A 42,240-nucleotide genomic window follows, 5' to 3' on the forward strand; every position below is an offset into this window, starting at 1 on the left:
ACATCGCGCCGACGCCGTTGCGCATGACGATATGCACCAGGTGGAAGCGCTCACCAACACGCTCGTAGGTCTCGTGGCGCTCCTGGCCGCGCGAGAGGATGAGCTGGGTGTCGGTGGTGCGGGTCAGGCCACGGTACTCGACCGCGTCGTAATGGGTTTTGCCGACCTTGGGCAGCGGGTAGGCGTGGCTGCGGCCGTCGATATCGTGCAGCAGCAAGCCATCGTCCTGCACATCGATGCAGGTGGTGAAGGCGGTGATCCAGCGGGCGCCGAGGCTGGCGCTGTCGAGGGCGGCCAGGCGCGAGTGGTAGGTGCGGGTCCAGGTGATCGGGAACGGGCCGGGCAGGCTGAAATCGGTGTGCTGCAGGGTCTCGCTGCCCAGGGCAAAGTTGATGCTGTTGCAGGTGTTGGCCGGGGCGCCGTTCTTGCACGGGTTGGCGGCCTGGAACGCGGGCGCCTGCTCTTTCTGGGTTTCCAGCTTGCCTTCGGCCAGCTGGTGGCGGGCCTTGCAGGTGCCGCCGGGCTTGATGTTGGCTGCCACCACCTGGGGGTTGCGTTGGCGCCACTGCTTGACGCTGCTGGCCAGAATCTGACTCAGGGCTTCGATGGAGCCGGGGCTGCCGGCATCGCCCAGCTTGAGGATCATGCCGCGTATCAGTGGGGCCAAGGTGCGCAGGTGCGCGCTGTGGGCGAGCAGTTCGGTTTTGGCTGCTGCGCTGAGGGTGGGGCTGACGTCGGCGCTGGTCATCCCCTTGCCGGCGCTCTTGTAGGCACTAAAGGCACCGGCCAGGTAGTTGTCGAGCGTGGCCAGCGGGTTGTGAATCAGCGCACTGCTCGTGGCGGATGCCAGGCGGGCGTGTTTTGGGCCGGCGCCTTCGGCCAGGGTGGCCAGGCCACTGGCAATGTCGAGGATGATCTGCTCGCCGAGGGTGGCGGCCTCGGCCAGGATGCCCGTGAGTTTGCCGGCGGCCTGGCTGACGAAATTATCAAGGCTGCCGACGATATCGGCGTTGAGGTGGCCGGCCAGCAGTTCGACCGACGCATCGTCGAGCACCTGCTTACCCTCCTGGCGCACGAACAACAGCATCGGCCGCAAGCTCATGCGCGCCGGCGCTTCACCGGCGGGCGAGGTGACCAGGCCGATCAGATTGAGGGCAAAGGTGGCGCAGTCGAGCGGGTCGGGCACCTTGCTGCGGGCCAGGGTAGCGATAGCGCCCAGTGCTTCGATCAGGGCGATGCTGTTGCCCGCCACCGGCACATTGCCGGCGACGGCCTTGAGGCGCTCGAGGGTGGCATGGCCGGCACTGACTTCCCGCAGCCAGGCGTCGAACACTGCGGCGCCACGGCCGACGTCCTTGGCCTGGATTTCGGCCAACGGGGTGATCGCCACCTGCAAGGCGCAGGGCTTCACAAGGGTGTCGCAAGACCTTCCGGGCATGGAATCGCTGCTCCTGGTACCTGATCATCAAGGGCATCCAGGCAGATCGATTGCGCAGCACAGAGAAGTTGCATACCAGGTCGCAGCCATGGTGCCCGGCGCGCCGGGCACGCAACGGATTACTCAGTTGGGCCAGCCATCAGTCAGCCTGAATCGTGGCGAGAGACGATACTCAGGCGGTGGCACTTGAAGGAGTCAGGAACCACCCCGGCGGAATGAGGGCGCTTTCCCATTTGGCTGTAGTGGAGTTCTTACAAACATCATCAGCAGACAAACAGCCGCCACCGACAACGCCTGCAACGAGGGCTATGCCGGTGGGCTGCTGGCCGCGTCTTAGCGAGGCCAACCATCAGGGTTGTTCACCCACCAGGTAGGTCTTGCTGATATGGCGGAACAGCGGGTGGCTGGCGCTGCCCATCAGTTCGAACAGCACCATCTCGCGGGTGACGATCTGTGCCCCGGCGGCGCGCATGCGTGCCAGGCCTGCGGCCTTGCTGGCGGCGGTACGGCTGTCGCAGGCGTCCTCGACCACGAACACCTGCTTGCCCAGGGCGAGCAGGCCGAGCACGGTCTGCAGCACGCAGACGTGGGTTTCCATGCCGCACACGATCACCTGCTCACGGTCCAGCAGGCTGGCCGGCAGGCAGTCGGCGGCGACGCAGGAAAAGTGGGTCTTCTCGACGATGACGGCGCTTGGCGCAGCCGCCTTGAGGGATTCGAGGGTGTGGCCAAGGCCTTTTGGGTACTGCTCGGAAATCACCGTAGGCAGCTCCAGGTCGGCGGTCGCTGCCAGCAACCAGCGCGCTCGGGCCTCGGTGCCTGCGGGGTCGCTCATGGCGCCGATGAGTTTTTCCTGGATGTCGACCACCAGCAGCGTGGCGCGTGTTGAATCGATCAGCATTGTCAGCCCCTTGCCTGGAAAACCGTGGCCGTGACGCCACGCAGGCGACAAGCCTCGCCCAGGCAAGGGGTGACGTCAATCAGGCGGTGAGCCGCAACGGCTCGAGCGCACCGGTAAGCGCGCCCAGCACACGGTCTTCATGTTCGTGGATGAAGAAGTGCCCGCCGGGGAACATCTCGAGGCTGAACTCGCCCTGGGACTCGCGGCGCCAGGCCTGCAGCTGTTCGGCGTTGGCGCGGTCGGTGTCGCCGCCGAGCACATGCAGCGGGCAGTGCAACGGCGCCCGCTGACGGTAGGCATAGCGGCCGCACAGCAGGAAGTCGGCACGCACCACCGGCAGCGTCAGGCTCATCAGCTCCTGGTTGGCCAGCACTTCCTCGGGCGTGCCGCCCAGCTTGCGCAGCTCGGCCAGCAGCGCTTCGTCGCTTTTCGGCTCGCGCCAGTTCGCGCCGTCATAGTCCTCGCGCCGGGTCGGGGCCGCCGTGCCGCAGGCGAACAGCGCCAAGGGTGGCGGGCAGCCCAGTGCCTGCAGCTCGTGGGCCAGCTCGAAGGCCACCAGCGCCCCCAGGCTGTGCCCGAGCAAGGCGTAGGGAGTGTTGGCCGCCAGGCGTTGTTCGCTGGCCAGTTGCCGGGCCAGGGCCTGCATGTCGGTGTGCAGCGCCTCGCCCAGCCGCGCGCCGCGGCCCGGCAGCTCCACCGGGCGCACCTGCAGCCAGGCCGGCAGCTTGCGCCGCCAGCGGCTGTAGACCATGGCGCTGGCCCCGGAGTACGGCAGGCACAGCAGGTTCACTGTGCTCACTGCGCGGCGGCTGCGGCCATCTGCTGGCGCAGGCTCAGCGGGCGCATGTCGGTCCAGACTTCGTCGATCCAGGCCAGGCAGTCCTGCTTCAGGCCGCTTTTGCCGGCCGCGCGCCAGCCATTGGGGATGGCCTTGTAGTCGGGCCAGATGGAATATTGCTCTTCGTGGTTGATCACTACCTGGAACACGATGTCGTCGCGGTCGAAAACGGAAGTCATTGCCTGTCTCCTTGGATGATGAGGGCCGAATGCGCGGGGCGCAGCGTGGCTCTCATAGAAACGAAAAGCGGCTGGGGAAAATTAGCCGGGTACACCGGTCGATGACTTGGCCTGTGCAATGGCGGCCTGGATCGCGCTGCGGGCCTGGGGGCTGTTCTTCCAGCAACTGGAGCCGACCAGGCTGGCGGCGGCTTCGACAATCTGCCGGGCGTCGGCCTGGGCCAACTGTGCCAGCGAGCTGTAGCCGAGCTGTTCCAGGCGCTGCAGCACGGTCGGGCCGACGCCCTTGACCGCCAGCAGTTGCTCACGTTCATCGGTTGAAAACGCCATCCTCACCTCCTTGTGATGTTGCGGCTTTGCAAGCGCCGCGGATGATGGCATATATCGTCTTCTGCCCGCCAACCCCGCACCTGGAGAACTCCCCCATGCTCGGCGTGACCGACTACGGCGCTTTCGTGATTGCGTTCCTGATCCTGCTGGCGATCCCCGGCCCCGGCAACTTCGCCCTGATTACCGCCACCGGCAAGGGCGGCATCAAGGGCGGGCTGGCCGCCACCTTCGGGGTGATCCTCGGTGACCAGGTGCTGATGTGGCTGGCGGTGGCCGGCGTGGCCACCTTGCTGGCCGCGTACCCGGCAGCCTTCCACGTGGTGCAGTGGGCCGGCGCCGCCTACCTGGCCTGGCTCGGTTTGCGCATGGTGCTGAGCAAGCCCGGCGCGGCGCCGCGCGACAGTGGCATGGCCGGCGGACGCTACCTGCGCCAGACCATGATGATCACCCTGCTCAACCCCAAGGCGATCATGTTCTACATGGCGTTCTTCCCACTGTTCATCGACCCGGTGAAACACCAGGGCATGCTGACCTTCGGCTTCATGGCGGTGACCGTCGCAGCGCTGACCCTGCTTTACGGCCTGGTGGCCGTGCTGCTCACCCACCACCTCGCCGAGCGCATGCGTGCCAGCCCGCGGGTCAGCAACCTGCTGGAGCGGTTGGCGGGTGCCTGCCTGGTAGGGTTCGGGATCAAGCTGGCGGCGATGCGCTAGGTGCCACCCAGCAGGTCATGGGCATCCAGCAGGCGATACGCCACCTGCGGATTGCGCTCCAGGCCACGGCGGATGGCGGCGGGGATCGCCTGGCGGGTCTTGCGGCACAGGCCAGGCAGCGCCTCCAGCTCGATGACGATGCCGCGCATGGTGCGTACCTCGTTGTAGCCGGGGGCGATGTGCACGCGGATGCCGAGGTTCTGGTACAGGCGCCCTTGTAGATGGTGGAGGTCGTCGAGGTCCTTGAGGTTTTCCAGGCGTTCGACCAGACGCTTTTCTTCCTCGCGGGTAAGCAGCAGGATGCGCCGCCCTTCGGCCGGGCCGTCGAGCAGCTGCTCGCGGCCGCAGTCACAGGCGCCTGGTGGGCATGGGTGGCGTAGTGGAGGTTGGTTGGTCATGGGGCAAGGATAGCGCCTTTCATGAGGTTGGCCGCAGGCCGCACAACCTCGGCAAGTCGGGCACTGGCATCGCGTCAACTGGGGCTGCGTTGCAGCCCCAGTCACTCAAGGGAACAGCACGACGTCACTTGAACGGGCCTTTCACCCAGCCACTGTGCCAGCCTGATCAGGTAGCCGTCGGGGTCCTGTACCAGGAACTGGCGCAGCCCCACTTCAGCCTCGCCCACCCGGTACCACACCTCCTCGCAAGGCCTGAACAGCGGCCAGCGTTGCTGCTCGAGACGCTCGATCAGTGGCTCGACCGCCACCACGTCGATCTGCAGGTGCATGCCCCGCCCCAGGGGTTTCTCCATTGGGCCGGTAAGCCAGTTGTCATCGGGGTCGAGCTGTTCGAGCATGACCTGCGAGCCGTTCAGGTCCAGGTAGGCGAACCGCTGTTCCGGGCGTTGATAGGCGATGTCGAAACCCAGCAGTGAAACCCAGAAACCGAGGCTGGCCTCGAGGTCGCTGACGATCAGTTCGGGGACCAGGCTGTTGCGCTTGAGCATTGCGATCTTCCATGACGTGTTGGTTGGGCTAGCCGCTCACAGGGTGTCAGTGCGAGCGCCGGGCGTCCACCAACGTGGCCGCGAGGTGCTGAACGAATGCGCGGTCGGCCGAAAGGCATCTGCCCCTTTCGCGTCAAAACAGCCCAGCAGCAAGGCCACCGTTGGCGCATCGTCGATGGCGCCGAGGGAGCTGCCGCAGGTCGGGCAGAAGGCGCGGCTGGAGCCTTCGGATGAGCGATACAGGCTCGGCGCCCCGCCCTCCCCGGTCCACGACACGTCGGCCTTGTCGAACTCCACCCAGCACAGGGTAAGGCTGCCGGAGTGGCGCTGGCACATGTGGCAGGAGCAGGTGTGGGGAAACCGCGGCGTACCGCGAGCACTGAAGCGGACACGGCCGCACAGGCAGCCGCCGTTGTGAGTAGGCATGGTGGCGCGTCCTTGGCTGATGAAACTGCCAGGACAGTAGCTGGGCACGCTCAACTGTAAAGCGTGAAAATGTTACGGCGATATGCAACGGCGCTATGCTGGCTTGCCAACTGGTAAAGTGCGCGCCCTCCTTTGTGCCAATGATGGAAAGCAACCGATGCACAAGATGATCGAGTTCCTCGCGGTGGTGGTGGTGTGCACCGTCATCGGCGTGGCCTGCGAACAGTACGACGTGAACCGCTACCTCAAATGGTTGCTGATGGCCCTGCCGGCGGTCGTCTGGGTGCGTCTGCGCAACCCCTTCCTGCGCTGACGGGAGCCAGCATGCACGACCTGCAACTGAACGCCGACCTGTCCCGCCCCGTGACCGTGCACGGCGCCGCATTGCCGTGGCTGCCCAGCCCACTGCCCGGCGTCGAGCGGCGCATGCTGTACCGGGTCGGCGGCGAGCAGGCGCGGGCCACCTCGCTGGTGCGCTATGCGCCGGGCAGCCGTTTCAGTGCCCATGTGCACGGTGCCGGCGAGGAGTTCGTGGTGCTGGACGGGGTGTTCGAGGATGAGCACGGCCGTTACCCGGTGGGCAGCTACGTGCGCAACCCGCCGGGCAGCGCCCATGCCCCGGGCGCCAGCGAAGGCTGTGTGATCTTCGTGCGCCTGCGCCAGTTCCATCCGCAGGATCGCCAGGCGCTGGTGATGCAGTTACCCGCGCAGGGCGGGACGCTGTTTGAAAATGACCATGAACGGGTCTGGCTGGAAGTGCTGCAGCCGGCTGATACATGCCGCTGGGACAGTGGCCGTGGGCTGGAGCTGCTGGTACTGGGTGGCCAGTTGCACGGCTCGGCGGGCAGCCTGCCGACCTGGAGCTGGATGCGCCTGCCGGCGGGGCAGGCCGTCGAACTCAAGGCCGGCAGCCAGGGCGCGCGGGTCTGGCTGAAAGAGGCCGCGCTGAACCTCGGGGGCTAGGCCCCGCCCAGCGCCTCACGGAAGCGCCGGGTGCTGGCCGCTGCCAGCAGCAGCCCGACCACCGCCACGCCCCCGCCAACCATGCCGATATTCGCCACACTCGTCTGGCTGCTGACGATACTGCCCAGCAGTGCACCACCGCCGATGCCGATGTTGTAGATGCCCGAGAACAGCGCCATGGCCACATCGGTGGCATCCGAGGCGAGCTTGAGGGTCTTGGATTGCAGCGACAGGCTGAAGCTGAGGATCGCGATGCCCCAGACCATGCTCAGGCCGGCGAACAGGTAGAAGTTGCCCGACAGCGGCAACAGCAACAGCAGGCACGCCACCAGCGCACCGATCGAACCGACCAGGAAGCCATGGGGGAAGCGATCGCTGTAGCGGCTGAACAGCAGCGAACCGAACACGCCCGCGCCACCGAACAGCAACAGCAGCAGCGTGGTGCGCTCGCCGCCGATCTGCGCCACGTGCAGGGCGAAGGGTTCGATGTAGCTATAGGCCGTGAACTGCGCGGTGATCACCAGCGTCACCAGCACATAGGTGATCACCAGCGCCGGGCGCTTGAACAGGATCGGCAGGCTGCGCAGCGAGCCCGAGTTCTGGCTGGGCAGCAGCGGCAGCGATTTCATCAGGCAGAGCATGGTCGCCAGCGCCACCCCGGCGATGCCCAGGAAGGTCACCCGCCAGCCCAGCGCCTCACCCACCACCCGCCCCAGCGGGATACCCATGACCATGGCCAGGGTGGTGCCGGTGGCCAGCAGCCCGAGCGCCTTGGCCTGTTGCCCCGGCGGCGCCACCCGCACCGCCAGCGACGCGGTGATCGCCCAGAACACCGCGTGGGCCAGGGCGATGCCGATGCGGCTGACCAGCAGCATGGCGAAGCTTTGCGCCTGCCACGACAGCACATGGCTGACGATGAACACCAGGAACACCAGCAACAGCAGGCGGCGGCGCTCGATGTTGCGGGTCATCAGCATCATCGGCAGCGAGGCCAGCGCCACCACCCAGGCGTAGATGGTCAGCATCAGGCCGACCTGCGCGGTGGTCATGTCAAAGCTGCGGCCGATGTCGCTGAGCAGCGCCACCGGGACGAATTCGGTGGTGTTGAAGATGAACGCCGCCAGCGCCAGGGCGATGACGCTCAGCCAGCTGCCGGTGCCGGCGGTGGGCGGCATTGTGGTAGGTACGGGGCCATTCATGTGAAGGGGTGTTTCTCCGCGGGCAAGGCAACAGGGCGCGCGTCGGCGGCCAGGGATCAGGGCCGTTGACGCACGTGTTGTTATTGGAAGGATGCCGGGCATGGTACGCATCGAGGCCGGGTGTCACAACCACAGGGCGCCGCCATGGCAAGACACAACAACGCAATCGCGGGGCAAGCCCGCTCCCACGACTATCAGTGCTGTCGTGGGAGCGGGCTTGCCCCGCGATTCGATCAGGCCTGCAAAGTCGCCATGTCGATCACAAACCGATACTTCACATCCCCGACGATCATCCGCTCATACGCCTGGTTGATGTTGCGGATATCGAGCATCTCGATATCACAGCTGATCCCATGCTCGGCACAAAACTCAAGCACCTCCTGGGTTTCAGCGATCCCGCCGATCAACGACCCGGCCAGCACCCGGCGCTTCATCACCAGGTTGGCGGCATGCACCGGCGGATCGACCGGCTCGATCAGCCCGACCAGAATATGCACGCCACCGAACGCCAAGGTTTCCAGGTAAGGATTGAGGTCATGCTGCACCGGAATGGTATCGAGCAGGAAGTCGAAACGCCCGGCAGCGGCACGCATCTGCTCGGCATCGGTGGACACGATCACATGGTCGGCGCCCTGGCGGCGGGCTTCTTCGGCCTTGCTCGCCGAGCGGGTGAACAGGGTCACTTCGGCGCCCAGCGCCTTGGCGAACTTGATGCCCATGTGGCCCAGGCCACCCATGCCCAGCACACCGACCTTGTGGCCGGGGCCGACGCCATGGTGCTTGAGGGGCGAGTAGGTGGTAATGCCGGCGCACAGAATCGGCGCTGCGCTGGCCAGGTCCAGGCCCTGGGGGATGCGCAGCACGAAGTGTTCGCTGACCACGATGCTGTTGGAGTAGCCGCCCATGGTATTGCTGCCGTCCACACGGTCGGGGGTGGCGTAGGTCATGGTTGGCCCTTGCAGGCAGTACTGCTCGACGTCCTGGCGGCAGGCCTCGCAGTGGCGGCAGGAGTCGACCATGCAGCCCACGCCGACCAGGTCACCGACCTGATAGCGGCTGACGTTTTCGCCCACCGCAGTGACCCGGCCAACGATCTCGTGGCCCGGCATCAGCGGGTACACGGCAATGCCCCACTCGTTGCGCGCCTGGTGAATGTCGGAGTGGCACACGCCGCAGTAGAGGATTTCGATGGCAACGTCATCGGCGCGCGGGCTGCGGCGCTGGAAGGTCATGGGAGCCAGAGGGCTGCTAGGGGTCTGGGCGGCGTAGCCGATGGCGTTGTACATGGGGAACCTCGAAAAGTGAAACGATTCAGGCGGCGCATTTTGGGCGCCCAAACCGCCCTCGCCCATCGCCGATCCTCCGGCATGCATGCCTGATTCTCCGGAATCGCCAGGCCACCTCTGGCGCTGAACTGCGATTCTGCGAAGATGCCACTGTCCGATTCTCTGCCCAGGTTGACCATGCACCTCACCCGCCATGTGGATGCCAACGCCACGCTCTGCTCATTGATCCGCGGCCTCGCCACGCGCCCAGGCTTCGTGCCAACCATGCTGCCTCAGGTAAAGGTGCTGACCTGGGACCACTACGTGGCCAGCAGCCCGCAGATCTACGAGCCCAGCCTGATCATCCTGGCCCAGGGCAGCAAACTGGCGCGCCTGGGCCCGCGCACCCTGGAATACGGGGCCGGGCATTACCTGATCCAGGCGCTGTCGGTCCCCTTCATGTGCGAAACCTTCGCCACCCCGGAGGCGCCGCTGCTGGGTGTATCGGTGGATATCGACCGGGCGCAGTTGGGGGAGCTGGTGCAAAGCATGAACCTGGCACCGGATGCGCCGGTGCAGGTGCAAACCCCGCAGTCGATGAGCTCGGCGGCGCTGGACGCGGCCATGCGCGACAGCGTCGAACGCCTGCTGCAGTGCCTGCAGGACCCACTGGACGCCAAGGTGCTGGGCCCGGCACGGGTGCGCGAGGTGCTCTATTGCGCCTTGCGCGGGCCACAGGCCGGGGTGTTGCGGGCGTTGGTCGAACAGCAGGGGCACTTCGCCCGCATCGGCGCCGCCCTGGCCTTCTTGCGCGAGCATTACGCCGAAGCCCTGAGCGTGGAAGAGCTGGCCAGCCGGGCCAACATGAGCGTGTCGACCTTCCACGAGCACTTCAAGCGCAGCACCGACCTGGCGCCGATGCAGTACCTCAAGCGCCTGCGCCTGCTCAAGGCCCAGCAGATGCTGATCGGCGAAGGCCTGGGCGTGGCCCAGGCGGCGCACCGGGTCGGCTACCAGAGCACCTCGCAGTTCAGCCGCGAGTACAAGCGCGAGTTCGCCCGCAGCCCTGGGGAAGAGCAGCCGTATACAAGCCTGCCGGTGTGAGGCCTGCGGCGCAGGCCCAGCCGGCGGTCAGTTCATGCAATCGATGAAACACAGGCCTGGCTTCACGCCCGCAGCGGGATGTTGCGCAAGGTCACCAGCGCCGTGGCGCACAGGGTTTCCTTGCCTTGCTTGATGGCGAACAGCTCGGCCGCGGCCACTGTGGTGTTGTTCGTCGCGCTGATCACCCGGCCCCTGGCCAGCACCTGCTCGCCGTCCGCCGGGGCGATCAGCTTGACGGTGAAGTCGGTGGTCATGTTGACCCAGCCGGGCGGCAGCAAGGTCCCTGCGGCCGAGCCAGCGGCGAAGTCGGCCAAGGTGCCGATGATGCCGCCCTGCAGGTAGCCGTTGTGCTGGGTCAGCTCTTTGCGCGTGGGCTGCTCGATCTCGCAGTAGCCCGGCTTGAGGTAGTTGTAGTGAAAGCCCAGCAGCCTGGCCGCCGGCATGCTCAGCACTGCGGCTTGCACATGGGCGTCGTAGTCCGGGTTGCTTGCAGTGAACTCTTGCATGGTGTCGTTCCTTGTCGTTGGCCTGAGAAGCGCTGCTAACCCTGCAGCCGCTCGAGAGTCTGATCCAGGTACTGGGTACGCATGGCGCTGCGCATGACCTTGCCGCTGCTGGTCTTGAGCAGCTTGCCGGGCATCAGCAGCACGATGTCGTGGGGGGTGATGTCGTTGTGGCTGACCACCGCCTGGCGAATGATCGAGATCACTTCGTCCAGCACGATCTTCTTGCGCCATTCACGGCGAACTTCCTGCACCACGATGACTTTTTCCTCGGCACCGGCCACGGCGAACACCGCGCAGGCCGAATCCTCGAGGCTCTGGTGGGCAGCCGAAACGCTGTGTTCGATGTCATGCGGGTAGTAGTTCTTGCCGCGAATGATCATCACGTCTTTCATCCGCCCGGTTACGTATAGCTCGCCCTGGTGGATGAAGCCCAGGTCCCCGGTACGTAAATAAGGTGCCTGAATGGCCCCCGATAATGGGTTGCAGAAGGTCTGCGCGGACAGCGCGGGCTGGTTCCAGTAACCCTGGGCGACATGCGGGCCGCTGATCCACACCTCGCCGATGGTGCAGGCTGCCAGGGCGTTGCCTGAACCAGGGTCGACGATCGCCACCTGCGAACCGGCCATCGCACGGCCGGAGCTGACCAGGGTCTGGCCCCGCGACGCCAGCAGGATACGGCCGTCGCGCAAGGCCTCGGGGTCAACCGTGAGGGTCACTGGGCCCCTGCCCTTATCGCTGCCGCACGCCTGCAGGGTGCACTCGGCCAAGCCATAGCAGGGATAGATCGCCTCGCGGCGTAGGCCATGGCGCTGGAATGCCGCCTGGAAGGCGTTCAGGGTCTCGGCCTGGATGGGTTCGGCGCCGTTGAAAGCGACCTGCCAGCTGCGCAAGTCGAGCTCGATGTCCGGCTCGCGGGCCAAGGCCTTGATACAGGCCGCGAAGGCGAAGTTGGGGCCGCCGCTGGAGTGCGCCCGGTACCTGGAAATCGCCTGCAACCAGCGCAACGGCCAGCGCATGAACGTCACCGGCGACATCAGCACGCTGGTGGCGCCGACGAACATCGGCTGCAGGATGTTCCCGATCAGGCCCTGGTCATGGTAATGCGGCACCCAGCCGACCACCGTGGAGTCCGGGTTGTGGCCGAATGCCTGGCAGATCATCGCCTGGTTGGCGGCGATGTTGCCGTGGCTCACCATCACCCCTTTCGGCGCGCTGGTGGAGCCAGAGGTGTACTGGATGAAGGCCAGGGTGTTCAGGTCGGCTGCTGGTGCGCACAGCGGCACTGGCTCGGGCAGGTCTTGGCTGTCCATGGCCAGCCAGACCAAGCCTTCGCGCGCGCCCTGGCCTTCGAGCGCATCGCCGAGCACCTTGACGGTGACAACCAACCGCGGCGAACAGTCCTCGACGATGCCTTGAAGGGTGCGCTGCGAGCGCCTTTTATTGGGCGGGCACAAAGGCACGGCGACCACCCCGGCGTACAGGCAGGCAAAGAACGCCACGATGAAATCCAGCCCGGGCGGCAGGATCAACAGCGCCCGGTCACCCGGCCGCGCCTGGGTGAGCAGTTGCCCGGCGAAGTGCCTGGCCGCCGTGCGCAACTGCGCGAAGGTGAGCTGGCGTTCCACCTGCAAGCCTTCACCCAGGAACAGGTAGGCCGGCTTGTCCGGGCAGTGTTGGCTGTGCTGGTCCAGGCAGTCGGTGATCAATGGGATGGCGCGCATGCAAGGCTCCTGTCGAGTGGCCTGGCGAATGATCGCTGCAGGAGGTCGACCAGCCGCTGCGGCTGTTCGACATGGAAGAAGTGGCCGCCGTCGCAGGCCTGGAACTCGAACGCGGCGCAGGTCCTGTGCTGCCAGGCCATGAGCTCGTCAGCCACCACGACCCGGTCATCCGTGGCGTGGATCGCCGTGATCGGGCACTGCAACGGCGGGTGGGGGGTAAAACCGTAGGTTTCGACCAGCGCCAGGTCGGCGCGAATCACCGGCACCAGGCTGTGCAGCAGGCGGCTGTTGCCATCGAAGGCTGCAGGCACCCCGCCGTAGGCGCGCAAAGCCTCGATAAAAGCGTGATCGGCCAGCTGGTGAACCGGCGCAAGCCGCGCGGCCAACTGCGGCGCGCGTCGCCCAGAGACGAACAGGTGTGCCACCTGCCACGGGTTGTCCCGCGCCAGCAGGCGCGCCACCTCGTAGGCCAGGATCGCCCCCATGCTGTGGCCATAGAACACCAGCGGTGCGGGCTGGCCGGCGAGTTGCCCGGCGATATGCATGGCCAGGCCGTCGAGTGTACTGAAGCCGGCGCGTTGCCCGTGGCTGTCGAAGCAGCCCGGCCGCAGCCGCTGGATGCCCGGCCCAAGGCGCGCCCCCCACGCGTTGTAGGTGGCGTTGCTGCCGCCGGCATGGGGGAAGCACACCAGTGAAACCTCTTGCCCGTGCATGTTCGGCCGCCCCACTGCGTCAGGCGAACTGGACATCGAGGGCCGCCAGGCTGCGCACGATGAAGCTGCCCGACTGCCAGCTGGGCGTGGCGCCACCGCGCAGCATTGGCGGCCCTTGCAGCAAGCGCCCGATCACCGCCTCGGCTTGGCGCTCGGCCAGCAAGGCGCCCAGGCAGCCGTGCATGCCGTAGCCGAATGCCAGGTGGCCTTTGGTCTTGCGTTCGATATTGAACGCCTCGGCATCGGCGAACACCCGCTCGTCCCGGTTGGCCGATCCCAGGCACAGCAGGATCTGCTCGCCGGCCTTGATCGGCTGGCCGTCCAGCACCAGGTCGCGGGTGGCCAGGCGTTTGGTGTGCTGCAACGGCGTCTCGTAACGCAGCGCTTCCTGCACACTGCCGGCGACCAGCTCCGGGCGCTGTTGCAGCAAGCGGTATTGCGCCGGGTGCTCGAGCAAGGCGTGGATGGCGTTGCCGATCAGGCTCTTGGTGGTTTCGTTGCCGGCCACGAAGCACATGATGCAGACGAAGATCAGCTCTTCCTGGTTCAGCCGGTCGCCGTCCAGTTGCAGGTCGAGCAGCTGGCTGATCAGGTCCTGCCGGGGCGCCCGTCTGCGTTCGTCGATCACCGTCGAGAGGTAGGCCATGTAGTCATCGAGCACGGCGCTGACCTTCTCGAAATCGTCCTTGACCATCAACCCCGGCTCGAGCAGGAAGCGAATGGCATGGGTCCAGGCGTCGATGGTGGCGTGCATCTCGCTCGGCAGCCCGACCCAGTGGCACATGATACGCAACGGCAAGGGCTGGGCCAGGCCGGCGACTATGTCCAGGCCGCCATGCCGGTAACCCTCGGCCAGCAGGTCCTCGACCATGCCGTCTAGGGTCGCCTGCAACTGGTCCAGCGCCTTGGCGCTGAAGGCGATGTTCATCAGCTTGCGCAGGCGATTGTGGTCAGGGTTCTCGGTGAACACGATCGACTTGTAGGCCAGGCGCTGGAAAGGCGCATTGTCGCGCCCAAACCTGGCCGCCTGGTTGTCCACCTGCTGGGGAATGATGCTGGCATTGCAACTGCGGTCACGCAGGATGCCCATGACATCGGCATGCCGGGTGACCACCCACATGCCCAGCACCTTGTGCAGCGGGTTGTGTTCGCGCAGCTGGCTGTAGACCCGGTAGGGCGTCTCGCGGAACTCGGCGCTGAACGGGTTGAAACGCGGCAGTTGCAAGGGTTTGTCAGCGCAGGATCGCTGACTCTGGGCACTTTCGGACATCGACAGTTTCCTTCCATCAGAGGGATTAGCGCAGCGCGCGGAGCTGGAGCCGCAACAACTGGATCTTGCCGAACTGGAAGCCATAGGCCGACATCTTCAGGTAGCGCAGGTAGCGGTTGACCACCTCTTCCCCCACCCGCTCCACCGCCAGCGCCCGGTTGGCGGACAGCCGCCGGTACCAGTGCTCGCAGGTGCGCGCGTAATCCAGGCGACCATTTTCGACGCGCTCGATCTCGAACACGCCCTGCGCCGCTTCGGCGATCTCGCTCAAGGTCGGCAGGTCGGCGTTGGGGAATATCTGCTCGTTGAAGAATCGGCTGGCCTGCTCCCGGGCCATGGCGCCATAGGCGATGGTCTGTAGCGAGAGCAGGCCGCCGGGCTTGAGCCAGCCACGGCAGGCGCAGAAGAACCGGCGATAGATCGCGATCTTTTCCTCGATGCTGTCGGTGGGGGCGGCAAAGTGCTCGAAGGCACCAACGGAAATGATCCCGTCGAATGGCTGCTCGGGGGCATATTCCTGCCAGTTGCTGACGTGCACCGCGACCTTGCCCCAGGGCTGGGCCTCGATATGCCGGGCCTGCTGCTCGCTCAGCGTCAGGCCCACGGCGCGGTTGATGTTGGGCATCCGTTCCAGGGCCTGCAGCACCCCGCCCCAGCCACAGCCGATGTCCAACACCGACTGCAGACGCGGCGCATCGATCGCGTCGAGGTGGTAGGCGATCTTGTTGTGCTGGGCGTTTTCGAGGGTGTCACAGCCGACCCAACGCCCGCAGGAGTAGGACAAGGTCGGGTCCAGCCACAGTTCATAGAAGTCGTTGCCCACGTCATAGTGATGACGGATGGCTTGCGACTCGGCGTGCAGGCGTTGCTCGGCAGGCGCGGTGCTCATGGTCAGGCCTTCCTGCTGCGCGCCACGATCAGGCTGGCGACCGCCGTGATCGAGGGGTTGTCGAACAGCTCCTCGGCGGAGATCTCGACGCCGTAGGCTTGCTCGATCTCGATCAGCAGCGATACGGCCAGCGACGAGTCCAGGCCCAGCTCGCTGAAATCCTTGCGTTCATCCACAGTGCTGGCGGGGGCGTTGAGCAACTGGCCGATCTGTTCCCTGCACCAGTGAACCACGGTGTCCTTGTCGGCGGTGACAACTTCGAATGAGGTCATGATCGAGCTTCCTTGTTAGCGTGGCTGTAGTTTTCTGTTTTTACGGCTGGTTCTTCGCTGCGCGCTGGGCACCCGCAGGTCCCAGGCCAGGCCGGCCAGGTTCAGGCCGCGGATCACCCAGTAGCCCGGGTCGAACACCGACCATTGCAGGCCGAACGAGGGCGATTCGGGGAAGGCGTGATGGTTGTTGTGCCAGGCCTCACCGAACGTCAGCAGGCCGAACACGCCGCCGTTGCGGCTGAAGTCGCGGGATTGGTAAGGCCGGGTGCCGAAGCGGTGCAGCAGCGAGTTGATCGACCAGATGATGTGGCCGACGACGAACATGCGCACGGCGCCACCCCACAGGAAGCCCGTCAGCGCACCCCACCAGGACTGGCTGAGCAACCCGCCAAGGATGGCCGGCAGCACCAGGCCCAGCGCGACCCAGCTGTAGTAGTGACGTGCGGTGCGCGCCACCAGCGGGTCACGCAGCAGGTCCGGGGCATAGTAGGCAACGTTGGGGTAGTCATGCTCCTTCATCCAGGTGAAGTGCGAGTGCACCAGGCCCTTGATGCCCGCCACCACGCCAGGGCCATGCAGGTTCGGCGAGTGCGGGTCGCCAGGCTGGTCGCTCAGCTCATGGTGCCGCCGGTGCATGGCGACCCAGGACAGCAGTGCGCCCTGCCCCGCCATCGAGCCGAGCACGGTCAGCGCGGCGCCGACCATCGGCTTGGCCTTGAACGAACGGTGGGTGAAATAGCGGTGGTAGCCGACGCTGATACCGATGCCCGACAAGGCCCAGAAGGCAATGAACAAGCCGATGTCCACGGCACTGACCGGGTGAATGAAGGCCAGCGCGATCGCCAGGACCACGCCGAGGATGGGCAACACGTCGAACAGCAGGAAATGCTTGCGTTGCAGCCGATGAAAGTACGGGCTGCTGATGGCTTTGCGTTTGGTGTCCTTGCGTTCGGGTCGGTCTTCGACCCCGGAAAGGTTTTCCGGCGCGCGCGCAGCACTGTCCATGTCGATCACTCCATGATTCAGGATGAATGGCACTTTTTTTGGGGGGCGGCCGACGCTCAGCCGGCAGCCGGTGGTACGGTCAGCCAGCCACCAGGAACGAGGCGCTGGCGCGGACCACGCGCTCCTCGCCGACCTTGATATAGCTGTTGGCGAAGACCAGGCGGCTGCCGGTTTTCTGGATGTCGACCGTCGCCTCCAGCCAGTCGCCGACCTTGGCGGAGCCGGCGAAATCGGCGGTCAGGCTGGTGGTCACCAGTTTCAAGGGCGGGTCCTTGGAAAATGCGGCGTTGTAACCCAGGGCAATGTCGGCCAGGGCCATGAACAGGCCGCCATGGGCCAGGCCGCGCGCATTGGCATGTTTTTCCTGCACACGAATGCCCACGGTAAAGCCTTCGTGGCTTTCGCGGTAATGGAACGGGCCCAGCAGGTCGAGGAACGGGCTGCTGCGAAACAACGGTTTGAAACCCTCGGGGATATCCATATCAACGTCCTGTTGCTTTTGTAATTGGAGTCAGGTCATCGAAGGGCGAATATGGCGTTCGCCCTAGGTCACGGCGTCGGACAGGAACCTGCGGATATCGGCGTTGACGCGCTCGGCGTGGGTCATGTTCACCGCATGTGCGGCACCGGCGACGCTGGAGAACTGGCTGTGGGCCAGCCCCGCCTTGAGTTGCAGGGCCTTGTCCTGGCTGATGGCCCGGTCCGCATCGCCCCAGATCACCAGGGCCGGTTGATGCAGGCGAGTTAATTGGGGCAGCAGGTCATCGCGTTCGGCGAGGGCCTTGAAGTTCAGGGCCAGGGTGGTGGTGTCGAGGGTTTTCCACTTGCTGATCCACGGCGCGGCCAACGCTGGGTCGTCACCGAGGATGAAGCCCGCCACGGTTTGCGCCAGGGCATCGGTCAACGCGTAGTTCATCCAGGCGTCGAGTAACTGCGCATACAGTTGCTGCTGCCCAGGCGCGTCGAGCCCGGCCTGGGTCGCGATCAACACCAGTGCCTGGACCTTTTCGGGGTAGCGCAGCGCGGCGCGCAGGCTGACATAGCCACCCTGGGACATACCGACCAGAACGGCTTGGGGGATATCGAGATGGTCCAGCAGCCCGGCCAGGTCGTCGGCACTGTCCCACAGGCTGAAGGGTTCACGGTTCGGCCCCGCCTGCCCATGCCCGCGCTGGTCCCAGGTGATGACCCGGTAGTGCTCGCGCAACGCGTCGACTTGTGCGCCGAACATGCTGCGGTCCATGAGCAGGCCGTGGGAAAAGACCAGGGCGACATCACCTTGCAGGGTATCCGTATAGTGGATCGATCGTCCGTTGATCCTGATGACGCTCATTTTTATCTTCCTTGATATTCAGGCGCTCGGCTGAAAATAGCCAAGGACGGGGCCTTGTCAAATTTTCATGTCAGATATTTTTCCGTGCGCCTGGGCGCGGATGCCCAAGGAAGCCATGGCAGATGGCCAAAACGAAAAAGGCGACCCTTGCGGATCGCCTTTTTTGATGCCCGGTAAACCGGGGCTTTGTTTGGTAGGCACAATTGGACTCGAACCAACGACCCCCACCATGTCAAGGTGGTGCTCTAACCAACTGAGCTATGTGCCTGTCGTGTGGTGCGCATATTAGTGATCGAAGACCTACCTGTAAAGCGTTTTTTTCAAAAAAATCAAAAACTTTGCGAAACAAGCCAGATCGGCCGGCAACACGCGCTGCCCACGCCAACAGGCCACGGCTGGCATAGTCACTTGCATAATGAAAGTTACAGGAGGATAGTCATTTCATCCAAGGCATGACACCCAAGGTCAAAACCATGAAGAAAGCCAGCTTCCAACCTATGCCCTGCCCGGTGGCTCGCGCCCTCGAACACATCGGCGACGGCTGGAGCCTGCTGATCCTGCGCGATGCCTTCTACGGCCTGCGCCGCTTCGATGAGTTCCAGCACAGTCTGGGCATCGCCAGCAACACCCTCACCCGCCGGCTCAATGATCTGATCGCCTCGGGCCTGCTCGTGCGTCAGCCCTACCAGCACAACCCACCGCGCTTCGAATACCTGCTCACCGAGGCCGGCCGCGACCTGCGCCCGGTGATCCTGACCCTGATGGCCTGGGGGGCGAAGCACGCCGAAGGCTCGAAGAAGGTCTACCTCGCCGACGAGCACACCGGCGAGCCGGTTGCCCTGGCGCTGGTGGATACCAACACCGGCCGGCCCATAACCGTGGACGACCATCGGCTGCGCATTTCGCCCGATGCCGACCCGCTGACCCATTGGCGCGCCGAAACCGGGCGGGCCTACCGCCAGGGCGATGCCCTGGCCAGCGCCCTCCCCAGCCAAGCCTCTGCAGAGGATTGAACGCCATGAACGCTCACGTTGCCCCCGCCCCCGAGCAGTCCGCCCCGCCCACGATACACAAGCCGGGCCGGAAAAAAGCGGCCTTGCGCCTGGCCGCGCTGGCGCTCGCGGTGGTCGGCGCCGTGGGCTATGCCAGCCACTGGTGGTCGAGCGCGCGCTTCATCGAAGACACCGACGATGCCTACGTGGGCGCAGACGTTACCGTGATCAGCGCCAAGGTGCCGGGGTATATCAGTGAAGTCGCAGTGCAGGACAACCAGTTCGTCAAAGCCGGTGACCTGCTGGCGAGCATCGATGTGCGCGACTACCAGGCGGCACTGGCCAAAGCCGATGGCGCCGTGGCCGCGCAACGGGCACGCCTGGCCAACCTGGATGCAGTCGAGCTGCTGCAGCAGGCCATCATCAGCCAGGCAAAGGCCCAGATCGACGCGCGCAGCGCCGAGGCGCAACGGGCCCAGCACGACCGCGCCCGTTACCAGACCCTGGTGAACAGCCAGGCGGTGTCGGTGCAAAGCGCCCAGCAGGTCGAGGCTACCTGGAAAACCGCGCTGGCCGACCGCGCCCACGCCGATGCCGGCCTGCTGGCGGCGCGCCAACAACTGGCGGTGATCGGCACCCAACGTGAGCAGGCCCTGGCGGCCCTGGCCCAGACCGAAGCGGACCGGCAGCAGGCGCAACTGAACATCGGCTACACCGAACTGCGCGCGCCGGTGGACGGTTATGTGGGGAACCGCCGGGCCAAGGTGGGGGCTTATGCCGCCGCCGGTAGCCAGTTGATTTCGGTGGTACCCGCCCACGGCCTGTGGGTGGACGCCAATTTCAAGGAGGATCAGCTCGCCCGCATGCAGGTAGGCCAGGCGGTCAGGGTGACCGCTGACATCCTGCCGGGCCGCACCTTCCAAGGCCACGTCGAGAGTATTGCGCCGGCCACGGGCGCACAGTTCAGCGTGCTGCCCGCCGAGAACGCAACAGGCAACTTCACCAAGATCGTGCAACGGGTGCCGGTACGTGTTCGCCTGTCAGGCAGCGATGCCGAATTCGGCGCGCTGCGCCCAGGCCTGTCGGTGCTCGCCGAAGTCGATACCAGGCCCCAGCCCCTGCCTGGGGTTGCGTCGGCAGGCCGGCCGTGACCAGCGAACTGCCCGCCCTCAGCCCCGCGCAAAAGGTCACGGCCTTTGCCTGTATGTGCGTCGGGATGTTCATTGCCCTGATCGATATCCAGATTGTCTCGGCGTCACTGAAGGACATCGGTGGCGGGCTCTCGGCCGGCGCCGACGACACCGCCTGGGTGCAGACGGCCTACCTGATCGCGGAAATCATCGTCATCCCCTTGTCGGGCTGGCTGTCACGGGTGATGAGCACGCGCTGGCTGTTCGCCGCCTCGGCCGCCGGCTTCACCCTGACCAGCCTGCTGTGCGCATTGGCCTGGAACATCCAGAGCATGATCGCCTTTCGCGCACTGCAAGGGTTGCTCGGCGGGTCGATGATCCCGCTGGTGTTCACCACAGCGTTCATCTACTTCAGCGGCAAGCAACGGGTGATCGCCGCCTCGGTGATCGGCGCCATCGCGTCGCTTGCACCCACCCTGGGCCCGGCGGTGGGTGGCTTGATCACCGATGTCTCGTCCTGGCACTGGTTGTTCTACATCAACCTGGTGCCCGGCCTGTTCGTCACCATCGCCGTGCCGCTTCTGGTCAAGGTCGACCGCCCCAACCTGGCCTTGCTCAAGGGCGCCGACTACCTGGGCATGTGCTTGATGGCGCTGTTTTTGGGTTGCCTGGAATACACCCTGGAAGAAGGCCCGCGCTGGAACTGGTTCAGCGACAGCACCATCGCCAGCACGGCCTGGGTGGCCGCTATTTGCGGTGTGTTGTTCGTCTGGCGCAGCCTGAACATCGACGACCCCATTGTTGACCTGCGCGCCCTGCGCGAGCGCAACTTTGCCTTGGGCTGCCTGTTTTCCTTCATTACCGGGATCGGGATTTTCGCCACGATCTACCTCACGCCGCTGTTCCTCGGCCGGGTTCGCGGCTACGGCGCGCTGGACATTGGCCTGGCGGTGTTCTCCACCGGGGTGTTCCAGTTGCTGGCCATCCCGGTTTACGCCTTTCTGGCCAACCGCGTGGACCTGCGCTGGATCCTGATGCTGGGGCTGGCGCTGTTCGGCATTTCGATGTGGGACTTCTCATCGATCACCCATGACTGGGGCGCCAAGGAACTGCTGCTGCCCCAGGCCATACGCGGGTTCGCCCAGCAGATGGCGGTGCCGCCGACCGTGACCCTGACCCTGGGCGCACTGTCGCCGGCGCGCCTGAAACTGGCCTCGGGCCTGTTCAACCTGATGCGAAACCTCGGTGGCGCAATCGGCATCGCGGCCTGTGCGACCGTGCTCAACGATCGCACCAACCTGCACTTCCTGCGCCTGGCCGAACACCTGAACGCCAGTAACGAGGGCATGAACCGCTGGCTCGAGCAATGGCGCGACAACGCCCAGGCACTGGGCCAGAACAGCCTCGACGCCGGCCAGGCGGCGCTGCACCAGCTGTGGGGCCTGACCTGGCGCGAAGCACAGACGCTGACCTTTGCCGATGCGTTTCTGGTGATCATGCTGTGCTTTGCCATCGCCACCCTGCTGGTGCCCCTGATGCGCAAGGTCCAGCCGCCGCCGCAGCCATCGGCCGACGCGCATTGATACCTCGCGCCCTGGGCAGGGTGCGCGGGGCATGCCATTCAAGGAATGACGAAGCTCACCTCGATGTTCCCACGCGTCGCCTTGGAGTACGGGCAGATCTGGTGGGCCATCGCCACCAGGGCGCTCTTCTGCGCGTCCGCAAGGCCTGGCAAGTGCACGGTCAGCTGGGCGGCCAGGATGAAACCGCCGTCGGCGCTTTGGCCCAGGGAGACTTCGGCATCCACCGCCACCCCCTCTGGTATGCGTGCTTCGAGCTTCTGCCCCGCCCGGCGCAGGGCGCCGATGAAGCAGGCCGACCAGCCAATGGCCAACAGCTGTTCGGGGTTGCTGCCAGGGCGGCCGGAGCCGGGCGGGCTCAAGGCCAGGTCAAGCTCGCCGTCGATGGCCTGGCCGCGCCCGTCGCGGCCACCGCTGGTGTGGGTGCGGGCGGTGTAAAGGATGGTGGTCTGCTGGGTCATGCTGCTGCTCCTTCACGAAGGTAGGGGAAGGCTTGGCCGGGCCAGGTGCCCGGCGCCGTGCCTTGGCCAGTGCCGAGGTTCAGTTCTTGGCCTGGCTCAGCTTGCTGTACAGGTCGGCCGGGAATGGCTTGCCATTGGCGTCGAACTGGCCCTTGCGGAACTGGTACACCTCGCCTTCCGACAGGTAGCCGTCGTGGTTGGCGTCGATGGCGTCGAACTCGGCATTGGCCTTGGGCGCCACCGCCAGCAGCTCAGCGCGCGAGACACGGCCATCGTGGTCGGTGTCGGTACGGGCGAAGGAGGCATCGCCGCACTTGCCTTCACCGCACTTGCCTTCCGCCTGGGCGCCCTTGGCCTGGGCTGCGCCGGCGCCACATTTACCCTCGCCACACTTGCCTTCCGCGGCCTTGCCGGCGGCCGCGACCTGGTAGCCCTGGGGCAGCGCCTCCACGGCGAAGGCCGAGGCAGTGAGATTGATACCGCCCACCAGGGCGATGGTGAGCAGGCCGATACGAGTCTTGGTGTTGTGCATGTGTTGCTCCGATAGCGGTTGGGTTGTGCCAGAAGGGCCCGGACATCGCCGGCAGGCTTTTCGTTCGGGCTGACGCATTTGGCCCCAGGCATGTATCCGAGGCGTATCCATCGGTAGCGGTATTTGTAAGCGAGGTTGCAAAGGCCGGGGGTGGATACAAAGAGATACAGCCTCGGGTCGGGGTGGGCGCCGGTGCCCGCTCGGCCGCCAGGGTGAACCGGGCATCGCCTTTTTGACATGTTTATTTTCACTGTATTGATTTGTGAAATTAATTGTGTCAATTTCAATTCCGCCGACCCCTCGCCCATGCAGCGCCGGGCGGCATTGCCCACCCACCGGAGTCGATAAAATGAACAAGACCGGACTTCTCGGCGCACTGGCCTTCTGTGCCTGCAGCGCCCTCGCCCACGCCGAAGAAGCAAGCCTGCGGATCGGCATCGAGGCGGCCTACCCGCCCTTCTCCTACCGCACGCCCGAAGGCGAGCTTGCCGGCTTCGACTACGACATCGGCAATGCCCTGTGCGCGCAGATGCAGGTCAAGTGCCAGTGGGTGATCCAGGAGTTCGACGGGATGATTCCGTCGCTGAAGGTGCGCAAGATCGACGCCGTGCTGTCGTCCATGTCGATCACCGAAGACCGCCTCAAGTCGGTCGATTTCACCGACCGCTACTACCACACGCCGGGCAAGTTCGCGATGAAGGCCGGCAGCCAGCTCGCCGTACCTGCCGTGGACCTCAAGGGCCGCAAGGTGGGTGTGCAGCGCGCCTCCACCTATGACCGTTTCGCCACCGAGCAACTGGAGCCTGCGGGCGTCGAAGTGGTGCGCTATGCCTCGCAGAACGAAGCCTTCCTCGACCTGGTGTCCGGGCGCCTGGATGCCACCCTCGCCGACATCGTCAACACCGAGGAGAGCTTCATCAAGACCCCCGCCGGCCAAGGCTTTGCCCTGGTCGGGCCGGACATCAGCGACCCCCAGTACTTCGGCCGTGGCGCCGGTATCGCCGTGCGCAAAGGCGACACCGCCAACCTGGCGCGCCTCAACGCCGCCATCGCCGCGATCCGCGCCAACGGCACCTACCAGCAGGTGCAGAGCAAGTACTTCCCGTTCGATATCTACGGCCAGTAACGCTGGCTTGCGAGGGTTTTCATCATGCTTCACGGCTATGGATCGAGCATTCTCGAGGGTGCCTGGCTGAGCATCGAACTGGCCCTGCTGGCCATGGCAGTGGCCATCGGCCTGGGCCTGTTCGGCGCCGCTTGCCGGCTGTCCCCCCTCAAGTGGCTGGCGGCGCTGGGCGAGGTCTACACCACGGTGGTGCGCGGCATCCCTGACCTGGTGCTGATCCTGCTGGTGTTCTACGGCGGCCAGGACCTGGTCAACCGCCTGGCGCTGGCCCTGGGTTACTCGCAGTACATCGACATCAACCCCTTCATCGCCGGGGTCTGCACCATGGGCTTCATTTTCGGCGCGTACCTGTCGGAAACCTTCCGCGGTGCCTTCCTGGGCATCCCCAAGGGCCAGGCCGAGGCTGGCGCTGCCTATGGCATGAGCGGCCTGCAGGTGTTCTGGCGGATCAGCCTGCCGCAGATGGTGCGCCTGGCGCTGCCGGGGTTCACCAACAACTGGCTGGTGCTGACCAAGTCCACCGCGCTGATCTCGGTGATCGGCCTGCAGGACATGATGTTCAAGGCCAAGAACGCGGCCGATGCCACCCACCAGCCATTCACCTTTTTCCTCGCCGTGGCGGCGCTGTACCTGCTGCTGACCAGTGTGTCGCTGGTGCTGCTGCGCGGTGTGGGACAACGTTACTCGGTCGGCTACAACGCCGCCGAGCTGTAAGGGAGCCGCTGCGATGATGCTCGACTACCAGCTGATCTGGCAGAACCTGCCGCTGTACCTGAACGGCATTGCCCTGACCCTCAAGGTGCTGCTGATCTCATTGGCCTGCGGCCTGGCGCTGGCAATCCCCCTGGGGCTGATGCGGGTTTCGCGCAGGTGCCTGCTGCGCTACCCCGCCTGGCTTTACACCTACGTGATCCGCGGTACGCCGATGCTGGTGCAGCTGTTCCTCATCTACTACGGCCTGGCCCAGTTCGAAGCCGTGCGCCAGAGCCCGCTGTGGCCGTACCTGTCCAGCGCAACCTTCTGCACCTGCCTGGCCTTCGCCCTCAACACCAGTGCCTACAGCGCCGAACTGCTGGCCGGCAGCCTGCGGGCAACCCCGCGCGGCGAGCTGGAAGCGGCCCGAGCCATGGGCATGTCACCCCTGACCCTGTACCGGCGCATCCTGCTGCCCTCGGCCTTGCGCCGGGCCCTGCCGCAGTACAGCAACGAGGTGCTGATGATGCTGCAGACCACCAGCCTGGCCTCGATCGTCACCCTGGTGGACATCACCGGCGCTGCAAAAACCTTCAACGCGCGCTACTACCTGCCCTTCGAGGCGTTCATCACCGCCGGGCTGATCTACCTGGCCCTGACCTTCCTGCTGGTGCGCCTGTTCAAACTGGCCGAGCGCCACTGGCTGGCCTACCTGGCCCCACGCAAGCACTAAGGAGCCTGCATGCAGCACATTGACCATACCTTGCCCTGGAGCGCCTGCGGCACCCAGCGGAGCCTGCGCGTGTTGCGTTTTGGCAGCGGGCCGCGCAAGGCCTACATCCAGGCTGCGCTGCACGCCGACGAACTGCCGGGCATGCGCGTTGCCGTCGAGCTCAAGCGGCGCCTGCTCGAGCTCGAGGCCCAAGGCCGGCTCAACGGCACCATCGAACTGGTGCCCCTGGCCAATCCGATCGGCATCGGCCAGATGTTCCAGGCCACCCATCAGGGCCGCTTCGAATTCAACAGCGGCAAGAATTTCAACCGCGACTTCCCGGCACTGACCCAGGCGCTGGCCACGCGCCTGGAGGGGCGCCTGAGCGACGATGAGGCCAGCAACGTGGCAACGATTCGCCAGGCCATGGTCGAGCTCATCGACGCCCTGCCGCCGGCGCAGTCGGAGCTGGACGGCCTGCGCCGCCTGCTCTTGCGCCACGCCTGCGACGCCGACCTGGTGCTGGACCTGCACTGTGATTTCGAATCGGTGATGCTGCTCTACGCCATGCCACAGCACTGGCCGCAGCTGCGCTCGCTGGCCGCGCGCCTGGGCGCCGAAGCGGTGCTGCTGGCCGAGGGTGCCGGCGGCGACGCGTTCGATGAAGCCTGTGCAGCGCCGTGGTTGCAGCTGCGCGCGCACTTCCCCCAGGCCGAGATCCCCCTGGCCTGCGTGGCCACCACCATCGAGCTGCGCGGCATGGCAGACACCGGCCGCGAGCAGTGCCAGGCCAGCGCCGAGCAGATCCTCGGCTACCTGGCCGAGCAAGGCCTGATCAGCGGCCACTGGCCGAGCGCACCGGCGCTGGGCTGCCAGGCCACGCCATTCGCCGGCGCCCAGTACGCCTACGCCGAGCACCCCGGTGTGGTCAGCTACCTGCAACCCTTGGGGGCACAGGTGCGGGTCGGCGACCCGCTGTTCGAAGTCATCGACCCGCTCAGTGATCGCCACAGCGTGGTCCGGGCCACCACCGACGGCATTCTCTACGCCCGCGAACGCCTGCGCTTTGCCCAACCGGGCCTGTGGCTGGCCAAGGTCGCCGGCAGTACCCCCATCCGCCAGGGTCGCTTGCTCAGCGACTGATACCTACGAGTACCGACCGATGAACAAACTGCACATCCAGGACCTGCATAAAAGCTACGGCAGCCATCAGGTGCTCAAGGGCGTCTCGCTGGCGGCCAACGCCGGCGACGTGATCAGCATCATTGGCTCCAGCGGCTCGGGCAAGAGTACCTTCCTGCGCTGCATCAACCTGCTCGAACAACCCAATGCCGGGCAGATCGTGGTCAACGGCGAGCAACTCAAGTTGCGCGAATGCCCGCGTGGCGGTTTGCGGGCGGCCGATCCGCGGCAATTGCAGCGCCTGCGTTCGCGGCTGTGCATGGTCTTCCAGCATTTCAACCTGTGGTCGCACATGAGCGCACTGGACAACGTGATGGAGGCGCCGGTGCAGGTGCTGGGCATCAACCGCAAGGAGGCACGCGAAAAGGCCGAGCATTACCTGAACAAGGTGGGCGTCAGCCACCGGCGCGACGCTTACCCGGCGCACATGTCCGGTGGCGAACAACAACGGGTGGCGATCGCCCGGGCACTGGCCATGGAGCCCGAGGTGATGCTGTTCGACGAGCCCACGTCGGCGCTCGACCCGGAGCTGGTCGGCGAAGTACTCAAGGTGATGCAGGACCTGGCCCAGGAGGGCCGCACCATGGTCGTGGTCACCCACGAGATGGGCTTTGCCCGCGAGGTGTCGAACCAGTTGCTGTTCCTCCACCAGGGCGTTGCCGAGGAGCGCGGCGCCCCGCGCGAAGTGCTGGCACGGCCGCAGTCCGAGCGGCTGCGGCAGTTCCTTGCCGGCAGCCTCAAGTAAGCCCCCGGCGCTCTGCGGCCGTCCGCCGCGGGGCGCCTTGGGATACACTACGGCCCAACTTTTCAGGGAGCTTCGCGCCGGATGCCGAGCCATTCGAAGAACACCACCGTGTATGCCTCGCCGGTCATGCGCAAACTGTCGGAAAGCCTGGCCGAGCTGCCGCCTTCGCTGCGCAAGGTCGCCGACTATATCCTGCGTCACCCCTTGAAGGCCGCGACCCTGACCATCGAAGAGATGGCCCAGGCTACCGCGACCTCGCCGGCGGCGGTCAATCGTTTGGCCAAGGCCCTGGACCTGGGCGGCTACAGCGGCATGAAAGCAGAGCTGGTGACGACCCTGCAGCAGATGGTCTCGCCGGTGGACAAGCTGCGCAACGAGTTGGCCCAACGCCCCGATGGCGACTTTGGCCTGCACGAGCAGATCCAGAGCGCCAGCAGCAACCTGGCGACCACCGCCAGCAACAACCAGGCCGACACCTTCGAAACCTTCGTCAAGCGCCTGCTCGCGGCACGCAAGGTCTATGTGCTGGGGTTTGGCAACAGCGCCTACCTGGCCAGCCTGGCAGCCTCGACGCTGGTGCCGTTCTGCAACGACGCCCTGGCCATCAGCATGGAAGGTGGCAACGAGAACGCCGCTTATAGACTGGCGGTGATCGACGAGCAGGACGTGCTGCTGGCGATCGCCCTGCCGCGCTACTCCCAGGACACGCTGCAACTGTCGCGCTATGCCCGCGAGCGCAACGCCACGGTGCTGGCGATCACCGACTCGCCGGCCTCGCCGCTGACCGCCATTGCCCACCATGTGCTGTTCGCGCCCGCCGACCATCCGGTGCTGACCAGCTCCAACATCGCCGTGCTGGCGTTGATCGAAGGGTTGGTGGCCGGCGTCATGGCACGCAACAAGGAGGCGGTGAAGCTGGCGACCGAACTGACCGAGAGCGTGATGGCCTATCTGCATGTGCCTGGCGGTAAAGGCAGCAGGGGTTAGCGGCGGGGCTGGCGCCCCGTACTGAAGTGACCAGCCAAGGATCTTGCGCAAAACAAGAAGGACGACTCTTCCCGAGTTCGGCGCTATGAAGCCCGGCGGGAAGGCCGGGTTACAGGTTTGCAGCCCGGTCAGGGCTCCTCCTCTGGGAGTATCAGGACGCCAATCATGTCCGCCAGCGCCAGCAGCTGGCCGAACGTGTCCGGGTCGTGTTGCAGGTCCCGCCCCACATCGTGCTCTACGAGCCCCCCCTCACCAAGACGATCGCCAAACAGGACATAAGCCTCGGCTTGGTCATCCTGGCGAGAAATCCAGCGCAATCCTTGCGCCTCGAGCATGAACTGATGAAGCGCCTTCGCCCAGGACCTCGTGTAGCCATACTCCGATGCAGGCGTATCTATCAGGTGCTGGCGCTCAATGCCCAGCCGGCGGAGCGCCTTGGTCGAAAGGTCGACGAGTGTCAGGTCCCGGGCGGTACAAATGACAGAGTGCTTCAGACCATTGAGTCGCTTCTGCTGGAAAGTCTTCAGGCCAGCCGAGTAGCTCACGTCATGGAATGCCGTCTCCATCACCGCGCAGTGGAAGGTGCTGCCGGCGTACAGGGTCGGGACTATCGCGCCTGCGGCAGTGGTGATCGGGCTGAATCGAGCATTGCCGCCCCCAGTGGCGTTGTGCTCAGTCGCACCGAACCGTCCTTGGTGTACCCGGTGCAGCAAGGTGCCAGCGGGAAGGATGAAACGGGATACGTGGAGTGTGGTCGGTGGCTTATCAGGTTTGCACTGATCAGCCATGCGAAATCTCCGACACTTCCTCCCGGGCGGCTTCGAGCACACGGTCCGGGTCAGTGCGCAGCAGATCCTGCGGGCGCTTGGAGGCCAGCCAGCTGTTTTCGGACATGAACCAGTAGGCCATCTGCCAAGCGTCCTTGGCTGACTCAAGCACCATGATCACATCCTTCAGCTGAGACAGGGGCCTGTAGCTACGCGCCTCATCCAGCCCGTACAGGGGGAAATAATCCGCGCCATTGTGGGTGATGGCAAAAATGCGCTTCTCCCGCTTCCATTTACTTGGCTGCGAGGATGGATTGCTGGCGCTGAGCTTGGCCAGGCCCGCAATCTCGGACGCCGTGACCCAATCACCGCTTTCCAGAACAGCGGTCTTGGCCTTCATCAGCATCTGGGCTTGGTGGAGCTTTGTCGAGGAGATCGGCTCCAGGGGAACCATGACCTCCACGAGGCGTTGTATGGACTCACAGCTCACCGAACGCGCACGCCGCTGGAACTGCTGGTTCACCATGTCCAGGGTGTGTAGATACGCCTGCGCCGATGTCTTCGAGTTGCTGTTTACGGCTATGACGATATGGAAGGATTGCGTCTCCCCTTCCAGCTCTTCTATGTGATGGACTTCAGCGCCCCCTTCCAACGCCTCGAGGCCGTGATACTGATCCAGTTCATCGAGCAGCACGACGGAGCGGCTGATCTTGATGACCTCTGCAGGCTCTGCCATGGCGAACTCCCTGATGATAAATATTACCGCTTTCGGCAATAACCAATCTAATCCCAGGAAGGATGGAGAGCAAGCCAAGGCCGATGGCTGGTGCTAGCTCGGAACGCGGTAATGAATTGGCCGTTGTCGCACCAATAAAGGATGTAGGTACACCGCCGCTCAGATATGGGCAGGCACGATCAGCGCCTCGGGGTGTGCGCGCAGATTTCGCGATCCAATGGCGAACAATGCCGACTTGAGCTGCCCGTTAGTGGCGGGGCTGCAAAAAATCCTGAAAATGCAAAAAGGGCGACCCTCTCGGATCGCCCTTTTCGATGCCCGGTTACCCGGGACTTTGTTTGGTAGGCACAATTGGACTCGAACCAACGACCCCCACCATGTCAAGGTGGTGGCTGCACACCGCATAAGCCATTGATTTAATTGAAACTATTTAGACTTACGCTGACCTGAAAAGCGCGAGAACCCGCCTATAACAATCAATAACTTAGCGAGGGGTTTTGCAAATAGAACTGCGTAAAGAATATTTCACACCTCGTCCGCGCCATGCAACCGAGGCTCGCAATTCTGTGGCCCATTGCCTTCACAAAGCCATCGTAAACCTACCGGGCGCCGATCTTAGGCCTATCGACACGCCGCAACAGCTGCCTCTCGTACCCGACTCCCTGTCGACGCTCAGCTAGCAGAGACCGCACCTTCACCTCCAGGATGTCTGGCCTCGCGCGAGCCGGCAGTTGCCCAGGGCAATTACCGCCGCCGACACTCAGTCAGTGGGAGGAGTAGCCAGGGCCGCCAAGCACCTGCAACTGGTAGTCGTTGATGGCTTGGAACAGCGATTCGGCCAGGATTTTCAGGCGCTCAACCTCTTCAGGTGGCGCGCCAGCATCCTTTGCTTCCTGGTAGCGCTTCATGGCCTCTATCGCATCGGCGAAGGCCTGATGATCCGGAGGAAGAACATTCGTCACATCTCGATTCACGAATCGCTCCCCCAGGCATCAATGCAGGATGTGCGGAGCTTTGCCGCGGGTAATGAGTTGGTGGTCTGTCACTAATCGATAGCGCAAATCCGCGACCGCCCTGAAGAGTTCGATCTCTTCAGGCGACACACCGTCTGCCTCGGCTTGCCGCAGACGGCGCTGCGCATCAATCGCTTTCTGAATCATCTCTTCACCTGCCGCAGCCATTCCCTCGATGGTTCTCTTCACGCCGCGGCCCTTTTGTTTTGACTAGAACTGTATAGAGTCGAGAGGCAGCTGGCGAGCTTATCCGAGAGACTGAAACGACCGCAATCGACCCATAGCTGCCCTTCGCGGAAAGCAGCAAGGGACTCTGTGGCGAAATCATCCGCCTAGATGCGGGCTACTTTTACAAGCTGATTAGTCTTTCTCTTGTTTAAATCTGCAATTGCAAGAGACTTCCCCTGCAAACCGAAGCCTGCACAGGCTCATGCCGTATAAAACTTCCCAAGGATGAAGCTCAAGGTGACGGAAAAGTGGGAGTCGAGGTCGAGTCTGTGCCTGCACTCTGCTGCGATAGTCTCACAGTGAAGGTGGTGCCGTTCTGCTTTGTAGAATCGACTGACACACAGCCCGCATGAGCCTTAGCTATCTGGCTCACGATAAAGAGTCCGAGGCCTATGCTGGTAGCGCCCCCAAGTCGCTGATTCCCACGCACTAAAGGTTCGAAAACATGCTTTAGCAGTTCAAGGGAAATCGGCGCGCCGCTGTTGTGCACCGTCAGGGTTGCTGTCGTTTCTTTGATGCAGGATGTCACGTAAACGGACTTGCTTGGATCGCCATAGGCCACTGCGTTAGCCACCAGATTGCCGATCAGCTGGTACAGGCGGTCGGAGTCGATCAGGGCGCTACGTTCGCCGGTATGCTGATAAGTCAGTTGACGACCTGGAAACGTTAGCCGCAATTCATCGAGGCACCCCTCCACGGTGTGCGGCAGGTCAGCAACCCTGGGCTGAATGGAGATACCGCGCCCGGCCTGGATGAGCGTGAAATCCAGCAAGTCCGCCACGAGCCGCTGCGCGCGTGATACGGAGTGGCTGATCGCTGTGAGCAACTTGGGGCTTTCGGCCGCATGTGAGCGTCGTGTCAACAAGTCGGTCGCCATTCTGATTGCCAGAAGTGGCGTACGCAGTTCATGACTGACGATACCAAGTATTTGCTCGGCCGGCAGGGACTGTGCACTCTCAGTAGGCTGTATCACGCAGACATGGCTAGGAGACAGTAATGCGCGCTGTGTCTTGAGGTTTTTAGCCAGACAGCGTTCGGCCAATAGGCGCGCGCGCAGCAGATCACGCTCGTAACGCTGTTCGTCAGAGTTAAACATGGTCAGCTCGTGAACGATGCCATTCGAATGCGCGCAGGTAATAGCATTAGATATCAGCGGCAGGGTGAAGCCCTTACAGTGCACGAAATCAAACTTGACGTTTGCCACCGCCCCCAATGTCCCCATCAGTGGCTGCCAGTACAACTGGTGAAGGGCCTTGGCTTCTATTGTAAGAAGTTGCTGAAGCCGCATGCGAACCAAGGCTTCATGTTTGTACCCCAGCAGGCGGCACAATGCCGCATTCGCGCTGGCGATCTGCCCGTTCTGCGATGTCAACAGCAACCCGAAATCTGAAGTGTCTTCCCGTATTTGCGATGCTACGTCCGTGCAGATGCACGCCAAATTAACGGTTTCCTTTAAAAGCGCGTTCAAGGGGGGCCTCCAGCGAGCGGATATTGCCGCCCCTGCCGGGTAGACAGGGTTAGAAGCACCGCCGCTATGTCAAACGGTGCATGTAGTCAGCTTGGGCGCCGGCCCGGTGCGAGTCTGTTCGCTACCGTACAGACTCTGCTCAACGACCGCCGCAGACTGACAGCTGAAAGGCTAGATAGGCAAACCAGCACACCATGGACAGTCCTTGGCTCAATGCACTCGCCTACCTTCGTCGCCTGTACGCACATGTCGGGCGTTGGCGCTCGTACCCAAATACATTCACCTATGAAAGCCTGCTGCGCTCAGAGCTGTACAACGCCGACCAGATGGCCGAGCACGGCCTCTGGCTGGCCCATCATCATCGCTTGAGCCGATTGCCGGCGGACGACGCGCTGCTCGACCGCCTGGCCGATAACGAGCGCATGCTCTCCACCAGTTGCACTGCCCTCGCCGGCACCCTGCCCAGTTCGCGTCCGGCATTGCCCGCTGCGCAGTGGTTGCTCGACAACTTCTACTTGGTCGAAACCCAGATACGTATTGCCAAACGCCACCTGCCAGCCGACTACAGCCTGCAGCTGCCAAGGCTGGACAATGGCCCCTCCACCGGCCTGCCGCGTGTCTACGACATTGCGCTGGAGGCCATTTCCCATGGTGACGGGCGGATCGACGCCGAAAGCCTCAGCCGTTTCGCCGAGGCCTATCAGCAGGCCGCCACCCTGACCCTGGGAGAGCTCTGGGCGATCCCGATAATGCTCCGCCTGGCCCTGATCGAGAACCTGCGACGGGTGGCGGCGCGGGTAATGGCCAACTGGGCTGACCGCGACCTGGCCAATGTCTGGGCCGACCGGCTTGGCGATACCGCCGAGCGCGATGCCAAGAGCGTGGTGCTTGTGGTCGCCGACATGGCCCGTTCGGAACCGCCGATGACCGCCGCCTTCGTTGCCGAGCTGGCCAGGAGGCTACAGGGCCACAGCGCTTCGCTGACCCAGCCGCTGCTGTGGGTGGAGCAGATGCTCAGCGAGTCGGCACTGAGCATCGAGCGCTATGTGCAGCTCGATGCTCAGCAGCAAGCCATCGATCAGGTCTCCATCAGTAACAGCATCGGCAGCCTGCGACTGCTGTCGACCATCGATTGGCGACTGTTCGTCGAGCACCTGAGCCATGTAGAGCAGACACTGTGCCGCGACCCGGCCGCCGTCTACCCAGCCATGGACTTCACCAGCCGCGACCATTACCGGCACGTTGTCGAACGCCTGGCACGCCACTGCGCCTTCAGCGAAGCCGCCGTGGCACGCACGGCTATCGAACTGGCCCAGGCGGCGGGGGCCGCACACGGTGAAGAGGCCGAACATGTGGGCTTTTACCTGGCAGGTGCCGGACTGCCTTTGCTGGAGCAGCGCCTGGCTGCGCGGGTGCCGCTGGCCGAGCGGTGGCAGCGCCTGTTGCACCGGGCACCGCTGGCGTTCTATCTGGTGCCTGTGGCCCTTCTGTCCTGCCTGTTTGCGTGGGGTTTCATACGCGCCATCGACTTGGAGGGATGGCCCATCGCGGTGCTCGCCGGCATGGCCGTGCCGATACTGCTGAGCACCAGCCGCCTGGCCATCGGCCTGGTGAACTGGCTGGTGACCCTGACCGTCAAACCGTCCTTCCTGCCGCGGTTGGACTACTCCGCCGGCATTCCCGCAGAGGCCCGCACATTGGTGGTGGTGCCAACCCTGCTGGCCACTGCCGACGATGTCGAGGAACTGCTCGAAGGGCTGGAGGTACGCTTCCTGGCTAACCGTGACGAGCATCTGCACTTCGCCCTGCTCAGCGACTTCATGGATGCCCGCGAGCAGACACGGCCCGAAGACGAAGCACTGCTCGAGCTCGCCAGCAAAGGCATCCGGGGGCTCAACCACAAGTATCCAGGCCCTGGCAGCGAGCGCTTTTTTCTGTTTCACCGGCCACGCATATGGAACAACGCCGAAGGCTGCTGGATGGGGCGCGAGCGCAAACGCGGCAAGCTCGCCGAGCTGAACGCGGTGTTGCGCGGCCACGGCCACGAGTGCTTCATGCGCATCGTCGGCAACCTGCAAACCCTCGGCCACGTGCGCTATGTCATCACCCTGGACACCGACACCCAGCTGCCTCGCGGTGCCGCCCATCAATTTGTCGGCGCCATGCAGCACCCGCTGAACCGCCCGCGCTTCGACGCACATACCGGTCGTATCCAGGCAGGTTATGCAATCCTGCAACCGAGGGTGGGCATCAGCCTGCCGAGTGTGTCGCGCTCGCGCTATGCGCGGCTGTTTGGCAGCGACGCCGGGGTCGACCCCTACACACAGGCTGTCTCGGATGTCTACCAGGACCTGTTTCTCAGCGGCTCGTTCATCGGCAAAGGCATCTATGCAGTGGATGCCTTCGAGCAGGCCCTGGAGGGCCGCTTCACTGACAACCGCATACTCAGCCATGACCTGATCGAGGGTTGCTACGCTCACTCTGGTCTGCTCAGCGATGTGCAATTGTTCGAAGCCTACCCGGCCCGTTACAGCGCCGACAGCAAACGCCACCACCGCTGGATACGCGGCGACTGGCAACTACTGCCGTGGCTGCTGCCGTGGCTGCGCGCTGGCACTCAGGGCCTGGCGCAAAGCTCGCTCAGCGCCCTGTCGCGCTGGAAGATTTTCGACAACCTGCGCCGCAGCCTGGAGCCGGCGGCGCTGCTGACCCTGCTGCTGTGGGGCTGGTTGGCGAGTGTCACGCCACTTGCCTGGATGTTATCGCTGCTGGCGTTGCTGCTGACGCGCCCACTGCTCGACTCTCTGCTCGAAGTGCTGGGCAAGACCACCGATGTGCCCGTTTCAGAACACCTGCTGGCGGCTTTGCACACATCTGGCACCTATTTCTTGCGTACCGGTCTGTCTCTGGCCTGGTTACCCTTCGAGGCCTACTTCAGCCTCGATGCCATCCTGCGCACCCTGTGGAGGCTCGTGGTCAGCAAAAGGCGCCTGCTGCAGTGGAACCCCTCGCGCGAAGACGAACGCAGCAGCGCCGACACCCTGCAGGCGATGTACCGTGAGCAATGGGGGCAACCGGTCCTGGTTCTGCTGCTGGGCGGTGCGTTGGCGATGCAGCCAGTGATGCTGCTGATGGCATCGCCGATCCTTGCCCTTTGGCTGCTCGGCCCGGCGCTGGCCTGGTGGCTCAGCCGCCCGAACAGCCGGGCCGAGTTCATGCCAGGCGCTGAAGACCTGGCATTCCTGCATCGACTGGCCCGCGCCAATTGGGCCTTCTTCGACAGCCACATCGGCCCTGCCGACAACTGGCTGCCGCCCGACAACATTCAGGAGCCACCCTTCGCCAGCATCGCTCATCGCACCTCGCCGACCAACATGGGCATGGCCCTGCTCTCGCACCTGGCGGCCCATGACTTTGGTTACCTCAGTGCCGGTCGTCTTTTCGAACGCCTAGCCCAGATGCTCGACAGCATGGACCGCCTGGAGCGCTTCAGAGGGCACTTCTACAACTGGTACGATACCCAGACCCTCAAGCCGCTGTCGCCGCTCTATATCTCCAGCGTGGACAGCGGAAACCTGGCCGCCCTGTTGCTGACACTCAGGCCCGGGCTCCTGGAAATGGCCGAAACGCCGCTGCTTGACCTGCGCCTGACCCAGGGGTTGCTCGACACCTTCGACACGCTACTGGACGTCTGCCCCAGCACAAGCTGTGACGCACAGCCGATAAAGGCTCTGCGCGAGCAGGTGTGGCAGGCCCATGTGCAGGCGGGCAACGAGTCGGCCGCACTGCTGCCGATGCTGGTAGAACAGCTGCAGGCGCTGATCACGCAACCGGCTGCCGTTGCGCCAGGGGCGCAAGCGACTGACGACTTTGCATTCTGGCTAAATGCCCTGTATCGGCAATGCGTGGACCTGAGCGGAGAATTGCAGCAACTGCAATTGCCGTCAGGCAACGATCAGCAGCCCCCGGCCCAATTGAGCTGGCGTCATCTGGCACAGCTGGACGTAGAGCAGTGGCCGGAGCCCGAGCGACTTGCCGTGGCCAACGTCAGGGCGCTTGCCCGCCAACGCATCGCCCAGGCGCACGCCCTGGCCAGCCGCATTGAAACCTTGGCCGACATGGACTTCACCTTCCTTTACGACAGCCATCGCAACCTGTTCTCCATCGGCTACAACGCCGACGAGCATCGCCTGGATGCCGCGTTCTACGACCTGCTGGCATCGGAGATGCGCTTGACCAACTTCGTGGTCATCGCACAGGGGCAGGTGCCCCAGGACAGCTGGTTCGCACTGGGCCGGCTGCTCACCAGCAATGCTGGGGTTCCTGTGCTGCTTTCCTGGTCCGGCTCGATGTTCGAGTACCTGATGCCGCTGCTGGTGATGCCGAACTATGAGGGCACACTGCTCGACCAGACTTGCCAGGCCGCTGTCAATCGCCAGATCGAACATGGTAGGCAGTCTGGCCTGCCCTGGGGCGTCTCGGAGTCGGCCTACAATGCGCTGGACGCGCACTTCAACTACCAGTACCGGGCGTTCGGTGTTCCGGGACTCGGCCTCAAGCGCGGCCTGGGTGAAGACCGGGTGGTGGCCCCTTACGCCAGCGCGCTGGCCTTGATGGTGGCGCCCAGTGCCGCCCGTCGTAACCTGCAACGGCTGGCCACGCTCGGGCTGGCTGGCCGCTTCGGGCTGTACGAAGCCGTGGACTACAGCGAGGCACGCCTGCCGCCCGGGCAGGACGCCGTGATAATCCGCTCCTTCATGGCCCACCACCAGGGCATGAGTTTCCTGGCTCTGACCGCTGTGCTGCTGAACAAGCCCATGCAACGGCGCTTTGCATCCGACCCACAGTTCCAGGCCAGTATGCTGCTTTTACAGGAGCGCGTACCGAAAACCGCTGCGCCGTACCTGCATACTCTCCAGGCCCCGATCGTGGAGACTGCCGAGCGCGCCCCCGAGATACGCCTCCGGGTGTTCGTCGAGCCAAACCGGCGCCACCCGGCCGTGCAACTGCTGTCTAACGGGCGCTATCACGTCATGGTCAATCACGTGGGCAGTGGCTACAGTCAGCACAATTCACTGGCGGTAACTCGCTGGCACGAAGACACCAGCTGCAGCGACCTGGGCAGCTTCTGCTACTTGCGAGATGTTGCCAGTGGCGCTTACTGGTCCACCACCTACCAGCCGACACGGCACCGCACGAAAGTCCAGGAGGCGATCTTCAGCGACGGCCGCGCGGAGTTTCGCGTGCGCGAGCGAGACTTCGACTGCCACACAGAAATTGCCGTGTCGCCCGAGGACGACATCGAACTGCGCCGCCTGCACCTGACCAACCATGGCGACCAGCCCCGCACCCTTGAGCTGACCAGCTACGCTGAAGTGGTGCTGGCACCGGCCTTGAGCGATGCCCTGCACCCGGCCTTCAGCAAGTTGTTCATCCAGACCGAACTGATCCGCCCGCTGCAAGCGATTCTCTGCACGCGGCGGCCGCGTTCGCAACAAGATCCCGTGCCGTGGATGTGCCACGTGCTGGCAGTGCACGGGGCCAACATCGATGCGCTGTCCTACGAAACCGATCGGGCTCGCTTCATAGGCCGTGGGCGGACTCTGGCAAGGCCGGCAGCCTTGGACCGCGGCACCGAAGCATTGTCCGGCAGCGCAGGGGCCGTGTTGGACCCGATCGTGGCCATCCGCTGCCGCATCACCTTGATGCCCGGCCATGCGACCACGCTTGATCTGGTCACCGGCGTGGCCGACAGCCGCGACGCCTGCCTGCAACAGGTCGCCAAGTACCGCGACCAACACTTGGCTGACCGGGTGTTCGACCTGGCCTGGCCGCACAGCCAGGTGCTACTGCACCAGCTTAACGGCTCGCTGACCGACGCCCGGCTCTTCGAGCAGATGGCCGCCTCGGTGCTCTACCCCAATGCCAGCCTGCGCGCCAGCGGAGCACTGCTGGCCAGCAACCGACGAAGCCAGTCCGGTCTGTGGGGCCAGGGCTTGTCCGGTGACCTGCCGATCGTGCTGGTGCAGATCGGCGACCCGGCCAACATCCATCTGGTCAAGCAGATGGTGCTGGCCCATGCCTACTGGCGCCAGAAAGGGCTGGCGCTCGACCTGGTGATCTGGAACGAGGACCAGGCGGGCTACCGCCAGCAACTGCAGGAACTGATCATGGGAATCGTTGCTTCCGGCAGCGAAGCGGCCCTGCTCGACCGCCCCGGCGGCATCTTCGTACGTCCTGCGCAGCAACTGTCCTCCGAGGACCGGCTGCTGACCCTGTCGGTAGCGCGGCTGGTGCTCGATGACAGGCTCGGTACGCTGGCCGAGCAACTGCACCTGCGGCGACAGCCACCGGTTCCCCCAGCCCTCCAGGCCAGTGCGCCTAACCCCAGGCCATCAACCGCCAGCCATCTGCCGCTGGAGCAGGCGGCGTTGATGCTGCGCAACCCTTATGGCGGGTTCAGCGCCGACGGCCGCGAATACGTCATCCCGTTGCTTCCTGGCACACCGCCGCCGGCGCCGTGGGTCAACATCTTGGCCAACCCGCAGTTCGGCTGCGTGGCCTCCGAGGTCGGTAGCGCCTATACCTGGTACGAGAACGCTCACGAGTACCGGTTGACGCCCTGGCACAACGACCCGGTCGCCGACCCCAGCGGCGAAGCCTTCTACCTGCGCGACGAAGACAGCGGCGAATACTGGTCGCCGACCCCGCAGCCCTGCCCGGGCCCTGGCCGTTACCGCACCCGCCATGGCTTTGGCTACAGCGTGTTCGAGTACGCCGAAGACGGCCTAAATACGGAGCTCTGGGTGCATGTTGCACTGGATGCCCCGGTCAAGTTCAGCCGGCTCAAGGTGCACAACACCTCAGCTCGGGTACGACGGTTGTCAGTCACTTGCTTCGCCGAGTGGGTACTGGGCGACCTGCGCCGCAGAACCGCCATGCATGTGGTAAGTGAGACTGACCCGGTCAGCGGTGCAATGTTTGCCCGTAACAGTTTCGCAGTGGAGTTTTCCACCCATGTGGCGTTTCTCGATTGCGACTTGCCCGTGCAGTGCCAGACCTGTGATCGCAGCGAGTTCCTGGGACCCAACGGCGATTGTCATGCACCCTTGGGTATGCGCCAGACGCGGCTGTCGGGACGCACTGGCGGGGGCCTGGACCCGTGCGCGGTGCTGCAGGTGGCGCTGCAGGTGGAGCCTGGCGAAAGTCATGAAGTGGTGTTTCGCCTGGGCGCCGCCCAGGACGCCAGTGCCGCCACCCGCTGCGTCCAGCAATATCGTGGCCTGCAAGCCGCCAGGGACACGCTCGACAAGGTCCGCGCCTACTGGCGACGGACACTGGAAACCGTACAGATCGAGACGCCGGAACCCGAGCTTGATGTGCTGGCCAATGGCTGGTTGATGTACCAAGTGATCGCCTGCCGGTTCTGGGCGCGCAGCGGCTACTACCAGTCCGGGGGCGCCATCGGTTTCCGTGACCAGTTGCAGGACAGCATGGCGATGGTCCATGCAGCCCCGATGGCGGTGCGCCAACACCTCCTGACCTGCGCCGCTCACCAGTATGCCGAAGGTGATGTACAGCACTGGTGGCACCCACCGCTGCAGCGAGGTGTGCGTACCCACTGCTCGGACGACCTGCTGTGGCTGCCACTGGCAGCCAGCCGCTACGTGGAAGTCACAGGGGACTACAGCGTGCTCGACGAACCGGTCGGATATCTGCAGGGGCGTGCACTCAATGCCGGTGAGGAGTCCTACTACGATCTGCCCGCGCACTCGGAGCTGGTCGAGAGCCTTTACCAGCATTGCCAGCGCGCCATCGCCCATGCTCTGCAGTGCGGGGCTCACGGCTTGCCGTTGATGGGCAGCGGCGACTGGAATGACGGCATGAACCGGGTCGGCGAACAAGGAAAAGGCGAAAGCGTATGGCTGGGCTTCTTTGGCCACGAGGTGCTGCGGGCTTTCGGCAGCGTCGCCTTGCGACACGGCGACAGTGGCTTTGCGCTGCAGTGCGCCAACCAGGCCGGCGTACTCGCGGAAAAGCTGGAGGCGCATGCCTGGGATGGCGGTTGGTATCGCCGCGCCTGGTTCGACGATGGCCAGTTACTGGGCTCAGCGAGCAATCAGGAGTGCCGAATCGACTCGCTGGCGCAAAGCTGGGCCGTGCTGTCCGGGGTCGCCTCGCCCGAACGTGCCCGCCAGGCCATGGCCGCACTGGACAACCACCTGGTACGCCGCGACATCGGCATCGTCAAACTGCTCGACCCGCCCTTCGACCAAGGTGACTTGGACCCTGGCTACATCAAAGGCTACCTGCCAGGCGTGCGTGAAAACGGCGGGCAATATACACATGCGGCCATCTGGGCGAGCATGGCCTATGCACGCCTGGGCGACTCCCATGAAGCCTGGGAACTGCTGCGCCTGATCAACCCGGTACGTCAGGGCTGCAGCACGTTGATCGACACCTACAAGGTCGAACCCTATGTCATGGCCGCCGATGTCTACGCCGTTGCGCCCCACGCCGGGAGGGGGGGCTGGAGCTGGTACAGCGGATCTGCCGGCTGGATGTACCGGTTGATCATCGAAAGTCTGCTCGGCCTGAAACGCAATGGCGACACCCTGCGCCTGGAGCCACTGTTGCCGGCAGGCTGGCCGGGGTATGTCCTGCACTACCGTTTTGGCAGCACCTGGTACCGCATCGAGGTATGCAACGGCAACTGCGACGAACTGGCCCTGAGCTTGGACGGCAAGGCGCTTGCCGAAGCCTGGCTGCAGCTGGAGGATGATGGGCTCCTGCACCACGTCATGGCCCAGTGCCAGAGCTGCTCTTTGCCCATAAACTGAACCGTTGGGCGAGCAAAGGCCTGACGAACACAAGCCTCGGCCTCGCTAGGCTAATCTTGTTCCGACACTCGTTGCCGTCAATGGTCCCGCGTATGCATCCCGCTCCCCCACCCTTGCAGAACCACTTGCTGGCTGCACTTTCGGCAGAAACGTTCAGCCGGCTGGCGCCGGACCTGGAGCACGTGAACCTGCCCCTGGGCAAGGCTCTGTACGAGTCCGGCGACACCCTGCGCTATGTCCACTTCCCGGCCGATGCGATCGTTTCATTGCTTTATGTGATGGAAAACGGCGCATCAGCCGAAATCTCGGTAGTGGGTAACGAGGGGCTGGTGGGCATCGCCGTGTTCATGGGCGGAGAAAGCACACCCAGCCGGGCCATCGTGCAAAGTGCAGGACATGCCTACCGCCTACCCGTGCAAAGGCTCAAGGACGAGTTCAACCGCCATGGCGAGATGATGATGCTAATGCTGCGCTACACCCAGGCACTGATCACCCAGATGGCGCAAACGGCAGTGTGCAACCGCCATCACTCCATCGACCAGCAATTGTGCCGCTGGTTGCTGCTGTCGCTCGACCGCCTGCCAGGCGATCGCCTGTGCATGACCCAGGAGCTGATCGCCAACATGCTGGGGGTGCGCCGCGAGGGCGTGACGGATGCTGCAGGCAAGCTGCAGCGCCTTGGGGTGATTGAGTACAACCGCGGGCAGATCAAAGTCCTCGACAGGGCACGCTTGGAACTGCTGAGCTGCGAATGTTACGCCGTGGTAAAGAAAGAGACCGAACGCCTGCTGCCCTACATGCCAGTGCCTTGAGTTGGCGCGAGGTTCTCTGTTCGAGCTGCCGAAGAAGCTCATCAGCCATGCAGTCAGATGCCGGCCTGTGAATTACTCCAATGGGCGCTTGTAATGGCTATAGCGCTCGGCATTGGAGGCCCGCGATGGGTCCGGCGGCCCCTGCCTCTTCTCGCGATGAAAGGGGCGCTTGTCGATGTAGTCATCGCGATCCTCGGGGAGCGCTCTTTTTCCCTCGCCACCTTG

41 protein-coding genes and 1 tRNA gene are annotated in these 42,240 nt (G+C 64.4%); 15 read left to right on the top strand and 27 right to left on the bottom strand.

Features of this window, described 5'->3' with window-relative positions; translation table 11 throughout:
* The 5 genes from ACO6VM_RS23305 to ACO6VM_RS23325 form a co-directional block, all read right to left on the bottom strand.
* Window positions 1–1,438 (bottom strand): DUF6531 domain-containing protein (locus ACO6VM_RS23305; protein WP_422403866.1); only part of this gene is annotated, 1,438 nt, incomplete at its 3' end.
* Window positions 1,439–1,787: 349 nt separating this feature from the next.
* Entirely contained in the window at window positions 1,788–2,339 is a 552-nt protein-coding gene (locus tag ACO6VM_RS23310; RefSeq protein ID WP_401060135.1) for a hydrolase, read from the bottom strand.
* Between the two features lie 79 nt (window positions 2,340–2,418).
* A complete protein-coding gene (locus ACO6VM_RS23315; RefSeq protein WP_347150469.1) occupies window positions 2,419–3,138 on the bottom strand; it encodes a thioesterase II family protein in 720 nt (239 codons plus the stop codon).
* Entirely contained in the window at window positions 3,135–3,356 is a 222-nt protein-coding gene (locus tag ACO6VM_RS23320; protein WP_110994763.1) for an MbtH family protein, read from the bottom strand. Before ACO6VM_RS23320 ends, ACO6VM_RS23315 begins: the two co-directional genes overlap by 4 nt.
* 81 nt (window positions 3,357–3,437) lie before the next feature.
* On the bottom strand, window positions 3,438–3,686 hold the full coding sequence (locus ACO6VM_RS23325; protein WP_390970629.1) for a helix-hairpin-helix domain-containing protein: 249 nt from the start codon (window positions 3,684–3,686) through the stop codon (window positions 3,438–3,440).
* Window positions 3,687–3,781: 95 nt separating this feature from the next.
* On the opposite strand from ACO6VM_RS23325, the gene ACO6VM_RS23330 reads away from it, so the two are divergent.
* On the top strand, window positions 3,782–4,399 hold the full coding sequence (locus ACO6VM_RS23330) for a LysE family transporter (RefSeq protein ID WP_110994761.1): 618 nt from the start codon (window positions 3,782–3,784) through the stop codon (window positions 4,397–4,399).
* Here ACO6VM_RS23330 and ACO6VM_RS23335 read toward each other — a convergent pair.
* The 3 genes from ACO6VM_RS23335 to ACO6VM_RS23345 all read right to left on the bottom strand — a co-directional run bounded on the left by ACO6VM_RS23335 (window position 4,396) and on the right by ACO6VM_RS23345 (window position 5,771).
* Window positions 4,396–4,797, bottom strand: a complete 402-nt coding sequence (locus tag ACO6VM_RS23335) for a hypothetical protein (protein WP_110994760.1) — start codon at window positions 4,795–4,797, stop codon at window positions 4,396–4,398. The genes ACO6VM_RS23330 and ACO6VM_RS23335 overlap by 4 nt on opposite strands.
* A 101-nt stretch (window positions 4,798–4,898) precedes the next feature.
* On the bottom strand, window positions 4,899–5,345 hold the full coding sequence (locus ACO6VM_RS23340) for a bleomycin resistance protein (protein WP_401060132.1): 447 nt from the start codon (window positions 5,343–5,345) through the stop codon (window positions 4,899–4,901).
* A gap of 36 nt (window positions 5,346–5,381) precedes the next feature.
* On the bottom strand, window positions 5,382–5,771 hold the full coding sequence (locus ACO6VM_RS23345) for a GFA family protein (RefSeq protein WP_401060130.1): 390 nt from the start codon (window positions 5,769–5,771) through the stop codon (window positions 5,382–5,384).
* Window positions 5,772–5,928: 157 nt separating this feature from the next.
* On the opposite strand from ACO6VM_RS23345, the gene ACO6VM_RS23350 reads away from it, so the two are divergent.
* Complete coding sequence (locus ACO6VM_RS23350) at window positions 5,929–6,084, top strand: hypothetical protein (RefSeq protein ID WP_347150472.1); 156 nt, start codon at window positions 5,929–5,931, stop codon at window positions 6,082–6,084.
* An 11-nt stretch (window positions 6,085–6,095) separates the two neighbouring features.
* Entirely contained in the window at window positions 6,096–6,734 is a 639-nt protein-coding gene (locus ACO6VM_RS23355) for a cupin domain-containing protein (RefSeq protein ID WP_401060128.1), read from the top strand.
* Here ACO6VM_RS23355 and ACO6VM_RS23360 read toward each other — a convergent pair.
* Window positions 6,731–7,933, bottom strand: a complete 1,203-nt coding sequence (locus ACO6VM_RS23360; protein WP_422403867.1) for a sugar transporter — start codon at window positions 7,931–7,933, stop codon at window positions 6,731–6,733. The genes ACO6VM_RS23355 and ACO6VM_RS23360 overlap by 4 nt on opposite strands.
* Before the next feature lie 233 nt (window positions 7,934–8,166).
* Window positions 8,167–9,219 carry an NAD(P)-dependent alcohol dehydrogenase gene (locus tag ACO6VM_RS23365; RefSeq protein ID WP_401060125.1) on the bottom strand — a complete coding sequence of 351 codons (1,053 nt, stop codon included), beginning with the start codon at window positions 9,217–9,219 and terminating at the stop codon, window positions 8,167–8,169.
* Window positions 9,220–9,396: 177 nt separating this feature from the next.
* On the opposite strand from ACO6VM_RS23365, the gene ACO6VM_RS23370 reads away from it, so the two are divergent.
* Complete coding sequence (locus tag ACO6VM_RS23370) at window positions 9,397–10,302, top strand: AraC family transcriptional regulator (protein WP_401060123.1); 906 nt, start codon at window positions 9,397–9,399, stop codon at window positions 10,300–10,302.
* A 62-nt stretch (window positions 10,303–10,364) separates the two neighbouring features.
* Here ACO6VM_RS23370 and ACO6VM_RS23375 read toward each other — a convergent pair whose 3' ends face one another.
* The 10 genes from ACO6VM_RS23375 to ACO6VM_RS23420 form a co-directional block, all read right to left on the bottom strand.
* Entirely contained in the window at window positions 10,365–10,808 is a 444-nt protein-coding gene (locus ACO6VM_RS23375) for a PaaI family thioesterase (protein WP_401060122.1), read from the bottom strand.
* Window positions 10,809–10,843: 35 nt separating this feature from the next.
* The gene (locus tag ACO6VM_RS23380) at window positions 10,844–12,529 is read right to left on the bottom strand and encodes a fatty acyl-AMP ligase (RefSeq protein ID WP_401060120.1); all 1,686 of its coding nucleotides are present in this window, start codon (window positions 12,527–12,529) and stop codon (window positions 10,844–10,846) included.
* Window positions 12,511–13,278 carry a thioesterase II family protein gene (locus ACO6VM_RS23385; protein ID WP_401060119.1) on the bottom strand — a complete coding sequence of 256 codons (768 nt, stop codon included), beginning with the start codon at window positions 13,276–13,278 and terminating at the stop codon, window positions 12,511–12,513. Before ACO6VM_RS23385 ends, ACO6VM_RS23380 begins: the two co-directional genes overlap by 19 nt.
* Window positions 13,262–14,512: a cytochrome P450 gene (locus ACO6VM_RS23390; RefSeq protein WP_401060118.1), complete on the bottom strand. Its 1,251-nt coding sequence runs from the start codon at window positions 14,510–14,512 to the stop codon at window positions 13,262–13,264. The genes ACO6VM_RS23385 and ACO6VM_RS23390 overlap by 17 nt, the downstream gene beginning before the upstream one ends.
* A gap of 25 nt (window positions 14,513–14,537) precedes the next feature.
* Window positions 14,538–15,401 carry a class I SAM-dependent methyltransferase gene (locus ACO6VM_RS23395; RefSeq protein WP_401060116.1) on the bottom strand — a complete coding sequence of 288 codons (864 nt, stop codon included), beginning with the start codon at window positions 15,399–15,401 and terminating at the stop codon, window positions 14,538–14,540.
* Between the two features lie 2 nt (window positions 15,402–15,403).
* Complete coding sequence (locus ACO6VM_RS23400) at window positions 15,404–15,673, bottom strand: acyl carrier protein (protein ID WP_110994749.1); 270 nt, start codon at window positions 15,671–15,673, stop codon at window positions 15,404–15,406.
* Between the two features lie 15 nt (window positions 15,674–15,688).
* Window positions 15,689–16,678, bottom strand: coding sequence for an acyl-CoA desaturase (locus ACO6VM_RS23405; RefSeq protein WP_401060114.1), 990 nt, complete (start codon window positions 16,676–16,678; stop codon window positions 15,689–15,691).
* A 79-nt stretch (window positions 16,679–16,757) separates the two neighbouring features.
* Window positions 16,758–17,159, bottom strand: coding sequence for a PaaI family thioesterase (locus ACO6VM_RS23410; RefSeq protein WP_401060113.1), 402 nt, complete (start codon window positions 17,157–17,159; stop codon window positions 16,758–16,760).
* Between the two features lie 63 nt (window positions 17,160–17,222).
* Window positions 17,223–18,011, bottom strand: coding sequence for an alpha/beta fold hydrolase (locus ACO6VM_RS23415; RefSeq protein WP_422403868.1), 789 nt, complete (start codon window positions 18,009–18,011; stop codon window positions 17,223–17,225).
* A 191-nt stretch (window positions 18,012–18,202) separates the two neighbouring features.
* Window positions 18,203–18,279, bottom strand: a tRNA-Val gene (locus ACO6VM_RS23420).
* Between the two features lie 205 nt (window positions 18,280–18,484).
* On the opposite strand from ACO6VM_RS23420, the gene ACO6VM_RS23425 reads away from it, so the two are divergent.
* The 3 genes from ACO6VM_RS23425 to ACO6VM_RS23435 are packed head-to-tail and all read left to right on the top strand — an operon-like array spanning window position 18,485 to window position 21,716.
* Window positions 18,485–19,024, top strand: coding sequence for a winged helix-turn-helix transcriptional regulator (locus tag ACO6VM_RS23425; protein ID WP_401060110.1), 540 nt, complete (start codon window positions 18,485–18,487; stop codon window positions 19,022–19,024).
* 5 nt (window positions 19,025–19,029) lie between these two features.
* The gene (locus ACO6VM_RS23430; protein WP_401060108.1) at window positions 19,030–20,154 is read left to right on the top strand and encodes an HlyD family secretion protein; all 1,125 of its coding nucleotides are present in this window, start codon (window positions 19,030–19,032) and stop codon (window positions 20,152–20,154) included.
* A gap of 53 nt (window positions 20,155–20,207) precedes the next feature.
* On the top strand, window positions 20,208–21,716 hold the full coding sequence (locus ACO6VM_RS23435; protein ID WP_401060153.1) for a DHA2 family efflux MFS transporter permease subunit: 1,509 nt from the start codon (window positions 20,208–20,210) through the stop codon (window positions 21,714–21,716).
* Window positions 21,717–21,754: 38 nt separating this feature from the next.
* Here the strand turns inward: ACO6VM_RS23435 and ACO6VM_RS23440 are convergent, their stop codons facing one another.
* Both ACO6VM_RS23440 and ACO6VM_RS23445 read right to left on the bottom strand, forming a co-directional pair.
* Window positions 21,755–22,174: an organic hydroperoxide resistance protein gene (locus ACO6VM_RS23440; protein WP_401060106.1), complete on the bottom strand. Its 420-nt coding sequence runs from the start codon at window positions 22,172–22,174 to the stop codon at window positions 21,755–21,757.
* Between the two features lie 79 nt (window positions 22,175–22,253).
* Window positions 22,254–22,706: a hypothetical protein gene (locus tag ACO6VM_RS23445; RefSeq protein WP_422403869.1), complete on the bottom strand. Its 453-nt coding sequence runs from the start codon at window positions 22,704–22,706 to the stop codon at window positions 22,254–22,256.
* A gap of 349 nt (window positions 22,707–23,055) precedes the next feature.
* On the opposite strand from ACO6VM_RS23445, the gene ACO6VM_RS23450 reads away from it, so the two are divergent.
* The 6 genes from ACO6VM_RS23450 (at window position 23,056) to ACO6VM_RS23475 (ending at window position 28,151) form a co-directional block, all read left to right on the top strand.
* Window positions 23,056–23,832 carry an ABC transporter substrate-binding protein gene (locus tag ACO6VM_RS23450; RefSeq protein ID WP_401060102.1) on the top strand — a complete coding sequence of 259 codons (777 nt, stop codon included), beginning with the start codon at window positions 23,056–23,058 and terminating at the stop codon, window positions 23,830–23,832.
* A gap of 24 nt (window positions 23,833–23,856) precedes the next feature.
* Complete coding sequence (locus tag ACO6VM_RS23455; RefSeq protein ID WP_401060100.1) at window positions 23,857–24,546, top strand: ABC transporter permease; 690 nt, start codon at window positions 23,857–23,859, stop codon at window positions 24,544–24,546.
* A 13-nt stretch (window positions 24,547–24,559) separates the two neighbouring features.
* Window positions 24,560–25,258, top strand: a complete 699-nt coding sequence (locus ACO6VM_RS23460; RefSeq protein ID WP_110994742.1) for an ABC transporter permease — start codon at window positions 24,560–24,562, stop codon at window positions 25,256–25,258.
* A 9-nt stretch (window positions 25,259–25,267) separates the two neighbouring features.
* Entirely contained in the window at window positions 25,268–26,380 is a 1,113-nt protein-coding gene (locus ACO6VM_RS23465; protein WP_401060098.1) for a succinylglutamate desuccinylase/aspartoacylase family protein, read from the top strand.
* Window positions 26,381–26,399: 19 nt separating this feature from the next.
* A complete protein-coding gene (locus ACO6VM_RS23470) occupies window positions 26,400–27,164 on the top strand; it encodes an ABC transporter ATP-binding protein (RefSeq protein WP_153789088.1) in 765 nt (254 codons plus the stop codon).
* 81 nt (window positions 27,165–27,245) lie between these two features.
* A complete protein-coding gene (locus tag ACO6VM_RS23475) occupies window positions 27,246–28,151 on the top strand; it encodes a MurR/RpiR family transcriptional regulator (protein WP_322360549.1) in 906 nt (301 codons plus the stop codon).
* 128 nt (window positions 28,152–28,279) lie between these two features.
* On the opposite strand, the gene ACO6VM_RS23480 is transcribed toward ACO6VM_RS23475, so the two are convergent.
* From ACO6VM_RS23480 to ACO6VM_RS23500, 5 genes are all read right to left on the bottom strand, one after another.
* Complete coding sequence (locus ACO6VM_RS23480) at window positions 28,280–28,939, bottom strand: RES family NAD+ phosphorylase (RefSeq protein WP_401060096.1); 660 nt, start codon at window positions 28,937–28,939, stop codon at window positions 28,280–28,282.
* Window positions 28,932–29,654 (bottom strand): hypothetical protein, encoded by a 723-nt coding sequence (locus tag ACO6VM_RS23485; RefSeq protein WP_401060094.1) that lies wholly within the window; start codon window positions 29,652–29,654, stop codon window positions 28,932–28,934. Before ACO6VM_RS23485 ends, ACO6VM_RS23480 begins: the two co-directional genes overlap by 8 nt.
* Before the next feature lie 764 nt (window positions 29,655–30,418).
* On the bottom strand, window positions 30,419–30,628 hold the full coding sequence (locus ACO6VM_RS23490; protein WP_422403870.1) for a hypothetical protein: 210 nt from the start codon (window positions 30,626–30,628) through the stop codon (window positions 30,419–30,421).
* A gap of 18 nt (window positions 30,629–30,646) precedes the next feature.
* The gene (locus ACO6VM_RS23495) at window positions 30,647–30,856 is read right to left on the bottom strand and encodes a hypothetical protein (protein ID WP_422403871.1); all 210 of its coding nucleotides are present in this window, start codon (window positions 30,854–30,856) and stop codon (window positions 30,647–30,649) included.
* Window positions 30,857–31,127: 271 nt separating this feature from the next.
* Window positions 31,128–32,363 (bottom strand): PAS domain-containing sensor histidine kinase, encoded by a 1,236-nt coding sequence (locus ACO6VM_RS23500; protein ID WP_272968810.1) that lies wholly within the window; start codon window positions 32,361–32,363, stop codon window positions 31,128–31,130.
* 194 nt (window positions 32,364–32,557) lie between these two features.
* Here ACO6VM_RS23500 and ACO6VM_RS23505 point away from each other — a divergent pair, with 194 nt between their 5' ends.
* Together ACO6VM_RS23505 and ACO6VM_RS23510 are read left to right on the top strand one after the other, a co-directional pair.
* Window positions 32,558–41,203 (top strand): GH36-type glycosyl hydrolase domain-containing protein, encoded by an 8,646-nt coding sequence (locus ACO6VM_RS23505; RefSeq protein WP_422403872.1) that lies wholly within the window; start codon window positions 32,558–32,560, stop codon window positions 41,201–41,203.
* Between the two features lie 92 nt (window positions 41,204–41,295).
* The gene (locus ACO6VM_RS23510) at window positions 41,296–42,015 is read left to right on the top strand and encodes a Crp/Fnr family transcriptional regulator (protein WP_186517558.1); all 720 of its coding nucleotides are present in this window, start codon (window positions 41,296–41,298) and stop codon (window positions 42,013–42,015) included.
* Window positions 42,016–42,240 lie beyond the last annotated feature (225 nt).

Origin of the sequence: Pseudomonas sp. GZD-209, assembly GCF_049310485.1 — a bacterium.
Taxonomy (GTDB): domain Bacteria; phylum Pseudomonadota; class Gammaproteobacteria; order Pseudomonadales; family Pseudomonadaceae; genus Aquipseudomonas; species Aquipseudomonas sichuanensis.

Bases quoted from the DNA above. Each gene is read 5' to 3' on its own strand.
- ACO6VM_RS23475 (WP_322360549.1), top strand. From the start codon at position 27,246: ATGCCGAGCCATTCGAAGAACACCACCGTGTATGCCTCGCCGGTCATG.
- ACO6VM_RS23505 (WP_422403872.1), top strand. From the start codon at position 32,558: ATGGACAGTCCTTGGCTCAATGCACTCGCCTACCTTCGTCGCCTGTAC.
- ACO6VM_RS23395 (WP_401060116.1), bottom strand. From the start codon at position 15,401: ATGAGCACCGCGCCTGCCGAGCAACGCCTGCACGCCGAGTCGCAAGCC.
- ACO6VM_RS23360 (WP_422403867.1), bottom strand. From the start codon at position 7,933: ATGAATGGCCCCGTACCTACCACAATGCCGCCCACCGCCGGCACCGGC.
- ACO6VM_RS23455 (WP_401060100.1), top strand. From the start codon at position 23,857: ATGCTTCACGGCTATGGATCGAGCATTCTCGAGGGTGCCTGGCTGAGC.
- ACO6VM_RS23330 (WP_110994761.1), top strand. From the start codon at position 3,782: ATGCTCGGCGTGACCGACTACGGCGCTTTCGTGATTGCGTTCCTGATC.
- ACO6VM_RS23310 (WP_401060135.1), bottom strand. From the start codon at position 2,339: ATGCTGATCGATTCAACACGCGCCACGCTGCTGGTGGTCGACATCCAG.
- ACO6VM_RS23410 (WP_401060113.1), bottom strand. From the start codon at position 17,159: ATGGATATCCCCGAGGGTTTCAAACCGTTGTTTCGCAGCAGCCCGTTC.
- ACO6VM_RS23470 (WP_153789088.1), top strand. From the start codon at position 26,400: ATGAACAAACTGCACATCCAGGACCTGCATAAAAGCTACGGCAGCCAT.
- ACO6VM_RS23365 (WP_401060125.1), bottom strand. From the start codon at position 9,219: ATGTACAACGCCATCGGCTACGCCGCCCAGACCCCTAGCAGCCCTCTG.
- ACO6VM_RS23465 (WP_401060098.1), top strand. From the start codon at position 25,268: ATGCAGCACATTGACCATACCTTGCCCTGGAGCGCCTGCGGCACCCAG.
- ACO6VM_RS23400 (WP_110994749.1), bottom strand. From the start codon at position 15,673: ATGACCTCATTCGAAGTTGTCACCGCCGACAAGGACACCGTGGTTCAC.
- ACO6VM_RS23480 (WP_401060096.1), bottom strand. From the start codon at position 28,939: ATGGCTGATCAGTGCAAACCTGATAAGCCACCGACCACACTCCACGTA.
- ACO6VM_RS23375 (WP_401060122.1), bottom strand. From the start codon at position 10,808: ATGCAAGAGTTCACTGCAAGCAACCCGGACTACGACGCCCATGTGCAA.
- ACO6VM_RS23485 (WP_401060094.1), bottom strand. From the start codon at position 29,654: ATGGCAGAGCCTGCAGAGGTCATCAAGATCAGCCGCTCCGTCGTGCTG.
- ACO6VM_RS23385 (WP_401060119.1), bottom strand. From the start codon at position 13,278: ATGTCCAGTTCGCCTGACGCAGTGGGGCGGCCGAACATGCACGGGCAA.
- ACO6VM_RS23355 (WP_401060128.1), top strand. From the start codon at position 6,096: ATGCACGACCTGCAACTGAACGCCGACCTGTCCCGCCCCGTGACCGTG.
- ACO6VM_RS23370 (WP_401060123.1), top strand. From the start codon at position 9,397: ATGCACCTCACCCGCCATGTGGATGCCAACGCCACGCTCTGCTCATTG.
- ACO6VM_RS23380 (WP_401060120.1), bottom strand. From the start codon at position 12,529: ATGCGCGCCATCCCATTGATCACCGACTGCCTGGACCAGCACAGCCAA.
- ACO6VM_RS23405 (WP_401060114.1), bottom strand. From the start codon at position 16,678: ATGGACAGTGCTGCGCGCGCGCCGGAAAACCTTTCCGGGGTCGAAGAC.
- ACO6VM_RS23325 (WP_390970629.1), bottom strand. From the start codon at position 3,686: ATGGCGTTTTCAACCGATGAACGTGAGCAACTGCTGGCGGTCAAGGGC.
- ACO6VM_RS23335 (WP_110994760.1), bottom strand. From the start codon at position 4,797: ATGACCAACCAACCTCCACTACGCCACCCATGCCCACCAGGCGCCTGT.
- ACO6VM_RS23450 (WP_401060102.1), top strand. From the start codon at position 23,056: ATGAACAAGACCGGACTTCTCGGCGCACTGGCCTTCTGTGCCTGCAGC.
- ACO6VM_RS23435 (WP_401060153.1), top strand. From the start codon at position 20,208: ATGTGCGTCGGGATGTTCATTGCCCTGATCGATATCCAGATTGTCTCG.
- ACO6VM_RS23415 (WP_422403868.1), bottom strand. From the start codon at position 18,011: ATGAGCGTCATCAGGATCAACGGACGATCGATCCACTATACGGATACC.
- ACO6VM_RS23445 (WP_422403869.1), bottom strand. From the start codon at position 22,706: ATGCACAACACCAAGACTCGTATCGGCCTGCTCACCATCGCCCTGGTG.
- ACO6VM_RS23460 (WP_110994742.1), top strand. From the start codon at position 24,560: ATGATGCTCGACTACCAGCTGATCTGGCAGAACCTGCCGCTGTACCTG.
- ACO6VM_RS23345 (WP_401060130.1), bottom strand. From the start codon at position 5,771: ATGCCTACTCACAACGGCGGCTGCCTGTGCGGCCGTGTCCGCTTCAGT.
- ACO6VM_RS23350 (WP_347150472.1), top strand. From the start codon at position 5,929: ATGCACAAGATGATCGAGTTCCTCGCGGTGGTGGTGGTGTGCACCGTC.
- ACO6VM_RS23430 (WP_401060108.1), top strand. From the start codon at position 19,030: ATGAACGCTCACGTTGCCCCCGCCCCCGAGCAGTCCGCCCCGCCCACG.
- ACO6VM_RS23510 (WP_186517558.1), top strand. From the start codon at position 41,296: ATGCATCCCGCTCCCCCACCCTTGCAGAACCACTTGCTGGCTGCACTT.
- ACO6VM_RS23425 (WP_401060110.1), top strand. From the start codon at position 18,485: ATGAAGAAAGCCAGCTTCCAACCTATGCCCTGCCCGGTGGCTCGCGCC.
- ACO6VM_RS23390 (WP_401060118.1), bottom strand. From the start codon at position 14,512: ATGTCCGAAAGTGCCCAGAGTCAGCGATCCTGCGCTGACAAACCCTTG.
- ACO6VM_RS23320 (WP_110994763.1), bottom strand. From the start codon at position 3,356: ATGACTTCCGTTTTCGACCGCGACGACATCGTGTTCCAGGTAGTGATC.
- ACO6VM_RS23440 (WP_401060106.1), bottom strand. From the start codon at position 22,174: ATGACCCAGCAGACCACCATCCTTTACACCGCCCGCACCCACACCAGC.
- ACO6VM_RS23340 (WP_401060132.1), bottom strand. From the start codon at position 5,345: ATGCTCAAGCGCAACAGCCTGGTCCCCGAACTGATCGTCAGCGACCTC.